The sequence below is a fragment of the Bacillus sp. m3-13 genome (genome assembly GCF_000175075.1).
GTDB lineage: Bacteria > Bacillota > Bacilli > Bacillales > Bacillaceae_I > Sutcliffiella_A > Sutcliffiella_A horikoshii_C.
Genome location: NZ_ACPC01000014.1, coordinates 57672 through 110022, shown reverse-complemented (window position 1 = coordinate 110022; position 52351 = coordinate 57672). Strand labels below are relative to the sequence as shown.

56 protein-coding genes, 1 other RNA gene and 4 pseudogenes are annotated in these 52351 nt (G+C 38.6%); 28 read left to right on the top strand and 33 right to left on the bottom strand.

The window, feature by feature from the left end; all coding sequences use genetic code 11:
* From M313_RS0106765 to M313_RS0106735, 9 genes and pseudogenes are all read left to right on the top strand, one after another.
* Positions 1-185, top strand: a 185-nt coding sequence (locus M313_RS0106765) for a hypothetical protein (protein ID WP_010193629.1), incomplete at its 5' end; no start/stop codon positions are given.
* A pseudogene (locus M313_RS26930) lies at positions 143-360 on the top strand (sensor histidine kinase); the annotation flags it as partial. The gene M313_RS0106765 and the pseudogene M313_RS26930, both read left to right, overlap by 43 nt.
* Positions 343-1107 (top strand): sensor histidine kinase, encoded by a 765-nt coding sequence (locus M313_RS22895; protein WP_442778098.1) that lies wholly within the window; start codon positions 343-345, stop codon positions 1105-1107. The pseudogene M313_RS26930 and the gene M313_RS22895, both read left to right, overlap by 18 nt.
* Positions 1104-1703: a response regulator transcription factor gene (locus tag M313_RS0106755; RefSeq protein WP_010193623.1), complete on the top strand. Its 600-nt coding sequence runs from the start codon at positions 1104-1106 to the stop codon at positions 1701-1703. Before M313_RS22895 ends, M313_RS0106755 begins: the two co-directional genes overlap by 4 nt.
* Positions 1704-1830: 127 nt before the next feature.
* On the top strand, positions 1831-3363 hold the full coding sequence (locus M313_RS0106750; protein WP_010193619.1) for a DUF6509 family protein: 1533 nt from the start codon (positions 1831-1833) through the stop codon (positions 3361-3363).
* Between the two features lie 44 nt (positions 3364-3407).
* A non-coding RNA gene (gene ssrS / locus M313_RS25065) (6S RNA) lies at positions 3408-3596 on the top strand.
* Between the two features lie 187 nt (positions 3597-3783).
* Entirely contained in the window at positions 3784-4053 is a 270-nt protein-coding gene (locus M313_RS0106745) for a DUF1292 domain-containing protein (protein WP_010193616.1), read from the top strand.
* 191 nt (positions 4054-4244) lie between these two features.
* The gene (locus M313_RS0106740) at positions 4245-5639 is read left to right on the top strand and encodes an L-cystine transporter (RefSeq protein ID WP_010193613.1); all 1395 of its coding nucleotides are present in this window, start codon (positions 4245-4247) and stop codon (positions 5637-5639) included.
* A 275-nt stretch (positions 5640-5914) separates the two neighbouring features.
* A complete protein-coding gene (locus M313_RS0106735; RefSeq protein ID WP_010193610.1) occupies positions 5915-6961 on the top strand; it encodes an ATP synthase beta subunit C-terminal domain-containing protein in 1047 nt (348 codons plus the stop codon).
* A gap of 49 nt (positions 6962-7010) precedes the next feature.
* Here M313_RS0106735 and M313_RS0106730 read toward each other — a convergent pair whose 3' ends face one another.
* Complete coding sequence (locus tag M313_RS0106730) at positions 7011-8366, bottom strand: glucoamylase family protein (RefSeq protein ID WP_010193607.1); 1356 nt, start codon at positions 8364-8366, stop codon at positions 7011-7013.
* A gap of 278 nt (positions 8367-8644) precedes the next feature.
* Between M313_RS0106730 and trhO the strand changes: the two genes are divergently transcribed.
* Entirely contained in the window at positions 8645-9604 is a 960-nt protein-coding gene (gene trhO, locus M313_RS0106725) for an oxygen-dependent tRNA uridine(34) hydroxylase TrhO (protein WP_010193604.1), read from the top strand.
* A gap of 140 nt (positions 9605-9744) precedes the next feature.
* Positions 9745-11130: a class II fumarate hydratase gene (fumC, locus tag M313_RS0106720; RefSeq protein WP_010193601.1), complete on the top strand. Its 1386-nt coding sequence runs from the start codon at positions 9745-9747 to the stop codon at positions 11128-11130.
* Between the two features lie 58 nt (positions 11131-11188).
* On the opposite strand, the gene M313_RS0106715 is transcribed toward fumC, so the two are convergent.
* Positions 11189-11512, bottom strand: a complete 324-nt coding sequence (locus tag M313_RS0106715; RefSeq protein WP_010193599.1) for a hypothetical protein — start codon at positions 11510-11512, stop codon at positions 11189-11191.
* 199 nt (positions 11513-11711) lie between these two features.
* Here M313_RS0106715 and M313_RS22890 point away from each other — a divergent pair, with 199 nt between their 5' ends.
* A complete protein-coding gene (locus M313_RS22890; protein WP_010193598.1) occupies positions 11712-12392 on the top strand; it encodes a sigma factor-like helix-turn-helix DNA-binding protein in 681 nt (226 codons plus the stop codon).
* A 17-nt stretch (positions 12393-12409) separates the two neighbouring features.
* On the top strand, positions 12410-12991 hold the full coding sequence (gene clpP, locus M313_RS0106705; RefSeq protein ID WP_010193596.1) for an ATP-dependent Clp endopeptidase proteolytic subunit ClpP: 582 nt from the start codon (positions 12410-12412) through the stop codon (positions 12989-12991).
* Between the two features lie 38 nt (positions 12992-13029).
* Here the strand turns inward: clpP and M313_RS0106700 are convergent, their stop codons facing one another.
* Positions 13030-13614, bottom strand: a complete 585-nt coding sequence (locus tag M313_RS0106700; protein WP_029326373.1) for a TetR/AcrR family transcriptional regulator — start codon at positions 13612-13614, stop codon at positions 13030-13032.
* Between the two features lie 172 nt (positions 13615-13786).
* On the opposite strand from M313_RS0106700, the gene M313_RS0106695 reads away from it, so the two are divergent.
* Entirely contained in the window at positions 13787-14701 is a 915-nt protein-coding gene (locus tag M313_RS0106695; RefSeq protein ID WP_010193591.1) for an ABC transporter ATP-binding protein, read from the top strand.
* The gene (locus M313_RS0106690) at positions 14701-16305 is read left to right on the top strand and encodes an ABC transporter permease (protein WP_010193590.1); all 1605 of its coding nucleotides are present in this window, start codon (positions 14701-14703) and stop codon (positions 16303-16305) included. The genes M313_RS0106695 and M313_RS0106690 overlap by 1 nt, the downstream gene beginning before the upstream one ends.
* Before the next feature lie 31 nt (positions 16306-16336).
* On the opposite strand, the gene M313_RS0106685 is transcribed toward M313_RS0106690, so the two are convergent.
* Positions 16337-16945 (bottom strand): cupin domain-containing protein, encoded by a 609-nt coding sequence (locus M313_RS0106685; protein WP_010193586.1) that lies wholly within the window; start codon positions 16943-16945, stop codon positions 16337-16339.
* A gap of 121 nt (positions 16946-17066) precedes the next feature.
* On the opposite strand from M313_RS0106685, the gene M313_RS22885 reads away from it, so the two are divergent.
* Positions 17067-17516, top strand: a complete 450-nt coding sequence (locus M313_RS22885) for a DUF2512 family protein (RefSeq protein WP_010193584.1) — start codon at positions 17067-17069, stop codon at positions 17514-17516.
* Between the two features lie 82 nt (positions 17517-17598).
* Here the strand turns inward: M313_RS22885 and M313_RS0106675 are convergent, their stop codons facing one another.
* On the bottom strand, positions 17599-17934 hold the full coding sequence (locus M313_RS0106675; RefSeq protein ID WP_010193582.1) for a winged helix-turn-helix transcriptional regulator: 336 nt from the start codon (positions 17932-17934) through the stop codon (positions 17599-17601).
* A gap of 200 nt (positions 17935-18134) precedes the next feature.
* On the opposite strand from M313_RS0106675, the gene M313_RS0106670 reads away from it, so the two are divergent.
* From M313_RS0106670 to M313_RS0106660, 3 genes are all read left to right on the top strand, one after another.
* Positions 18135-19349 (top strand): MFS transporter, encoded by a 1215-nt coding sequence (locus tag M313_RS0106670; RefSeq protein WP_010193581.1) that lies wholly within the window; start codon positions 18135-18137, stop codon positions 19347-19349.
* A 170-nt stretch (positions 19350-19519) separates the two neighbouring features.
* Positions 19520-20440, top strand: coding sequence for an LAGLIDADG family homing endonuclease (locus M313_RS0106665; RefSeq protein WP_010193580.1), 921 nt, complete (start codon positions 19520-19522; stop codon positions 20438-20440).
* A 480-nt stretch (positions 20441-20920) separates the two neighbouring features.
* The gene (locus M313_RS0106660) at positions 20921-21391 is read left to right on the top strand and encodes a nucleoside deaminase (protein ID WP_029326372.1); all 471 of its coding nucleotides are present in this window, start codon (positions 20921-20923) and stop codon (positions 21389-21391) included.
* Between the two features lie 32 nt (positions 21392-21423).
* Here M313_RS0106660 and M313_RS0106655 read toward each other — a convergent pair whose 3' ends face one another.
* The 5 genes from M313_RS0106655 to M313_RS0106635 all read right to left on the bottom strand — a co-directional run bounded on the left by M313_RS0106655 (position 21424) and on the right by M313_RS0106635 (position 27494).
* Positions 21424-21990 (bottom strand): cysteine hydrolase family protein, encoded by a 567-nt coding sequence (locus M313_RS0106655; RefSeq protein WP_010193578.1) that lies wholly within the window; start codon positions 21988-21990, stop codon positions 21424-21426.
* Positions 21991-22082: 92 nt separating this feature from the next.
* Positions 22083-22373 carry a hypothetical protein gene (locus M313_RS0106650; RefSeq protein ID WP_010193575.1) on the bottom strand — a complete coding sequence of 97 codons (291 nt, stop codon included), beginning with the start codon at positions 22371-22373 and terminating at the stop codon, positions 22083-22085.
* A 50-nt stretch (positions 22374-22423) separates the two neighbouring features.
* Complete coding sequence (parC, locus tag M313_RS0106645) at positions 22424-24868, bottom strand: DNA topoisomerase IV subunit A (protein WP_010193573.1); 2445 nt, start codon at positions 24866-24868, stop codon at positions 22424-22426.
* Between the two features lie 3 nt (positions 24869-24871).
* Entirely contained in the window at positions 24872-26848 is a 1977-nt protein-coding gene (gene parE, locus M313_RS0106640) for a DNA topoisomerase IV subunit B (RefSeq protein ID WP_162014423.1), read from the bottom strand.
* Between the two features lie 232 nt (positions 26849-27080).
* Entirely contained in the window at positions 27081-27494 is a 414-nt protein-coding gene (locus M313_RS0106635) for a CoA-binding protein (protein ID WP_010193571.1), read from the bottom strand.
* A gap of 194 nt (positions 27495-27688) precedes the next feature.
* Between M313_RS0106635 and plsY the strand changes: the two genes are divergently transcribed.
* On the top strand, positions 27689-28294 hold the full coding sequence (gene plsY / locus M313_RS0106630) for a glycerol-3-phosphate 1-O-acyltransferase PlsY (protein WP_010193570.1): 606 nt from the start codon (positions 27689-27691) through the stop codon (positions 28292-28294).
* Positions 28295-28333: 39 nt separating this feature from the next.
* Here plsY and M313_RS0106625 read toward each other — a convergent pair whose 3' ends face one another.
* The 7 genes and pseudogenes from M313_RS0106625 to M313_RS22880 form a co-directional block, all read right to left on the bottom strand.
* On the bottom strand, positions 28334-28801 hold the full coding sequence (locus M313_RS0106625) for an NUDIX domain-containing protein (RefSeq protein ID WP_010193569.1): 468 nt from the start codon (positions 28799-28801) through the stop codon (positions 28334-28336).
* 1 nt (position 28802) lies between these two features.
* Entirely contained in the window at positions 28803-28925 is a 123-nt protein-coding gene (locus M313_RS26595; protein WP_010193568.1) for a hypothetical protein, read from the bottom strand.
* 22 nt (positions 28926-28947) lie between these two features.
* Positions 28948-29346, bottom strand: a complete 399-nt coding sequence (locus M313_RS0106615) for a VOC family protein (protein WP_010193567.1) — start codon at positions 29344-29346, stop codon at positions 28948-28950.
* Positions 29343-29924, bottom strand: coding sequence for a nucleotidyltransferase family protein (locus tag M313_RS0106610; RefSeq protein WP_010193566.1), 582 nt, complete (start codon positions 29922-29924; stop codon positions 29343-29345). Before M313_RS0106610 ends, M313_RS0106615 begins: the two co-directional genes overlap by 4 nt.
* A gap of 58 nt (positions 29925-29982) precedes the next feature.
* On the bottom strand, positions 29983-30603 hold the full coding sequence (locus tag M313_RS0106605) for a zinc dependent phospholipase C family protein (protein ID WP_029326371.1): 621 nt from the start codon (positions 30601-30603) through the stop codon (positions 29983-29985).
* Between the two features lie 3 nt (positions 30604-30606).
* Positions 30607-31188: a histidine phosphatase family protein gene (locus M313_RS0106600; protein ID WP_010193564.1), complete on the bottom strand. Its 582-nt coding sequence runs from the start codon at positions 31186-31188 to the stop codon at positions 30607-30609.
* Between the two features lie 123 nt (positions 31189-31311).
* Positions 31312-32083: pseudogene (locus tag M313_RS22880) on the bottom strand (sporulation protein).
* A 181-nt stretch (positions 32084-32264) separates the two neighbouring features.
* Between M313_RS22880 and M313_RS0106590 the strand changes: the two are divergent.
* Positions 32265-32522: a hypothetical protein gene (locus M313_RS0106590; RefSeq protein WP_010193562.1), complete on the top strand. Its 258-nt coding sequence runs from the start codon at positions 32265-32267 to the stop codon at positions 32520-32522.
* A gap of 37 nt (positions 32523-32559) precedes the next feature.
* Here the strand turns inward: M313_RS0106590 and M313_RS0106585 are convergent, their stop codons facing one another.
* From M313_RS0106585 to M313_RS0106570, 4 genes are read right to left on the bottom strand one after another with little or no spacing between them, the layout of a single operon-like run.
* Positions 32560-33105 (bottom strand): GNAT family N-acetyltransferase, encoded by a 546-nt coding sequence (locus M313_RS0106585; protein WP_010193560.1) that lies wholly within the window; start codon positions 33103-33105, stop codon positions 32560-32562.
* 11 nt (positions 33106-33116) lie between these two features.
* Positions 33117-33968, bottom strand: a complete 852-nt coding sequence (locus M313_RS0106580; protein WP_010193558.1) for a DUF2785 domain-containing protein — start codon at positions 33966-33968, stop codon at positions 33117-33119.
* Position 33969: 1 nt separating this feature from the next.
* Positions 33970-34647 (bottom strand): HAD family hydrolase, encoded by a 678-nt coding sequence (locus tag M313_RS0106575; protein ID WP_010193557.1) that lies wholly within the window; start codon positions 34645-34647, stop codon positions 33970-33972.
* Positions 34640-35227, bottom strand: coding sequence for a GDSL-type esterase/lipase family protein (locus M313_RS0106570; protein WP_010193556.1), 588 nt, complete (start codon positions 35225-35227; stop codon positions 34640-34642). Before M313_RS0106570 ends, M313_RS0106575 begins: the two co-directional genes overlap by 8 nt.
* A gap of 82 nt (positions 35228-35309) precedes the next feature.
* Here M313_RS0106570 and M313_RS0106565 point away from each other — a divergent pair, with 82 nt between their 5' ends.
* A complete protein-coding gene (locus tag M313_RS0106565) occupies positions 35310-35666 on the top strand; it encodes a hypothetical protein (protein WP_010193555.1) in 357 nt (118 codons plus the stop codon).
* 61 nt (positions 35667-35727) lie between these two features.
* On the opposite strand, the gene M313_RS0106560 is transcribed toward M313_RS0106565, so the two are convergent.
* Both M313_RS0106560 and M313_RS0106555 read right to left on the bottom strand, forming a co-directional pair.
* Positions 35728-38781 carry an efflux RND transporter permease subunit gene (locus M313_RS0106560; protein ID WP_010193553.1) on the bottom strand — a complete coding sequence of 1018 codons (3054 nt, stop codon included), beginning with the start codon at positions 38779-38781 and terminating at the stop codon, positions 35728-35730.
* A 208-nt stretch (positions 38782-38989) separates the two neighbouring features.
* The gene (locus tag M313_RS0106555) at positions 38990-40768 is read right to left on the bottom strand and encodes a S9 family peptidase (RefSeq protein ID WP_010193552.1); all 1779 of its coding nucleotides are present in this window, start codon (positions 40766-40768) and stop codon (positions 38990-38992) included.
* 153 nt (positions 40769-40921) lie between these two features.
* Between M313_RS0106555 and M313_RS0106550 the strand changes: the two genes are divergently transcribed.
* Both M313_RS0106550 and M313_RS0106545 read left to right on the top strand, forming a co-directional pair.
* Complete coding sequence (locus tag M313_RS0106550) at positions 40922-42112, top strand: CapA family protein (protein WP_010193551.1); 1191 nt, start codon at positions 40922-40924, stop codon at positions 42110-42112.
* Positions 42113-42301: 189 nt separating this feature from the next.
* A complete protein-coding gene (locus M313_RS0106545; protein ID WP_010193550.1) occupies positions 42302-42589 on the top strand; it encodes a HesB/YadR/YfhF family protein in 288 nt (95 codons plus the stop codon).
* A gap of 37 nt (positions 42590-42626) precedes the next feature.
* On the opposite strand, the gene M313_RS0106540 is transcribed toward M313_RS0106545, so the two are convergent.
* The 5 genes from M313_RS0106540 to M313_RS25565 all read right to left on the bottom strand — a co-directional run bounded on the left by M313_RS0106540 (position 42627) and on the right by M313_RS25565 (position 44129).
* The gene (locus M313_RS0106540) at positions 42627-42932 is read right to left on the bottom strand and encodes a hypothetical protein (protein ID WP_010193549.1); all 306 of its coding nucleotides are present in this window, start codon (positions 42930-42932) and stop codon (positions 42627-42629) included.
* A gap of 3 nt (positions 42933-42935) precedes the next feature.
* Positions 42936-43361: an acyl-CoA thioesterase gene (locus M313_RS0106535; protein ID WP_010193548.1), complete on the bottom strand. Its 426-nt coding sequence runs from the start codon at positions 43359-43361 to the stop codon at positions 42936-42938.
* Positions 43362-43472: 111 nt separating this feature from the next.
* A complete protein-coding gene (gene tlp / locus M313_RS0106530) occupies positions 43473-43715 on the bottom strand; it encodes a small acid-soluble spore protein Tlp (protein ID WP_010193546.1) in 243 nt (80 codons plus the stop codon).
* A 92-nt stretch (positions 43716-43807) separates the two neighbouring features.
* Positions 43808-43951 carry an acid-soluble spore protein N gene (locus tag M313_RS0106525; RefSeq protein WP_010193544.1) on the bottom strand — a complete coding sequence of 48 codons (144 nt, stop codon included), beginning with the start codon at positions 43949-43951 and terminating at the stop codon, positions 43808-43810.
* Positions 43952-44018: 67 nt separating this feature from the next.
* A complete protein-coding gene (locus M313_RS25565; RefSeq protein WP_010193541.1) occupies positions 44019-44129 on the bottom strand; it encodes an FbpB family small basic protein in 111 nt (36 codons plus the stop codon).
* Between the two features lie 300 nt (positions 44130-44429).
* Between M313_RS25565 and M313_RS0106515 the strand changes: the two genes are divergently transcribed.
* Positions 44430-44888, top strand: a complete 459-nt coding sequence (locus M313_RS0106515) for a DinB family protein (protein WP_010193539.1) — start codon at positions 44430-44432, stop codon at positions 44886-44888.
* Positions 44889-44902: 14 nt separating this feature from the next.
* Positions 44903-45598, top strand: a complete 696-nt coding sequence (locus tag M313_RS0106510) for a DUF1287 domain-containing protein (RefSeq protein WP_010193537.1) — start codon at positions 44903-44905, stop codon at positions 45596-45598.
* A gap of 49 nt (positions 45599-45647) precedes the next feature.
* On the opposite strand, the gene M313_RS0106505 is transcribed toward M313_RS0106510, so the two are convergent.
* Together M313_RS0106505 and acnA are read right to left on the bottom strand one after the other, a co-directional pair.
* Positions 45648-46157: a TlpA family protein disulfide reductase gene (locus M313_RS0106505; protein WP_010193536.1), complete on the bottom strand. Its 510-nt coding sequence runs from the start codon at positions 46155-46157 to the stop codon at positions 45648-45650.
* 560 nt (positions 46158-46717) lie between these two features.
* Positions 46718-49427: pseudogene (gene acnA / locus M313_RS22875) on the bottom strand (aconitate hydratase AcnA).
* Between the two features lie 295 nt (positions 49428-49722).
* Between acnA and sspO the strand changes: the two are divergent.
* Positions 49723-49872, top strand: a complete 150-nt coding sequence (gene sspO / locus M313_RS0106490) for a small acid-soluble spore protein SspO (protein ID WP_010193533.1) — start codon at positions 49723-49725, stop codon at positions 49870-49872.
* Positions 49873-49984: 112 nt separating this feature from the next.
* Here the strand turns inward: sspO and M313_RS0106485 are convergent, their stop codons facing one another.
* Positions 49985-50251 (bottom strand): hypothetical protein, encoded by a 267-nt coding sequence (locus M313_RS0106485; protein WP_010193531.1) that lies wholly within the window; start codon positions 50249-50251, stop codon positions 49985-49987.
* A 135-nt stretch (positions 50252-50386) separates the two neighbouring features.
* Here M313_RS0106485 and M313_RS0106480 point away from each other — a divergent pair, with 135 nt between their 5' ends.
* A complete protein-coding gene (locus M313_RS0106480; protein ID WP_010193529.1) occupies positions 50387-50530 on the top strand; it encodes a small acid-soluble spore protein P in 144 nt (47 codons plus the stop codon).
* On the opposite strand, the gene selA is transcribed toward M313_RS0106480, so the two are convergent.
* Positions 50514-51911 (bottom strand): L-seryl-tRNA(Sec) selenium transferase, encoded by a 1398-nt coding sequence (selA, locus tag M313_RS0106475; protein WP_010193527.1) that lies wholly within the window; start codon positions 51909-51911, stop codon positions 50514-50516. The two genes, M313_RS0106480 and selA, sit on opposite strands and share 17 nt — an antisense overlap.
* A 79-nt stretch (positions 51912-51990) precedes the next feature.
* A pseudogene (locus M313_RS25060) lies at positions 51991-52176 on the bottom strand (Rdx family protein); the annotation flags it as partial.
* Positions 52177-52351: the final 175 nt, after the last annotated feature.

Here is a 52351-nt window from a genome sequence, read left to right as displayed (position 1 = left end):
GCCAACTGCGCGGCATCTCTAAAGAGGAAGCTGCTTCCTACCGTGAAGAGATCCTTGGCATGAGCACAGCAGAAGAAGTTGTAGAATTTGTGAAAGAGAAGTTTAACGATTCTATTTTTTATTTGCTTATAGATTTGCATTCATCTCTAATAAGTGGCCTGTCTACCTATGGACCTGTTTACTGATAGGGATTTCCATTACAATGACTATCTTGTTTCATTTCATTTACTTTGCTTTCTATATTGCTTTTTATAATGGAAAATTAAAAATAAAATAGCCTTTACTGTGCTATATATCATTCATTTAATTGCAACTACAGTAGCAATCAACATAAATGTCGTCATGAGGGACGAGTTATTCTTAAAACAAATCCCGTTTGTCGTAATCATTTGGATTGCAGTGATTTTATTACCATTTAATCTTTACAATAAGCGAAAACAAGATCAGCTAGAAGAGCAGTTGGATGTAGCTAATAAAAGAATTTCTGAGCTTATCATTCAAGAAGAAAGGCAACGGATTGCAAGAGATCTGCATGACACACTTGGACAAAAACTTTCGTTGATCGGCTTGAAGAGTGATCTTGCAAGGAAAGTAATGACTAAGAATCCTGACCAGGCAAAATTGGAGCTAAAGGATGTTCAACAAACAGCCCGGACCGCCTTAAATGAAGTGAGACAAATGGTGTCTCAAATGAGGGGAATTCGATTAAAAGAGGAATTTGTAAGGATAAAACAAATACTTGATGCTGCACAGATAGACCTAAAATTGGAGCATGATTTACCTTTAAAGGACAATTCATTGTTCTTAGAGAACATATTGAGTATGTGCTTGAAAGAAGCGGTTACGAATGTAGTTAAACATAGCAAAGCATCAAAATGCACGGTCAAGATGGAGCAGCTGGGAGACGAAATCAGACTGACCATTCGTGACAACGGGGTTGGAATGACAGAGCAGGATGATATAGGGAAAGGCAGCGGACTGCTCGGCATTAGGGAACGACTGGAGTTTGTAAATGGACTGATGGAGATTAGTGGGGAACAGGGAACAACAATCCGAATCAAGGTGCCCAAAATGGTCAATCAGAGGGAACAGGAGGAGAAAGCATGATACGGATAGTAATAGCAGAGGACCAACGCATGATGTTAGGCGCCTTAGGTTCATTACTAGATTTGGAAGAGGACATGGAAGTGGTCGGAATGGCTGGAAACGGGGAAGAGGCTGTAGCTTTATTTCACAAATATAAGCCAGATGTTTGTATTATGGATATTGAGATGCCAGAGAAAACTGGTTTGGAAGCAGCTGAAGAGATAAAGGGCCTTGGGTGCAAAGTCATCATATTGACCACATTTGCAAGAACAGGGTATTTCCAGAGAGCCTTGAAAGCGGGAGTTACCGGTTACTTACTTAAAGACAGTCCAAGTGAAGATCTGGCCAACTCCATTCGAAGCATCATGTCGGGAAGACGCGTTTATGCCCCGGAATTAATGGATGACTTCTACGGAGAAGAAAATCCGCTCACTGAGAGGGAAAAAGCGGTTCTGGAGCTTGTGGCTGATGGGAAAAATACGCAGGAAATAGCAGATGAATTAAGGATAAAATCAGGTACTGTTAGAAATTATATTTCTAACATATTGGATAAACTTGAAGTGAAAAACAGAATTGAAGCGATTACTCAATCTAAGGAAAAAGGTTGGTTTAAGTAAAATTGGATAGAATGATAAAAAACCGATCTGAGAGTTCTGATCGGTTTTTGTTTATGCTCTACTTTATTATATGATATAGTTATTGGAGCTATTTTAAGGCTATATATAGAAAAGAGACGTGATAAGAGTGACTGATTTTTTAAAGTTAGGGATTCGAAAAGGAGTAAATCACTCCTTAAAATCCATGGGGATCAATGCCCCAACCCCAATACAGGAACGAACTATTCCCGCAGTACTTGAGGGGCATGATGTTATTGCACAGGCCCAAACCGGCACAGGCAAAACATTGGCTTTTGTCCTTCCTATCTTGGAAAAGGTGGACGTTAATAACCCTGAAACTCAAGCATTGATTCTTACACCGACAAGGGAGCTTGCCCATCAAATTACAAAAGAGATAAAAAATCTAAAAGAAAATATAGATGATTTACAGGTTCTTGCAGTATATGGGGGACAGGATGTTAACTCCCAGCTAAAAAAGCTAAAGGGAGCACAGCATGTAATCGTGGCAACACCTGGACGCTTGCTAGATCATGTGAGAAGAGGAACCATTGATCTTTCCACCATCTCCATGCTCGTCATCGATGAAGCTGATCAAATGCTATTGATGGGTTTTCTACCTGATATTGATACCATTACAGCAGAAATTTTTGCTTCACGCCAGACAATGCTGTTTTCTGCAACTATTCCAAATGAAATTCATGCATTAGCGAAGAAATATATGAAACAACCAAAACATATCCAGATAGCTGAGAAGCAAGTGACAGTAGCTTCCATCAACCATTATGCCGTGGAAACGACGGACCGTCGTAAAGAAGGGACCATGCTTCACCTCATTAAAGAACATAATCCCTATTTGGCCATCATCTTCTGCAGAACAAAGGCGAGGGTGCAGAAGCTAACAGAGGTTCTTAAACATGAGGGAGTAGAATGTGAAGCATTACATGGAGATATCCCGCAATCCAAGAGGAACCGAGCGATGAAATGGTTCCGGGAAGCCAAACTTCAATACCTTGTTGCAACAGATGTAGCTGCTCGTGGACTAGATGTAGAAGGCGTGACACATGTCTATAATTATGACATTCCTCAGGACTTAGAGACCTACATCCACAGGACTGGCCGGACAGGACGTGCAAGCGGATCAGGAGAAGCGTACACGCTTTTCGCTCCAAGGGATGTGGATTTCCTTCAAATGATAGAAAAGGGGATTGAAATGCCCCTAGAAAAACTAGTATTCAAAGGTATAAGCATTCCTGACCGCGATGACTATGAGGAAGAGCGCAATGTTAATATAGCGAAAGCTAGAAGAGAAAAGGCCAGAAAAAAGATTTTACCAACAAAAATTTCAAGAGATAGAAAGGAAGTTGTACAGATGAATATTAAAGGACATGAAGCAGAAAAGCTCAAAGACCCTACAGGAATTATTGAAGGAGACAGATTTGAATTTTTTCTGGATTTGGAAATCGACGAAGAAGACGAGTTATTCTCCGAGCAAGGCGTATATTTAAAAGTAATATTTGCTGTGGAAGAGAGCGGCCACAGAATTGCACAATATCAATTCCTCGAAGAGAATACTAATAATACACTGGATTTCGAAATGGAAGAAGAAGAAGAGCAGGCTGTATTGGCATATTGTAGTGAACATTACAAGGCAGTGGTTTAATTTAAACCATTTGCATTTTTTCTCGTTCTCCTGTACTATAGGGAAACAAGCTACGATGTACGTAACCATAACAAAGTTTTAACCTTTATACTTAGCTAGGGAGTTTTATATAAAAGCAGGAATGTCATGCCTCCATGGATAGAGGACGACAGGAATGTTTTTGCGAACACCCACTTTCAGGAGTGGTGGTTTAAAACTTTCTTATACTAAGTTACGGCAGTTGTGGCTTGTTCCTTTAAAAACACACTAAAAAACGAGCTTCCATCTTTAGAGGTGGAGGCTCGTTTTTATTTGATATTGTTCTTAATATAAATTACTGAGCGGAGTGTGTTAAGATAAGTAGGTCCCTTACGTGTATAGAATAAAGAGGACAAGGAAAAGACTTACAAGAGTGATTAGTAAAAGAAGGGAGATAGAAAAATGGAAAAGATAGAAGTAGGAGATATCTTTATTGTGACAGATGAAAATGATCAGGAACAAGAACTTGAGGTACTTGGCACTATGGACGTAGCTGATTCTGTATACGTTGCAGTCGGTTTTGTGGAAGAGATTGCAAAAGAAACGACTGGCGACGTCGATATTTTCTTCTTGAAAGTAGAAGAAGATGGCGAGTTATCAGAAATTGAAACGGACGAAGAGTTCAACGAAGTATCCGCAGCATTTGAAGCAATGGTAGACAAAGAACAATAATACTAATGAGGTTGTCCTATAAAAAGGACAGCCTCTTTTTTGGTTTGATGGGCATGTATGAGAATAAGCTCAATACACTATAACAAAGAATAATTTTTTTCTGGAAAGTTATTCTTATTTATCCAATTCCTACTTGACAGGGTTGTTTTAGTGGATTAAAGTATTTAATTAAGAAAGAAGGGGGAGATAGTATGGATACTTTGTTTATTGTACTTAATATTATTTTATTACTTTTACTCTGCTTTGGGCTTTATACAATGCAAAAGAAAGGCGTTTCTTTTTCTAAGCGCGTTTTCTCTGCATTAGGAATTGGGATTGTTTTTGGTCTTGGCCTTCAGTTTATTTCTGGATCAGGTTCAGAAGTATTGAGCGGCTCTATCGACTGGTTCAACATTGTAGGTTCAGGTTATGTAAAATTCCTGCAGATGATTGTTATGCCGTTAGTGTTCATCAGTATCATTGCCGCTTTTACAAGGCTTACATTAAAGAACAACATCGGTAAGATTAGCGCTTTAATTATTGGTATTTTGATTGGTACGACAGCAGTGGCAGCGGCCGTTGGTATCGGTACCACACTTGTCTTCGATTTGGAAGCGATAGAAATTGAACAAGGCGAAGCGGAAACAATAAGAGGAGAGCAGATGGAACAGCGAGCGGGGGACCTTGCATCCAAAACCTTCCCGCAACAAATGCTGGACTTCATTCCATCCAATGTGTTTCTTGATTTCACAGGTGCACGTTCAACATCTACCATAGCAGTAGTTATATTTGCCGCATTTATTGGGATTGCCTACTTGGGGGTCAGACGTAAGAACCCGGAACAGGCAGAATCCTTTTCTAAAATAGTTGATACATTCTATACCATCATCATGAGAGTTGTAACATTGATTCTCAGGCTGACTCCTTATGGGGTATTAGCTTTAATGACCAGGGTTACCGCAACAAGTGATTACGGAGCTATCGCTAAACTCGGACAGTTTGTAGCTGCTTCTTATGTCGCACTGGCAATTGTTTTCGGTATCCATTTAATTCTATTAGCTGTTGCCGGTTTGAATCCACTGACCTATGTGCGTAAAGCAATTCCAGTCCTATCGTTTGCCTTTACTTCGCGCACCAGTGCTGGAGCTTTACCATTAAACATTAAAACACAAACGAAAGAATTTGGCGTGTCAGATGGAATTGCCAATTTCGCCGGTTCCTTTGGATTATCTATCGGTCAAAATGGTTGCGCGGGTGTTTATCCAGCCATGCTGGCAGTGATGATCGCACCGACGGTCGGAATAAATCCGTTAGATCCATCCTTCCTATTCATGTTGATTGTCATCGTGGCGATCAGTTCGTTTGGAGTTGCAGGAGTAGGAGGCGGTGCAACCTTTGCAGCCATTCTGGTGCTTTCTGCAATGGACTTACCAATTGCACTGGCAGGTTTGTTGATTTCTGTAGAACCACTTATTGATATGGGGCGTACAGCGGTCAATGTAAGCGGCAGTATGACCGCAGGAGTGCTGACGAGTAAGGTGACAAATGACCTTGATACTTCTGTATTTAACAGTAAAGCATCGACTGATATGGAGTTGGATGTTTGATTGGTTTTTGTATGAGGAGAGAGCAGCTTGGATGCTGCTCTCTTTTTTGGTGTAATTTTATTACGAAAATCGAAGTGTCACAATGACCGTTATAAAAGTCATAATAACCTTCGAGAAAGTTACAATAACTAAAAAAATAGTTACAATCAGCCTTTGAAAGGCCACAATCCAAGCTAACGAGTGTCGCTTGTAAAAATAATTACTTTTAAGCGTAAACTTGTGTTGCTTTTTAGTGGAATATAAATTACTCTATAAAGTAACAGGAGGTGAAAATAATGGAGAGCGTTAGATTGAATGTTGCTTTATTGAGGAGAAAGGTCCCAAATTTAACGAGTGCAGCAAAATCTGTGGGCTTGAGACCCGCTACCGTTTCAAATCTGTGCACAGGCAAAATTCCAGTAGGAAGAGCAGAAGTACGTACCATTATCGCTTTAGCAGATTTAGCAGAGTGTAGCTTAGATGAATTGATATTGAGAGGGGAGAAAGTCGATATGATTGAAACAAAAATTAAAGCAATCGATTTATTGGCTCCATTAACTAAAGGAGGAACTAACGGTCTCGTAGCAAGGCCCGGCATGGGGCAACTGGTCGTTCTAGCAGAGTTGTATTACCGTCTTAAACGAGATGGGTACACGTCTATTATGCTTTCACCTAAGGGGGAGCATCCCGAAGTGGAGGAGATTCTTGATCATGTAGATTTCACAGTTAATACAATAGAAGAAGCTTACCAAAAAATCATGGAACTAGGACCAAATAAAGATTTAATCTTCACTGCTGACCGTGGACACGTAGCGAATGGAAACATTCAAGACCTTCACTACAAACTAGAAAAGGTAGGAATGAATACAGTTACAACCTTCCTACTTGATTTAAGTGGGCAGGTAGTAGATGAAGACCTTCCTTACGGTCCTTTAGAAACGTTATGGCAATTCGATGCAGACCTTGCAGCAAGACACAAATATCCAGCTATTAATCCTTTACAATCCACTTCATCTGTATTAGAAGGTGCTCACCTAGACCAACACCACTTAACTATACAACAACGCTCACAAAAACTTCTTAGACGATACCGTGAATTACGCTCACTTGTTCAAGTCAGAGGAATGGATTTACTCCCTGAAACTGAAATCCAAACTTATAAAAGAGGGGAAAGATTAGAGGCATATCTAACCCAACCTTTCTTTGTTGCTGAACCATTCTCCGGAAAAAAAGGAGAAGATGTGGACCTCCCGACGATGCTTGAAGATATTAGAAAAATACTAGAAGGTTCCTATGATTCTGCAGAAGTGAATTCTTTATCCTATATCGGTACAATAAAATAGCTTGATAGAAACATAAAAAGAGCCGCTCAAATCGGGGCTCTTTTTATGTTTAATCCTTTATCTCAAAATCCTCCACTTCCAATAAGTGTTCAGGACTTTCCCCAATTGGATCTTGATGAAAATACTCCCTGATGACACCTTTCTTTAGGTAATTGGTAATAGAAGCCAAGATCATACCCTGGTCCAAAGATAAGTAAGAATGAGCAACTTCTCCATTCTGAAGATTCACCGTATCATAATAGCCATAATCTTCTCCATAGACGCCCATGTCTTTCAGTTTTTTAAGATTGTCATAGACTTCTTCAGGAGCATGCTCTAATGCTAGAAAGCTTGCATGAGGGGTAACAACACCTTTATCCTCATAACCTTCTGTCCCTAATACAGGCGCTCCAAACTCTCCATAATTATTTCGGATTGCTGCAGGGGAAAAGCCCCAAGCATCCAATTCATTCACTTCCGCATAACGGATTTGACCTTTTACATGCTGGAGATTATTCAATCCTAAAGCATTCACACCGAGTTCATTTTCCTTTATGACAAGGCTTGGCATCAGCGCTTCAAACATACTACCTCCCCAGCTTGGTACATAATTGATTCCTTCATATTCATAGATTCCTTGAAAAACATTTATGCCGTCGTAATCCTTCATAGCTCCCGTGGGTATTTGAGATTGCCAATCAAACTCTGGCGGAAAAGTTCGGTACAACTTCCACCAATGTTCCTCAGGTACATCTCCTTTACCAATAGCAAGGTAACTTGCCACTCTGGGCTCGGTATATAACATCCCGTAATGGTGAGGGGTGAGGCTTTCTTGTTCCTTATCGTATCCTCCATGCAGATGACCGACAGAAGAGTCATAAAGAGTGGAATAATCCATTTGCTCCACGAGAGGATCTGTTAATTCTTTCAAACCATCAAAATACTGTCCCGTGACAATTAATCCTGCTGTCAACCAACCATTATCAACACTTGAGATAAACTGTCCCCAATCTGTTTTTTGCGTGCCATCTTTAGTAAAATACCAATTGTAATAAAGGCCGTTCCAAGTTTCCATTTCGCTTAATGTACGCAAGGTTTTTTCAAGGTTTTGTTTTGCTTCTTTTTTGGAAATAAAGCCAAGTTCCACACCAGATACCATCCCTAACATATACATGGCAATATTAGTGGGGGAGGTGTGCTCGGCTTTGTTTTCATCCTGTTCAAAATCAACACGATCCATGGTAAGACCTGTTTCAGGATCTGTATAATCTTCAAAAAATCGAAACGTTTTTTCTGCAGTTTCCAACAATTCTGTTTCCATTTCATTTTTCGGTTGAACGTAAGTCCTTTCAGAGGTGCTTGTAAAATAAAGAACATAAGCAACAACCAGAACGCTAATTAAAAGTAACCCAAGCAACTTTTTCATATTCTATCAACTCCTTTTACCCAATTTTAGTGAAACGTTTCGAAAAAATAAACTGAAAACGCCTTCATTTGTGTAAAATATACCCTTTATCTTCAAGTTAATCAATACATTTTCACCAAAAACAATTGAAGAGGTCGGGCAGCGACTTGTTAGAGTAATAAAAGCTTGTCACATTCCCACTATTTTTGATATAGTAATATGTTGTAACTTCTTATATAAAGAAACATTTATGTCAACTATGTAAATAGATAAATTTAATAAAGGTAATGGTGATTATGATGAGTCAAGACTATAGAGTATTATTGTATTATAAATATGTAGATATTGAGAATCCGGAAGAGGTCACGCAAGAACACCTGGAATTCTGTAAAGAGCTAGGATTGAAAGGCCGAGTATTAATTGCAAAAGAAGGGATTAACGGTACCGTTTCAGGTACGATCGAGCAAACGGATGCTTATATTGAGCATATGAATGCACATCCTTTTTTCTCAGATATCATTTATAAAGTAGATGAAGTATCTGAACATGCATTCCCAAAAATGAAGGTCCGTTATCGTCCAGAGTTGGTAACATTACGCCTGGAAAATGATATTGATCCCCGCAAAACAACAGGGAAGCATTTAAAACCAAAAGAATGGTTGGAAGCATTACAAAGCGAAGATACGGTGGTAATCGACGCTCGTAATGATTATGAGTATGACCTTGGACATTTCCGTGGTGCAGTTAAACCTGACATCAATACGTTCAAAGAACTTCCTCAATGGATCAAAGAAAACAAGAAGAATTTTGAAGGCAAAAAGATTTTAACGTATTGTACTGGCGGAGTACGTTGTGAAAAGTTCTCCGGATGGCTGCTTGAAGAAGGCTTTGAGGATGTTTCCCAGTTGGATGGGGGAATTGTCACATACGGTAAAGACCCTGAAGTGCAAGGTGAACTATGGGATGGACAATGCTACGTATTTGATGAGCGCATAAGTGTTCCAATTAATCAAAAAGAACATGTGGTAGTCGGAAAAGATCATTTTTCCGGTGAACCTTGCGAGCGCTATGTAAACTGTGCAAACCCAGAGTGTAATAAGAAGATCTTGAGCTCTGAGGAAAACGAACACAAATACTTGCGCAGTTGCTCCCATGAATGCCGTGTAGACCCAAGAAACCGCTATATCATTGAGCACGGATTAACTGAAGAAGAAGTAAGCAAAAGAATGGATACAATTAAAGAAGAAGTTACAAACTAATAAATAGGAAGTTAGCCTGTTTCTCTAATGAGGAACAGGTTATTTTTTTGCATAAAAAGCAATACTTATCTGAAAGCCTACGTTTTTGTTTTATCAATAGAGGTAAATAGTAAGTAATAAGAAGAAAGGGGAGTACATACATGGAATACCGGATAGAAAAAGATACGATGGGAGAAATAAAAGTTCCAAAGAATAAACTGTGGGGAGCCCAAACACAAAGAAGCATTGAAAATTTCGCGATTGGTGCGGAGAAAATGCCAATAGAGATCATCCACGCTTTTGCTCTATTAAAAAAAGCAGCGGCCATAAGTAATAATAAATTGAGCAAGCTCTCTACGGAGAAAGCACAAGCAATCACAGCGGCTGCAGAGGAGATAATAACCGGAAAGTGGGATGATCATTTTCCACTTGTTGTGTGGCAAACAGGAAGCGGGACTCAATCCAATATGAATGTAAACGAAGTGATTGCCAATAGGGCCAACCAACTTTTATCGGAGAGCGGGGGAGAGGACAGAATACATCCAAATGATGATGTGAATATGTCCCAAAGCTCCAATGACACATTTCCGACTGCCCTGCATATTGCTGGCGTGTTAGCAGTCGAGGAAAAATTTCTCCCAGCTCTAACGAGACTAAAAGAGACCTTGCTTCAGAAATCAGAGGAATTCAAGGATGTTATTAAAATAGGAAGAACCCACTTACAAGATGCGACCCCACTTACTTTTGGCCAAGAAATCAGTGGATGGCATCATATGCTTGAAAAGGCGGAGAAAATGATTATAGAAAGTGTTCCCTATATGAAAGAATTAGCTATTGGCGGAACAGCAGTAGGGACAGGTATAAATGCACACCCGGATTTTGGGGATATGGTGGCCGAAGAGATCACACAGCTTACCGGTAAAAACTTTACTTCTGCAAAGAATAAATTCCATGCACTAACAAGTCATGATCAGGTCGTATATGTACATGGAGCGATTAAAGCCCTAGCTGCCGATTTAATGAAAATCGCCAATGACGTAAGATGGCTTTCCAGTGGTCCAAGAAGCGGTATTGGTGAGATAATCATTCCTGAAAATGAACCTGGCAGCTCCATCATGCCCGGTAAAGTCAACCCAACTCAAAGTGAAGCATTGACGATGGTGGCAACACAGGTGATGGGGAATGATGTAACGATTGGGGTTGCAGCAAGTCAGGGGAATTTTGAATTAAATGTGTTTAAACCGGTCATTATCTACAATTTCCTTCAATCGGTTACACTTCTGACAGACAGTATGAACAGTTTTAACGATAAATGTGTTAGCGGGATGGAGCCTAATCTTGAAAAAATAGCCTTAAACCTTCAAAACTCATTGATGCTTGTAACATCCTTAAATCCTCATATAGGGTATGAAAAAGCAGCTTCCATTGCTAAGCTTGCACACAAAGAGGGGACGACATTAAAAGAAGCCGCTCTCAAATTGGAACTACTTACAGAAGAAGAATTTGATGCTTTCGTTGATCCAAGTAAAATGGTACATCCACAATAAAGAAGGAGGGCTGTCGGGAATACCAATTACACGGGAGTTCCCAACAGCCCAATCCAACCTATTTCTCCATCATTTCGGTTTCACTAACTTTGTCTATTTTATCTACAAACATTTGAAACACTTTTCTTTTTTCATCCAGCTCTTTTATGTATTGTTTAAGTTCATTGAATTTTTCTTCATATGGTTTGTGATACGATTCTTTAATGTTGTCGATGATTTCATCATTTATCGTAGATTGTATCACTTGTTTCGTAATACTGAACTTAATTGAATATAATTGAAGATCAGACTTCACCTTTTCATATTCATCATCAATTTCCTTCTTCTGCTTTAACATTTCTTCTTTCCATTCCAATAAAGAATCCTTTACATATGTTTGCATAGTTTCCTCCCATGAACATACTGATATTTGGTTATGTATTGTATATATAATATTAATGAAAACGATCGAGTTTGTGGGGGTATTTTTCTTTACAGTATGTTTACATATACATACTTCAAAAAATAATTTACAGTACCCCGTATCTTAAGGGGCTAATGAAACGTTTAGATAATAGAGTGGAGTAAAGGAGTGTTGCTCAGTGAAAAATGCTAAGAATAGAATGTTAGTTGAGACTGATTTTTCCGGGGAAGAGTACCTGCAGGACCATTACCATAAATTGCTTCGATATTGCCTCTTTCTCACAAAAAACGAATGGGATGGAAATGATCTCGCACAGGAAACGATGGCTAAGACAATTCAGCATTACTCTCATCCTGCTGTCATTAGCCAAGGTCTGCTTAAAAAAGTTGCTTACAACAAGTGGATTGATATTGTTCGTAGACGACAAAAGGAAATATTGCAGGATGTTCTTAAAGAAGAGGTGTATCAGCATCATATGGAAAAAGCCCTCATCATTACAGATACACTTCTTACACATACTACACCAAAACAGGCAGTGATCTTTTTCCTTACAGAAGCATTTGACTTTCAATCAGCTGAAATTGCCAGTATGTTAGGAACAACAGAAGGAGCGGTAAAAGCAGCTTTGCACCGTACTAGAAAAAGAATAAACAAAAAAGAGGCACCCAATTCTGACCTTATAGAAAGCCTTTGGAGCGAAGAGGAAAAGGAAATATTGCCACACTTATTTCAGGAAAGTCTGCAGGAAGAAGATCCAGGAGTGCTCATTGATGCCCTTCCGGCTATCTTCCATGATAATGTCACGACGTACTCACTACCTACTCACACTCCTATCAATGCATTTAACTGTGTTGCCTAATAAAGGAGGATATGAACATGAATACGATACCTTATGTTATTGAACAATCAAGTAGGGGAGAGCGGTCTTATGATATTTACTCGCGCTTACTGAAAGACCGTATCATCATGATTGGGGAAGAAATCAATGATCAGATCGCAAATAGCGTCGTTGCCCAATTACTATTTTTAGCCGCCGATGACCCGGAAAAGGATATATCCATCTATATTAATAGCCCAGGCGGATCTACTACCGCTGGTTTTGCTATCCTTGATACGATGCACTATATCAAACCAGACGTTCGAACAATCTGCATTGGAATGGCAGCTTCTTTTGGAGCAATGCTCCTAATGGCTGGAACGAAAGGGAAGAGGTTGGCATTACCTAACAGTGAAATTATGATTCATCAGCCGCTCGGTGGTGCAAGAGGTCAAGCAACGGAAATTGAAATATCAGCTCGTAGAATCCTGAAGTTAAAGGGTGACCTTCATAAAATGATTGCTGATTATACTGGACAGCCCATTGAAAAGATTGAGCGGGATACAGACAGAGATAATTTTATGACTGCAGGTGAAGCAAAGGAATACGGAATTATCGATGAGGTAATTAAAAAGGGATAAAACAAAAAAACAGGCACCTCACTAGAGGGAGCCTGTTTTTACTCTTTTTTACCGATGATGCCGTAAAAGAAAATGTTCGTAATTTCTTCTGTCAAAGGAAGCACTTTTTGATATACTTCTTCTCTTTGCATATAATCTTTCAGCATCTGTACATAGAAAAGAATTGCCTCCTGGGAAAGGTTTGGATCAACATAGCCTTGTTCCTTTCCTTCCTCAAACAACTTCGCAAAATAGGGAAGTGCTTTTTCTACATAAATTTTCTCGATAATATTACCTTCAGTAGCATATTCCTTCATCATGAAGTGATAAAATTCCTCATGAATCTGTTTAGAGATTTCTTTTTTATTGAAAATAATTTGTTTGATTTTCTCCGGGAACGGTATATTACTATGAATGAGCTTTTCAAAATCCTCAGAAGTTTTATTTATGTAATAACCAAACACACCGCTTGTTAATTTTTGTTTGCTTTCAAAGTAATTATAGATTGTTACTTGGGAAACATTGGCCTTTTGAGCTATTTCGGATATGGATACTTTCTGGACTCCATATTCCATAAAAAGTGCCATGGCTGCCTCTAGGATATCTTGTTTCTTTTGTTCTCTCCTTCGTTGAAAACCGTCCATCATATTTCACCTCTCCTTTATATTAATCAAAAATATGTAATAAAACAAATAAAATAGTTCATAAACTCTTGTCAAAGGATAATTTTATGTATATTATGAACTATGTAAGTTAAAATATTTCATATTTTGCTTTTCTGTATGATTTATCATGTAGATTAAGGGAGGGTCTTTCATGACCATATTAGAGACGAAAAATTTATGTAAAACATTTGGTAAATTCACTGCGTTGGACGGGGTGAATCTAAATGTTAACAGTGGCGAGGTTTATGGCTTTATAGGACCAAATGGAGCGGGGAAATCCACTACCATACGTATATTATTGGGAATTTTGAAGGCAACAGAAGGGGAAGCAAAGATATTTGGCCTAAATGCCTGGAAAGATGCTGTAGAGATTCATAAGCGCATTGCCTATGTACCTGGTGATGTGACTTTATGGCCAAATCTAACTGGGGGAGAGGTCATTGATCTTTTCATGAAACTTCGTGGAGGCAACAAAACGGGGAAGAGAGAAGAGCTGATTGAAAGATTTAAACTAGACCCGTCAAAAAAATGCAGAACGTATTCTAAAGGAAATCGTCAAAAAGTAGCGTTGGTTGCAGCATTTGCTTCAAATGCGGATCTATATATATTAGATGAACCTACGTCTGGGCTTGATCCGTTAATGGAGATGGTCTTTCAGGAATGTGTATTAGAGGCTAAAACTGCAGGAAAGAGTGTACTTCTCTCAAGTCATATCCTTTCAGAGGTGGAAAAGCTTTGTGACCGTGTCGGAATTATTCGACAAGGAAAAATCATTGAAACAGGGACGTTACAAGAGTTGAGACACTTAACAAGAACGAACCTCCTTGTCGAAACTACACAGCCTGTACTTGATATTGGTTCTTTAAAAGGAGTCCATGAGGTGGAACAGAGGGACGATGCATTATCTTTCCAAGTAGACGCTGAAGAACTCACAGCAGTCATGAAGCATGTAAGCGGGTTTGGTATTACAAAATTAGAGAGCTCTCCTCCTACCTTAGAGGATCTGTTTATGCGACATTATGAAGGCGGAGGCCCTTCCAAAACGGGAGTGGGAGGGGAAGCCTAATGTGGAAGCAACGTTTTAGTAATACTGGTAGCCTTATATTTTTCATTTTGAAGAGAGATAAAATTCGTATTCCAATTTGGCTAATATCCATTACACTAATGACTTTATTAACGGCCACTTCTTTTTCTGGTTTGTATGCGAATGACCAGGAAAGGCAAGCAATAGCTGAAACGATGAAGAATCCTGCCATGACGGCTATGGTAGGGAAGGGATATGGGTTGGAGAACTATACAGAAGGTCCGATGATGGCGCATCAAATGCTATTATTTACAGCCATTGTGGTGGCAATTATGAGTATCATGCTCGTCACTCGTCATACAAGAAATGATGAGGAGGAAGGACGTGTGGAGTTAATACGCTCCTTGCCTGTTGGTCGTTTAAGTACAGTTACTGCAACACTAGCCGTGATGATTATTACAAATGTATTGTTGACTTTATTGATTGCTTTTAGCTTATTCTTTTTGGGAATTGAAAGCATAGATTTTAGTGGTTCTCTTTTATATGGAGCAGCATTGGGTGCTACAGGAATATTTTTCACGGGTATTACGCTTCTTTTTGCACAGCTCTCTTCCAATTCACGCGGGACAATTGGTTTGTCTTTTACAGTGCTGGCATTATCGTACTTAATTCGTGCGGTAGGGGATGTAAGTAATGAAGCTTTGTCATGGATTTCCCCCCTTGGTTGGATATTGGGTTCGGAGGTTTATGTGAACAACTATTGGTGGCCGATTTTTCTTACACTCATTAGTTCCGTTTTCATTGCACTGACTGCACTGTACTTAAATGCGCTGCGTGATCTTGGGTCTGGATTCATTTCAACAAAGCCAGGTAAAAGACATGCATCTCGTTTTCTGAATAGTCCATTCGGATTAGCACTCAGGCTCCAACGGACAGGAATCATCGCTTGGGCGATCGGAATGTTTATTTTAGGTGTGTCGTATGGTTCCGTGCTGGGAGATCTCGAAACATTCTTTTCTAGCAATGAAATGATGGCTCAAATGCTACCACCTGTGGAAGGATTTACGTTAACAGAACAATTTATGACCATGCTCATGGCTATTATATCGATGCTTTGTACCATTCCTCCCATCATGTTTCTTTTAAAGCTAAAAGGAGAGGAGAAGAGGGGGCAACTGGAGCCAATTCTTTCAAAGAGCGTGTCAAGATCAAAGCTTCTCGGAAGTTATATGATGTTGTCTCTCATCTTCGGCTTTATTATGCTTACGTTGGCCATATTAGGTTTATGGGTGGCAGCAGATACAGTCATGGACGAACCTATATCATTGCAGTCATTTTTAAAAGCAGGTTTAGTCTATTTGCCTGCTTTGTGGATCATGACCGGAATTGGGGTTGCTGCAATTGGATTAAAGCCTAAACTGACAGGTCTCACATGGCTTGTACTGGGATACTCATTTTTTGTGGTTTATCTTGGGGGCATGCTCCAATTACCTGAATGGATGGCGAATTTATCCCCATATGGACACATTCCGCAAATACCAGTTGAAGAAATCAGTTATTTTTCCCTGACTTATCTATCGCTGATTGCCATTGTTTTGATGATATTTGGATTTATAGGATTCCGCAATCGTGATATTGCAGGATAACAAAAAAGTCCCTTTTTACCGGGGACTTTTTTTAATAATAGTAATAATATGAACTTTTATATGGATATTGTAAACGCGGGTAATAAGTTTGAATCTGTTGATACTTACGTTCACAAGACTGAGGGGGGCCAATAAAAATTGAAGGATGGACTGGCTTCACGGCCTCTTTCCATTTCTTCTCATCCAAGCAATAAGTATGGGCCATAACATTGGCAGGTGTAAATGCCAATAAGTCAGATCCTAATATAACATCCGGAGTGGGCGCATTGAAAATAGCAAGTAAATGGGTTTTGTTTTCTCTTGCAATTTCATAATGCCACCAACCTTGAGGGATATTGACCACCTGCCCCGGCGTTACAGTATATGTTAGAAGTTGTTTTGTAAAAGGATTGAACAAGGAAATATCAGCAGATCCTTTTATACAATACACAAGTTCGGTAGCATTTTGATGATAGTGAGGTTCAATGACGTTATTGGCATCCAAAAATATGTCCAATAATGATGTTCCTGACAAGGTGTTTAACTGTTTAACACCTAAAACGTTTATATAATTCTGATTATCCTTAGTATAAGCATTACTCTTATTGACATCATAAAAAAATTGTATAGAGGGGGACGTATAATCCATCTCTTTTGACATAGGTGTCATCCTTTCTTTGGTTATATAGCCCAAAGTATTCCCTGCCACAGTTTCTGTGCAAGTACTTCTGTATAAAACACCTTTTCAACGAGCACTATACAAATGAAAAGGAGTGAAAAACATGAAACATTTTATGCCACTATTGATAAAGTTCATCGTCAGTTTTCTAATCCTATCCTTTTTCTTGAATCAGTTTGCTGAGATCTCTTTCCTAGATATCCTTTTGACAACCGTTCTCCTAATTACTTTTTCGTATTTTGTAGTGGATGATATGGTGTTGCCGCGAACGAATTATACATTTGCTGCTGTATTTGACTTTGTATTTAACTTTGCCGTTATCGCTTTTATGGTATATATTCTGACCAATCTAAGTGGCGGATTCTTGTTACCATCTGCAATTGCAGCATTAAGCATCACTGTTTTCGAAGTGTTTTTCCATCTGTACCTTGTCAAAAGTGTTTTCCCGGATCATCCGAGAAAGAAATCGAAAGTGGAAGCTCAACGAATGGAACTACAAACAGAGTTCTCAGAAGAGTTAAGTGTTCATGAAAAGAAGAAAAGAGAGGACTAAACCCAATAATTGTGTTGGGTTTTTGTTTTGGTTTTTTACACATAGGGAGAACGAAAAACCCTCTTTCCATGTAGAAAGGGGGTTAATTTACTAGTTCGTTATTTGGTGAGGTCTTCTCTATATGATGTTCACCCCATGCGCAAAGCATATCTAATGCAGGCTTCAGCGACCAGCCGTATTCGGTTAATTCATACTCCACTTTAGGAGGAACCTGATTATAAATAATGCGATTAACAACACCATCAGACTCCAGTTCTCTAAGTTGTTGTGTGAGCATTTTTTGCGTAATAGTGGGCATTAGTCTTTTAAGTTCGCTTGTCCGTCTTTTACTTTTTATTAGGTGACATAAGATGACTACTTTCCACTTGCCACCGATCACTTCCAATGCAGCTTCCACTGGAATATTGTATTGCTTCATAAAAGATCCCTTCTTTATAAGGTATTTATTTCACTCATTATACCACCATGGCCATAAAGGTAAATAGGGTACTTCCAGGTGCCTACCTCACTTTAAAGTGCGTACTTACATTTTCAATCATCTGCCTCCATAATAAGAACTCGAAAGGTTACCGAATGGCGCCTAAAGGTAATCCGCATTATATGGAGGAGGCAATTATTATGAGTTCACAAACAGTTTCTATAAATCATTCTAAGTCGAACAGAAGAAATAGTACGTTCGCATTGTTAGCCTTAGCAATTAGCGCTTTTGGCATTGGTACGACAGAATTCGTTCCAGTTGGCTTGTTGTCAACAATATCAAATGATTTGAATATCTCGATCACAATGGCCGGATTATTAATCTCAGGTTATGCGATGGGTGTTGCCGTTGGAGCACCTGTATTAACGGCACTAACAAATAAAATGAATCGGAAGACGTTATTAATTTCACTAATGGTTGTATTTATTATTGGTAATACCGTAGCTGCATTATCCAACAGTTATGAATTACTATTGGTAGCGAGGTTTATCACTGCCTTTTCACACGGAATTTTCTTTTCAATAGGGGCAACAATTGCTGCCGATCTTGTTCCTGCTGACAAGAGAGCCAGTGCCATTGCATTAATGTTTACAGGCCTGACAGTGGCGACAGTAACAGGTGTACCACTCGGGACCTTTATTGGACAAATGTTTGGCTGGAGAGCGACTTTTTGGGGTGTTGCTTTATTGGGAGTGATTGGGGCCGTAGCAAGTTGGTTTCTCATACCACGTGATCTAAAAGAGGCACCACCATCATCATTACGTGAGCAACTGGATGTGTTGAAGAATACTAAACTGCTGATGGCTTTTGCGATTACCGCCTTAGGGTATGGTGGAACTTTCGTGGCCTTCACATACCTGACACCACTTTTAGTGGATATTACAGGGTTTAGCGCAAAAGGGGTGAGTGGTATATTACTTGTTTACGGAATAGCAGTTGCTGTAGGGAATGTAATTGGTGGGAAAGCATCAGATAGAAACCCTTTGAGGGCTCTTATGTGGATGTTTATCATGCAAGCAGTGATTTTGATTGTTTTGACATTTGCAGCACCATTTAAAGCTGTAGGGTTGATGGTGATCTTTTTGATGGGGATGTTTGCTTTCATGAACGTGCCTGGACTGCAGGTGTTGGTCGTGAATCTGGCGGAAAAATATGTACCTTCTGCAGTAAACGTTGCTTCTGCGCTCAATATTGCAGCATTTAATGTGGGGATTGCCATTGGTTCCTTATTAGGTGGGATTATCGTTGATTCCATAGGTCTGATCCATACTCCGTGGATTGGGGGAGTGATGGTGTTAGGGGCTGTTGCATTGACGGTTAAGTTGATGGATATGGAACGGAAAACTGCTCAGTGATGGGCGGTTTTTTTCTTTTTTTTATGAAGGGAAGTGCTATTATTTGCGCTCAAGAACAAGTGTTCGTATAATATAAAAATAGGTAATTAGATCTACAGGAGAGGAAGGGGAATATATGAAACAGATGCCAAGTAGAATAATCACCTTAGACCTCCCGGAAATTATTAAAAATGTATAATGATGGTATGAGTACCACTGAGATCGCAATCGAAGGGAATGTATCTAGTCGAAGAATTACACAAATTCTTAAGAAGAATAATGTGGAGTTACGGCCCAGGGGACATTGGAAAAGGAAGTATCATATAAATGAGGATTTTTTCAAGTGCTGGTCACCAAACATGGCGTATATATTAGGGTTTTTCTTGGCGGATGGAACTATTACTGAAATAACACAAACTGTAAGTATTTCACAAAAAGAAATCGGGATTCTTGAACAAATACGGGATGAAATGAAGTCTAATCATCCAATAGGTAAAAATAAATATGGGGTATACTTCCTTAACATAAACAGCAAAATCATTAAAGAAGACTTGATGAATATTCACGGCCTAACACCAAATAAATCTAAAACTGTTGAGTTTCCTTATGTACCAGAAGAATATATGCATCATTTTGTAAGAGGTTATTTTGATGGAGATGGAAGTATTAATTACAAAAAATACGTTGTAACATTTGTTGGTGGATCCGAACTATTTCTGAGTGAATTAATGAAGGTGCTTGTAAAACAACAATTAACTCCATCTTTGAAGGACAGAAATTCACATTATCGTCTATTCATTTCAGGAAGAAAATCAATACAGACTTTCTCTAAATGGATTTACAAGGACAAAACTTTGTACCTACAAAGGAAGTTTAATGAATTCAATAAAGAAAAATTAGCCTACCATGAGCTGAAAGATAGAGCTATAAAAGTTACTAAAGAAGCTGTGTTAGAACGCAGAAGGATTTTTTTAAACCTATTAAAAGTAAATGGTTGTGTAAAGCTCACTAGTGAAAAAATTGGAATTAGTCCGTATACCTACAAAACCTGGCTGAAAAAAGATAGGATATTTGAACAGGAGTTTAATAGTATACTTAATGAAAGAGAGTGAATGTACTCTCTTTTTAATTTAAATTTAGGGTTTACATAATTTCTATTATAGGAAGTTATATAAATTCAGCTATTTTGTATCATAAACAAAGTAAACTTATGATAGTGAGACGAAATCAATTAAAATCAATAGATGCCACAGTTTAATATTTTAAGTATTAATTTCGTATTTTTCCAATAAACTTTTTATAATTAATGATAGTTCATGAATCTCAATTCCAATTATGTGGTTCTGGCTGATAAAGATTAAATTATACTATATTTAACCCATTGCCTCTATGTAATAATTTTGTCTTAAACTTCAGCCATTTATTTTTGTTATTAAAGTTTACATAATATTATTACCGCAATCATTCATTTGAACTCGTCCCTCTTTTGTTGCCCGTTTATATTTATAAGTATTTATTCCTGAAGCGTATTAACTTTAAGATATTGCAATAAGATGTTAGAAACCCGTTACTGTGGAGGTGTTTCTTTGGAAATGCATTTGCATGAATTCTTTCTTCACCGTGCCATTGACTTGGCTCTTCAAAATGTTCAAGAAAATGGCGGTCCATTTGGCGCAGTTATTACAAAGAATAATCAAATTATTGCCGAAGGTGTCAACAGAGTAACCAGTAATCACGACCCAACAGCACATGCTGAAGTGATGGCCATACGGAAGGCTTGTCATAGTTTACAAACCTTTGAGCTTAGAGATTGTATACTTTATAGCAGCTGTGAACCTTGTCCGATGTGTCTTGGTGCTATTTATTGGGCCCGGATTCCCACCGTATATTTTGCTGCAGATCGAAAAGACGCTGCCTCCATTCATTTTGATGATGAATTTATCTATCGTGAAGTTCAACTGGATCCTGCAAATCGAACCCTCCCTTTTATTCAACTCCCATTGGTCAACTCTTTGCAACCTTTCATGAAATGGAGTAAAAAAGTTGATCGTACTCATTATTAAAAAACAACGCCACGGTGCTGGCGTTGTTTTTATTAATTCTTTATTGTTTGCTGTTGAATCAATTTCAACACTTCTTTTGATGTAATAACCTCTGCAAATTCTTTATGTAATGCAGATAAAGCGTGGCGATGGACATCTTCTGCTGATAGCTTTAAACCGTCAAAGGATACAGCCTCATATGCTGCAGTTGCATCACTACAAACGTACGTTCTGTACCCTAGATTTCCAGCCATTCTTACTGTAGTCGATACGCAATGATTGGAGGTTAATCCAATAACAAACAGGGTTTGATAGCCATTTTCCTTTAGATAACTGTCCAATTGTGTTCCGATAAAACAACTGTTCACATTTTTCCGGATAAAATATTCGTCTTCCATCGGTTCAAACCCCGGCTTTAAAGAAAATCCAGGGTTGCTTGGATGAAGTTTTGAATTTGCGTCTTGAGAAACGTGTTGAACGTGAATAATAGGGAATTCTTTTTGTCTCCAACTTTTCATAAGTTCTAGCATTCTATCTTCTGCATCTGGGTTGTTGCGTTGACCCCATGTTGGATCGTCAAATCCTTTTTGAACATCTACAACTAGTAATACCGGCTTCATTGTACATCCCCCCTCCCTTTTCTCCACTATATTATTAGCCCTTTATATTAGATATGCTAGTATAAAGGATTGGATTAATGTTTCTTGAAGCATTATTTACTCCCCATTATATCAGGTTTTGCATTCTCTTCTGTTTCAGAAACAATTTTTAACTGGAGAGTCTGGTCATTTTTGAACTGTTCTACCTTTTTATCCTGACCTTCTACCTTAAAAGTGAGAGCTTCTACATTTCCCGGATTTACTTCTACATATCCCAAGCGAACTTCTACTTCTTTTACTAAACGTTCTACAATTTGTACATTTAAAACACTTTTAAGTTTACATAATATTAATCTGGTTAACCTATTTTCGTTTTGCCAAGCCCATCCTCCCCAAAAGAACACAAAAACCGCCCTTCCACGCAAAAACCTCACGCAGAAAAGCGGTGCAAATTCTATTTTTCCTTACCTTCTACTTCCACTTCCGTCTCCACCCACATTTCCACTACATCTCCTGCTTCCTGTTGGTCCAGGACGAAGGATCCGTTCGAATAGCGGTCATTGTTACGGTAAGATGCGGCTGCTAGTTTCTCCACCGTACCTTTTACTGTTTGAACATAAATGAAACTGGAAGGCTCCACAAGTTCGACTGCTGCAATCTGATGTGGATTATTTTTCACTTCGCGAAGCATAACAAGCCCGCGTTTAGCACGAGTGGCCTTATCAAACTCAGTAATTTTTAATTTTTTCACGGCACCGCGATGGGTGGCGATAAACAACATGGCCTTTGATTCTTTCTTGAATACTAAGCCGCTCACAACATAATCACTATCTTTCAAGTTTATGCCCTTCACACCAGCTGCACGGGCACCGACGACATTAATTTCCTCTTCGGTAAACCAAAGTCCATATCCGCTTCTCGTCGCCAAGAAGATATCCTGAGCGCCGTCTGTGAGATGTACATCGACTACCTGGTCATCACCTTTAAGGTTAACAGCCATTAATGGCTTGGAGTAGCGTTGTGCTTTGTAGGCACTCAGCTCCGTTTTCTTGACCATCCCATTGCGTGTTACGAACAACAAGAAGTTAGGGTCCTCGAAATTACTCACAGGTATTGCTTTTATAATCGACTCATCTCGGTCAATTGGAACTATGTTTGCAACGTGCTGGCCCATGTCCTTCCAGCGGATATCAGGGAGTTCATGGACTGGTAAGTACAGATAATTCCCTTTGTTCGTGAACAATAGCAACGTTTGAGTTGTATTGATGTCCAACTTAGAGATGATTCTATCGGTTTCTTTCATACCGAAATCCTGACCATTTGAAGCAGAAAAAGAACGTAAGCTTGTACGCTTGACGTAGCCGTCTTTTGTTACGGTGACGATGACGTCTTCTGAAGGAATCATTACTTCCAAATTGATCTTTATCTCTTCGATTTGATCTTGAATTTTAGAACGGCGACCATTTGTATAGAGTTTCTTTACACGTTTTAAATCTGACTTTATGACAGAAAACAGCTTTTTCTCGCTTCCTAAAATTGCTTCTAATTCAGCAACTTTCTTCGCAAGTTCATCCGCTTCTGCCTGCAATGCCGTGATATCTGTGTTAGTTAATCGGTATAATTGCAAGGAAACGATGGCTTCCGCTTGCGGTTCTGTAAAAGTGAACTTGGCGATCAAGTTATCTTTCGCGTGGCGTTTGTCTTTGGAAGCACGGATTGTAGCAATTACTTCGTCTAGGATAGAGAGTGCTTTCATTAAGCCTTCAACTACATGCTGGCGTTCTTTTGCTCTGTTCAACTCAAAACGTGAACGATTTGAAATTACTTCTTTTTGGTGATCTATGTACGCATCTAAAAAGTGAGGCAAGCCCATTAATGTTGGGCGCTTTTTATAGATGGCAACCATGTTGAAGTTGAAGGTGATTTGCAGATCGGTATTTTTATAAAGGTAATTTAAAATTCCGTTTGCATCTGCCTCTTTTTTCAGTTCGATTACAACTCGCAGACCTGTACGATCAGTTTCGTCACGTACCTCTGAGATGCCATCCACCTTTTTGTCATACCGTAATTCATCGATTTTTTTAACTAAATTAGCTTTGTTTACTTCATAGGGAACCTCTGTGATAACAATCTGCTGCTTTCCGCCACGGATGTCTTCCACTTCAGCCAATCCACGAACGATGATCTTGCCTTTTCCAGTTTCGTAGGCTTTCTTGATTCCTTCTACTCCTTGAATGATACCTCCAGTAGGGAAATCGGGTCCTTTGACCACTGTCATTAGCTCATCTACTGTCACTGAAGGGTTATCGATGCGCATGATGGTTGCATCAATAACTTCTCCCAGGTGATGCGGAGGAATGTCCGTTGCATATCCTGCAGATATTCCTGTAGAACCATTCACTAATAGATTTGGATACATAGCAGGAAGAACAACCGGTTCCTGGGAAGTATCATCAAAGTTAGGAATAAATTCTACGGTTTTTTTATCAAGATCACGTAAAAGCTCGGAAGCAATTGGTGATAATCTTGCTTCCGTGTAACGCATGGCCGCTGGAGGGTCACCATCAATGCTACCGTTGTTACCATGCATCTCGATAAGCATATTACGTACCTTCCAGTCCTGACTCATACGGACCATTGCATCGTACACAGACGAATCACCATGTGGATGATAGTTACCGATTACGTTACCTACTGTTTTAGCAGATTTACGGAACGGTTTATCATGCACATTTCCTTCTGCATACATGGCATATAAAATTCGTCGTTGTACTGGTTTAAGTCCATCACGTGCATCTGGTAATGCACGTTCCTGGATAATGTATTTACTATAACGTCCAAATCGGTCGCCTAAAACTTCCTCTAGGGGTAGGTCGTGAAATTTCTCTGTCTGTGTCATCTGTTATACCTCCTCAGTTGCGACCAACAAGTTATCATTTTCTAAGATATTTGGATCTTCTTCCAATCCAAAAGCAACATGGCTTTCAATCCATTTACGTCTTGGTTCCACTTTGTCGCCCATAAGTGTGGTCACACGACGTTCTGCACGGGCTGCATCATCGATTCGAACGCGAATAAGGGTACGGGTATCTGGATTCATCGTTGTTTCCCATAATTGATCTGCGTTCATTTCCCCTAGACCTTTATAACGTTGGATGGTATAGCCGCGGCCTATTTTTTGAATAGCTCCTTGCAATTCTTCATCAGACCAAGCGTATTCTAATACTTCTTTCTTCCCGGTCCCTTTGCTTACTTTGTAAAGAGGTGGAAGTGCGATAAACACTTTTCCAAATTCAATAAGCGGCTTCATGTAGCGATAAAAGAAGGTCAATAGCAATACTTGAATATGTGCACCATCTGTATCGGCATCGGTCATGATAACCACTTTATCGTAGTTGATGTCTTCCACTGAAAAGTCCGGTCCGACTCCACCGCCTATTGCATGGATGATCGTATTGATCTCTTCGTTTTTAAAGATATCTGCCAGTTTTGCTTTTTCCGTGTTAATGACTTTCCCTCGAAGTGGCAAGACTGCTTGAAAACGACGATCACGGCCTTGTTTAGCGGAACCGCCTGCAGAGTCACCCTCCACCAGGTAAATTTCATTTTTCTGAGGGTTACGGGATTGTGCTGGAGTCAACTTTCCACTAAGCATCGCATCAGAACGTTTTCTCTTTTTCCCGCTCCGTGCATCTTCTCTTGCTTTTCTAGCCGCTTCTCTTGCTTGAAAAGCCTTAATGGACTTTTTCACGAGCATGGAACTAGTTTCCGGATTTTCCTCGAGGAAGTAGGCAAGATGTTCTGATACCACGCTATCTACCGCAGAACGCGCTTCACTTGTTCCAAGTTTTCCTTTTGTCTGTCCTTCAAACTGCAAGAGTTCCTCAGGAATACGAACGGAAATAATCGCAGATAATCCTTCACGTATATCAGAACCATCCAAATTTTTATCTTTTTCCTTTAGAAGATTCACTTTTCTTGCGTATTCGTTAAAAATACGGGTCATTGCCGTTTTTGCACCAGCTTCGTGTGTACCTCCATCTTTCGTTCTAACATTGTTAACAAAAGATAAAATGGTTTCAGAATACCCGTCATTAAATTGAAAAGCAAAATCTATTTCTATTCCGTTTTGAGCACCTTCAAAAGAAACGACATTGTGAAGCGAATCCTTCTCCTCATTGAGGTAAGTGACGAATGCTTCAATGCCGCTTTCATAATGAAATACCTCTTTAACAGAATTTCTTTCATCATTCAGCTCTATTTTTAAACCTTTTAATAAAAAGGCAGATTCACGTAGACGTTCGCATAGTGTTTCAAAATTATAAGTTGTGGTACTAAAGATCGTTGTATCCGGTTTGAAATGTATCGTCGTACCGGTTTGATTAGTCGTACCAATCTTTTCAAGCGTAGTTACTGGCTTGCCACCATTCTCGAAACGCTGCTCGTACACAATACCGTCCCGCTTGATCGTTACCGTCAACCATTCAGATAAAGCATTCACGACGGAGGCACCTACACCATGTAGTCCTCCACTCGTTTTGTATCCGCCTTGACCAAACTTTCCACCTGCATGTAATACCGTCAAAATTACTTCGGGGGTAGGTTTTCCCATTTTATGCATTCCGGTAGGCATACCGCGGCCTTTATCCTTCACGCTTATGCTGTTATCTTTGTGTATCGTCACAATGATATGATCCCCGTATCCGCCTAATGCTTCATCGACGGAATTATCAAGGATTTCGTATACAAGGTGATGAAGACCTCTGCTGTCCGTACTTCCAATATACATACCCGGACGTTTACGTACAGCCTCGAGACCTTCTAATACCTGTATCGCATCATCGTTATATTCAAACGTATTTTTTGCCACCAAAAACATACCCCTTTCACTACTACTACCAATAAATCATGTTATGTATGAATTTCCTTTTATCTACACGGATTCGTTGTTTGTTCACAACAAATATTCGTTTATATATTATCATACATTTGAAACTTGTCTATGTTCTATTGTATAGGGTTCTTACACTTTAGCCAATATAATCTGGCGTAAATTGTCATAAAATGAATAAAAATCCTTGTTTTCATATAAAAACAAGGACGAGTCTGACCTATTTTGTTAAAGCGTGTTCCACTTTAATGCATCGATCCATAATGACAGTATAGCCCTTTTCTTTCAACAATTCATAAGTTTTTTCATCTGCAAGTCCGAGTTGAGCCCAATAAACGTCTGCATCTATTTGTAAGAACTCTTCTGCAACTCCATATAAATGCTCAGAACGACGGAATACATTTACGATATCGATATGACCTTCTACTTCTTTTAATGTTGGAACAGCCTTCACACCAAGAACTTCATCTACAGTAGGATTAACTGGAATAATCTCATATCCTGCATCTTGCATTGCTTTTGAAACCATATAAGATGTACGCGCAGGGTTATCAGATAATCCGACTACAGCAATCCGCTTGCTCTTTTTCAATATCTTTCCGATCTCTTCTCTGCTAGGAATTTCAATATTCATATTTTTATCCCCTTCCTTTTTAAAAAGTTAATTCTTACTGTTATACCCGTTTAGTCTAGTTTTAACAACTTATAACAACCTGATATTAGTACTTACTCATAAAAAATTCGCGATAACTTGCAATAAACCCTTTGCTTCCTGTTAAAATTAACATATATTAAAGATAGGGATTATTACATAAAGGGGTTTAATGAATGATTGAACTACTAATTATTATACTTGCATATCTCATCGGTTCCATTCCTTTCGCACTTGTAGTGGGAAAAGTAGGCTATGGAATCGACATCCGTGAACACGGTAGCGGGAACTTAGGCGGTACCAACACATTCCGTACATTGGGTGTCAAGGCCGGAATGATTGTAACAATTTGCGATATCTTAAAAGGGACAGTGGCCGCCTCCCTGCCATTCTTACTTGGTGCGGACATTCATCCGCTTCTTGCTGGCGCTTGTGCCGTTGTCGGACATGTTTATCCAATATTTGCAAAGTTCCGAGGCGGAAAAGCAGTAGCAACCTCAGGTGGAGTTCTATTGTTCGCCAGTCCGCTTCTGTTCGGCTTAATGCTATTCTGCTTTTTTCTTTTCTTGTTTTTGACGAAATATGTATCTCTATCTTCTATGCTGACAGGAGTAGTAACTACCGTTTATAGTATTGCTTTTGGAGATCTTCCGCTTATTATTGCTGTGTCATTGCTAACAGCATTTGTCATTTTTAAACATCGGGCAAATATCGGTAGAATTATCAAGAGAACAGAGCCTAAGATTACATGGTTAAATTTAAAAAAGAAGAAGGTATCCTAGAGCATTCGAGTTTTTCTCGGATGCTTTTTTTTATCTGTATTAATGCTTAGTTACCACTTCTTTAACAGCTTTTTTAACCTTTTCATCCCATACTACATGTTTCTCAAAAGTTCCCTCTTCAAAGAAAAGCGGAAATCTTTCTTTAAACCAATCTTGCATCGGGAGATCTAGAGCCTCCGATATTGCTACCCATTTTAATTCTCCTTCTGGTGGAGATGATAAAAGCTGTCCACTATAGGTATATGTTAAGTAGTTGAATACCATATATCTTTCATTATTCTCTTCGTCAACATATTCATCAAGCCCCTTATAAATTAAGTTGCTAACTTGCAAGCCAGTTTCTTCATGGACTTCTGGAATAGCGCCTTCTGTTAGACTTTCAGGAAAATTCACTTTCCCGCCTGGGCCTATGAAGCCCGGAAACCCTTTATCTGCAGGCCTATTAATTAAGAGAACTTTATCTCCATCCATTACAAGACACATCGTATACATGCTTATCTTAGTCATCTTATCTATCCTTTTTTTCCATCAATTCTATGATTCTTTTATTTTGCTTAACTAATTGTCCTAGATAGGAAATGATGGTTCCTACCCCAATAGCAATACCTATTAGTAATACTGTATTGAACATCTGTTTTTCTCCTTTGGAAACATTATTCTGAAGGAGCCACAAGCTCTACTTTAATCCTGTCAGGGTCTTCAAAAAATGCCGCATAATAGTTTTCTCCGCCAGCAAATGGATGTTTGTCCTTATATAACATATTTACTCCACGAGATTTCAGTTTTTCTGTTAAGCTGTCCACATGTTCCCGTGACGAGGCATGGAAAGCAAGATGATTAAGGCCCACTCTGGATCGATGATAGGGAACATCCAGAAACCTTTCTTCCGCTTGCACAAATACTATATATGTATTTTCTATTTTCCAACTCTGCCCGCTTTTCCACTCTTGATAGGGGTTATATCCCAGTTCTTCGAGCAGCCATCCCCAGAATTCCTTGGTTTTCTTGAGGTCCGACACATACAATTCTATATGATGAAGTATTCCTGTCATGATTTTACACCTTCCACTTGTGAAATAGTGATATTCGGCCATAATGCCTGCCAATTTTTTTGTTTCAAGCGATTTTCATATATGCTGGCATGCTCTGCTGTTTTTTTATAGAGAGGTGTAGGCTTTACCACTAAGTTTATAAGATCTTGAATTCCGCAAGGAGCAGCAAATTGCAATTGATTGTCATGGTCTAATTTAATTCCAATTGCCGTGGCGGTTTCTGGAAATTTAGACATTGCTTCCGTGGAATTAGCATATGGCGGCATATTATTAATGACGTGCATCCTTGCTTGGTTTTTAACGGACCATGGTTCAACCGGGCATAGTTCTAGCAGTCTTTTTTCATGATGCTTTTCCTTTTCCTCACTTACATCATTTTTATCAAAATAAATAACATCAATATCAGGCAAAGGAGTTCTAAAATCATAACCGTGTAATGTATCCCAGACTTTTGTTCTGACAAATCCAGCACATACCCACCAATCAGGGAGATTAAGGGATTTCGCCACTCTCAATATATCCATCATCCATTCATCTGATTCAATGAGAATCAGCACATCTTTTTCAGTTTGCAACAAGAAAAATGCCTCCTTTCACGGAATGCGAACATATATTCTTATTATACAAAAGAAAGTACTATTTTAGCAAGACTTTCCAATCAGGTGTTAGTTTTATAGACTTTAAACCAATGTCTATAGAAGTTTCGATATAGCCAATGATCATTTCCATGGTAAAAACTTGTAATGGCTCGTCAGTTTGTGAAAGCTTCATATCATGTTCGAGATAAGGGAGAAAAGATGAAAGCTGAGTAATGGAAACTTCATCTAACTCCATTGGTTGCGCGTCACCTTGAATTTCCTTTATTAAATCACAGTCCGTCTGATAATGAATCATCAATTTAGAATTTAGGAGCTTAAAGTCATTATGATATCTTTCTAATAAGGTAGGATCATTTTCTAGCCTGTTTTTTAACCATGGTAAAAAGAACCCTTTAAGCCAAATATCATCTGCTATCAGGTGAGTATAATATCCACGAATATAAGGGTTATCTTTGTGCTTATTGTATTTATGTAAAAAAGCTTGATAATCAATAGACCGAGTGTAGTCGTTTGGATCCCCTATATAAAAATGAGATAAATCCTTAGGAGCAACGGCATCCGGTGCAACGGCTCCTAAAATGAATGAAGAAGTATCCTCTACCCCAATACGTGAAGCAATTTCATTTGCAATAATTGTATGCATTAATCGAGAACCCATATCCTACTTACTACCAAGATGCTTTGTGCAATTATAAAGTTCGCATTCCCACAGTCCTTCACGAACTTTGACAGTGGAAACAGAGGTATTCTCAAGATGATCTTCCATCTTAAGGTCTTTCACCAATTCTCTTAAAACATGTCTAATATAGGACCCGTGACTTACAACTAATACATTCTGATCCTTATGTTTTTCTGTTACTTCTTCAATGAACGAGAGGGCACGTTTTATTACCATTTCCCTTGATTCTATCCCCAAGTCCAGATCCCGCCAATTTTCTCCCCATTTTTCTATTCGTTCGGGTTCTGTCGTACCTTCAATTTGACCACCGTTCACTTCTTGGAGTCTAGAGTCTAAGAACACCTCGCCCACTTGCAGGTTCCTTGCCATAATTTCAGCGGTTTGCATGGCTCTTACTAGATCACTAGAGTAGATAATATCCCATTCTTCATTCTTTATTCTATCTGCTAAACTTTCTGCATCCCTAATCCCATCTTGATCAAGCGGAATATTAGAACTGCCTTGTGCTCTTCGTTCCTTATTCCAGGCAGTACTTCCGTGACGGATAAATCCTAGTTTCGTCATTACAACACGCTCCTTTGAAATAAATTGAATGAATTTTTAGTTTAATTTATTTTTTTTGAAATAACAACTTTTTCACACAGAAAGAACACCTTGGAAAAAGGTGTCCTCGTTAAAAACATATTATTAGCAATAGCGGCGAATGGTACTTTCTAATTGCTGTTTAAAGCCAGGAAGGTCCTGATTCGTTACACGCATTTTGATAAACGTCTCATCCATTTCCAGAGCCTCCGATAGAAAACTACCAAGTCCTCTAACCTTGCGATCTACTTGCAGAATCAATTCTACTGAACTTCCATTATTGTTGGAAAAGATCATTTCAATTTCATCCAGTTTCCCTCTGAATGGACCGGATGTTGGAACAAATTCGAACTCCTGAATGAACGGAAAATGATTTTTCCATCTATATGGCGCCGCTTCACATTCCACTTTTCTTAAGCGAAAACCTAATTGCTCCGCAGCACTTAAGATGGTTGAAATAAGTGGAGATGGTTTCACTTGTACAACATCTTTATCAGAAGGGTCTACTGCATTTTTGATGTCCAATCCTGTTTGTAACCACACTTTAGTGCTACCCATACTTACAGGTGTATCATGTGGCAATGTTAATGTAAAAGGGATTTCTTTCTTTTCATTTACACCAATCACAAACGGATCCACGATTTTTCTTTTTTTCTAAAACTGCTTGTTTATGGACCTTAGTATCATTCGATTCTTTTATATAATTTGTTAATAAAGTTAAGTAAATTTCATCAATTTGCTGTTCGACAGAACCACCGGTGATTTCTACAATACCGCGTATTTCCTCCCCAGATACGAAGCTTGATTCAGCCAATTTAGTATCTACCTTCGCAGCTCCGATACCTACACTAGCCAATGCCTTGTTAAAAAAAGACATCCCTACTCCTCCATTCACCATGAAAAATTTATTAGACATTAATAATACGAATAATATAAGCATAAGGTTTCAAAACGAAAAATAATTATAAATTTCTGAAAAAAGATGTGCATCCACTTCTATTATCGTGTAAAATTACACTAAAGATGTCTTAATAGTATAAAAGGAGGAGGGCACTAATTTGAAAAAATTTATGCTAATAGCTTGGAATGTAGTGACTGGTTTATTTGTTTTATTACTTACCCTATGGTTGGCAGGACCAGGTATATCGGAAACAGAAACTTTACAATACAATCTCTGGTATTTACTTATACTTGGCATTTGGTTTATCGGATTGAGCTTACAGTTTAAAAATAAGTTTAAGACAATAGGGGTAATCATAACTTTATTCCCCTTTATGTTTTATCTTGCAATTACCTTTAGGGCTTTAGCAATTTAGGTTTTAGTATTAATTAACCCTTACCCTATAGTGATTGTTAATTATGTATTTTACTTGTAAGTTCCATCAACCAACAATCTCTATATTGTCCTTCATGTAAAATATGCTCACGTAATACTCGTACCTTATTAAAACCACATTTTTCATAACATTTTATCGCTCTTCCATTGGATGTCATGGGATCCATCACTAGCTGGTTGATCCCTTTTTGAGTTATTAGGTAATTAACCAAGGAAGAAATGATCAGGGTTCCTATCCCTTTGTTCCAATAGTCGGAATCCCCTATAAACTGATCTAAGCCATAAACCCCCTCCATCTCAAAGTATTCTGCTAGTGTACTAGTAGCGTTATTGATTGGATAATATTGAATATAACCTATGTTTTTTCCTTGATAGACAACCATACACCTACACACTTCATCGTCTCTATTAAAAAATTTCCTATTGATATCTTCACCGGTAAATCTGCTGTCTCGTCCCTCATAGAACTCCAACACTTTTGGATCGGACAACCATTTTAATAAATGTTTTTCGTCCTCACCTTGTTGTAGTTCTCTTATAACTACCTCTTTTTGATGAATCAATATTATTACACCTACCCTTGGCCATAGGATTTTCTGAACCAGTAATGGATTTCATGTTCTAAGCATTCTAGCAGTTCCTTATCAGAATTAATTAGTTTCAATCGGAAATAAAGGGTCTTCATGAAATTTGTCACGTTAATCTTACTTCGATAAAAGGACAGTGGTTGTCCACTCACTTCCTGTTCCTTATTCAAAGTAGATGATAGGTCTTTTATCCAACTCATAAGCACCTGTTTCTCCATCCCGTTTTCTAACAGGGCTTCTACAGCAAAAATAAGCCGCTCTTCTTCCTCATCTTGGTACACTACATTCTTTAGGAGGCAAGCTTCTATTGATTTAAGCACATCAGCCAGTAGATTCATTTGAAATTGGTCGTGACTTACCAAGGCAGTCAACATATCCGCTCCATGTGCAATACTGTGCGCCCATCCCTTATTTACTACAAATCCGCGGGTATCCTTTTCTTTATTTAGATATTCAAAGATTGTAGTCTTTACTTCTAGCAACCTCTTAGCATCAATAAATGTTCCATCGTCATTGGCTAAAATCAGGGCAACTACTAAAGAAGAAAAAGATCGTGTAAAAACAGAGTCCGTATTTTCTTCTCCGATTTTATACAACAGATGCTCCTCATCTAAACATCTTTCTAATATATTTAGCATCTTACTCTGAGGAATGATTCCACCATTAATCAATTTAGCAAAGTTTGTGTAAATCAAATCATCACGAAGAATCGGGTCTTTTGAACCGATGTATTTCATCATTGAATCTATCATTGAGTCACAATAAATTTCATCTCCTAATATCTTTTTTTCATCGATTGTTAAAAGCTCATGCTTTAGGGTTTCTTCTTCAAAGAACATATTATCTGCCTTCCTTTTTATTTATGGATTTGACAATAGCAGGCAAACAACCGAGATCTTCTATAATAAAGTCCGCATCTACTTCATTCCAATAGGAATCTCTCTTCCAAACTGTCGTCATGCCAACAGCCTTTGCAGCTTTCACATCATTCTCAGGATGGTCCCCAACAAAAAGGCATTCCTTCATTGTTACCTGAAGCAACTCTGCGGATCTGCAGAAAATTTCAGGATTAGGTTTCTTTATTCCTTCCCGCTCCGAAACAAGAATGGATTGAAAAAAGGGTTCGATACCAAGTGCTTTTAGATTGTTCATTTGGAAAACTTCAAAACCGTTAGTTATCATTCCTAATGAAAGGTTATCTTCAGAAAGTCGCTGAAGTGTGATTTCTACATTATCAAAAGGGGTACAGTGAAATGGAAAGTGATGGATATAATCATCTAAAATTTCCTTCCAAGTCAGTCTCTTTATTAGAAATTCATCTACAAGTTGCTGATAGACTTTATCCTTCCACACATATCCGCGTGCATCCAGTTCGATAAATCTATCAATATAGGTATTTTTTTGAATGTGCTTGAAAGCATGCTTACACCTTTCGTATTGATCATCAATGAACTTCTTTAAGGAGCCATCCCTATCCAATAGCGTGCCATCAAGATCAAATATTACTGCTCTAATCAAATTTCTGTTCTCTTTTTAATTCAATCTCATGTATCTTCTCAGTGATCAAATTTGCTAATATGTCATATCCTGCTTCCCCAAAATGCAACCCATCATTTAATATCCCAACCAAGAGCTCTTTATAATTTGGCCGAGCGTGCAATTCTTCGAAAAAGTCAATTAAATGGCTGCCAGTCTCCTCTGACACTCGTTTAACTACATCTGCATATTTAGCGAGTTCGCCATTTTCTCTGTTTGGTTGGAATGCTTCATCTACTGGAGGCGGAGTGATGAGTATCGTTTTTTTTGGCCCTATTAGTCGGGTAATCTTTAACAAGTTTTCTTTAAAAGTGTTAAGTGCAACCTTTTTATGTACTGCAGCATCATTTGAGCCAAATAATACAGTTACTAGATCAGGGCTATAAGTTAATACATCCTTTTCAATTCTTTTTAATGCGTCCTTTGTAGTATTAGCAGATACCCCCGCGTTGACAACTCTGAACGTAGGGAGTTGAAAAGTAAGTTTTTCAGTAAGTCGAGGGTTGTCCTTTCCTTCATGCCTTGCAGTCAAACTATCACCGAAACAGACGAGTGTTTTCAAATGTATAAATACCACCTTTAGAAATTTATTAATAGTTTTATGTTACCATATAATAGGAAAAACAAAAGTGTGGGAGGATTTAATGGATAATGAATTAATTACTAATCTATCAATGGAAAGCCTGATGATCAATATAGTTATTGGTATTGTGGTTGTTTTAATCGTGAGTTTTATTTTGAAGAGGGTTTACAGAAAAAAGAAGAAAGTCGATAAAGGATTTGTGTTAAGCTATTACAAACTTAGTTATAGACGAAAGCTGATTCGGAACCTATGGCAACTCCCGCCTTCTTTAATAGTATTAATTGCTATTATTATTATATTTGATATTTCCAACACTGCTTCCGTTTTAATATTGTCCCTATTTATCTTAGCTGGCTTTACCCACTGCCTTCTTCTATATAGAAAATGGAAACAAGAAGAAAGGAACACAGAAATGTAGGACTCGCACATAAAAAAAACAAGCATCCATTATCTCTATGACACTGGATGCTTGCTTATTGTTAACCTGCTTTTTTAGCTGTTGGAATCTCTGTTCCATTGCTTCTTTTTCGTTTGAACACTTTACGAATACCAACTCCAAGATCATCGAATAGCATATAAACAGAAGGAATCAGTACTAATGTAATTAAAGTTGAGAACAATAGTCCTGCAATGACTACAGTGGCCAGTGGTGCCTGGTAGTTGCTTGCTGCTCCTGTAGAGATTGCAAGCGGTAGCATTCCACCAACTGTTGTCAACGTAGTCATGAAGATCGGACGTATCCGGTTCATACCTGCTTCTACCATCGCTTCCCCTACACCATAATTGCCTGCTCTAAGTTGCTTGGCTCGGTCAATCAATAGGATAGCATTATTTAGTACGATACCGATTAACATGATGACACCCATCCCTGACATAATACTCAATTCACGCTGTGTTAACAACAATCCTAAAATGACGCCAGTAAAAGTCATTGGAATAATCGTCATCACAATGATCGGATGGAGCAAGTGGTTGAATTGTACGGCCATCACAACATATACCAAGAAAATAGCAATCGCTAAGATAACTAACATATCCTGTATTGCTTCTTGTTGCTGTTCAAGACTTCCTCCAACCGAGATACTATAGCCATCTGGTGTATCAAAATTTTCCACTATTTCTTGCACATCTCTGTTAACAGAACCTAAATCGCGATTCTCGATATTCGCAAGAACTTTTACAACCCGCTCCCCGTCTTTATGATCAATTTGGCCAGGCGCTTTCACCTGTTTAAACGTCACATAATTAGAGAGGTCTTTTAGTCCATCCTGTGTTGTCACTTCAAGCTCTAATAACTGATTTTTGTTTGCGATTACTTCATCTGGGGCTACTAAGATTGGTGTTGCGCCTTCATCTTGCAAAGAACCGATTGGTACAGAAGAAGTAAAATTGTTTAATTGACCTAGAATTTGCAACGGAGTAATTCCGTCCTTTTTCATTGCTGCTTCGTTTAGCTCAATTAGTTCCTCATCCATCAATGTTCCAAGTGATGTAGTCGTACCGATGATCCCATCAATTCCGTTTAAGTCTTTTACCATATCAGAGGATAACGAAGTCAATCCATCCAGATCATCGCCACTTAACTCAATTTGAACCGGATAACTTGCTCCAGCGCTCATGACGGAAGTAACATCCATAACAGGATAATCTTCTTTTAGTTCCAGCAAGCCCTTAAGAATCTGTTCGTTTACTTCTTTTTGCTCTAAGGTAGCTTCTTCTTCTGGAGTCATGTTGATCAAGACAAACATAAATTCAATTTGATCCAGTACAAAACCTTCCTTAACATCTGGAATATCAACGAGCTTGGAATGTATTGCTTCTGCAATTTCATTTTTCTGATCTGGTGTAACGCCTTTATCAAGTGATACCATTAATTCCGAATAGCGATTATACATGTCTGGCATGATGGTCATCGGAACTTTTGTAACTAAAGCCAAAGACCCAATAAACATTAGGCAAAACAGGAAGATAACACCGTAACGTCTACGTTTTTTATCTGTCAGCCATTTAATGAACCTACCATAGGAAAGGATAATTTTACTCTCTTTTTTATTCTGTTGCCTTTTCGTCAATTTCAAAAAATTTTCTGAAAGGGATGGTATTAATGTAAAAGAAACCACAACTGAACTTACGAGTGTCACAATCACCACAACAGATAATATAATCATGAACTTGCCTGCTTCTCCACCTAACAAACCGATAGGTAAAAACACAACAATGGTAGTCAGCATGGAGGCAAATACCGCAGAAGCAACTTCTTTAACACCAATTAATACAGCTTCCCGATTATTTAAACCTTGTTCTTTTTTACGATAAATGGACTCTAAAATAACGATAGAAGCATCCACCATCATTCCAATTCCTAACCCAAGTGCAATTAAACTCAGCATATTAAGGCTGTATCCCAATATCCACATACTTGCAAACGTAAGGAGAATAGATAGTGGGATGGAGATTCCGATGATCATGGTTGCTCTAACATTTCGAAGAAACAGGAATAGCACCACAATGGCCAGTAATCCACCAATAAGAATGTTGCTTGAAACACCATTTACCGCTTCGCTGACATAATCAGCCTGCGCTACTATTTCTTCAAACTCAAATCCGGAAATAAGTCCTTCTTCTCGTATTTTCTCGACTTCTGCACGGACCGCTTCGGCCATTTCAATTTGTGTTACCTCAGAAACACGCCCGATTTGAACCATTACGACATCCTGGCTCCCGTCCTTCCATACTCCAGATGCAGTTTCACGAACCTGAAGTTCAATATCAGCCAGTTCACCTAGTTCTTTCACACCCGACATTGTGGGTATTAGAATCCCTTTAATATCCTCGACATTTGTTAAGGAGGTGTTCCATCTTAATGTCGGCTCGTTTACTTCCTCTGATAGTTCCCCGAATGAAGTAATCAAATTAGACTGTTGAATGGTTTGAATGATTTGCTGGGAGTCTACACCAGCGTCCTTTAGTTCATCACCCTTAAATTGAATGACCACTTCGTTCTCTTCTAATCCATCAAACTTCACATCTCTTACTTCTGGCAATGCTTCTAGTCTAGGTTCAACCACATTTTTTGCAAAGGCTGAAATATCCTCCATATCACCATTAAAAATATCCATATAAAACTCATATTCCTGGCTTGTAGTCATTTGAAAGCTATTAATATACTGAACTCCGGGGATTTGAGTGGATAAAGGGGCTACTGCAGCCTCAATATTCTTATGTACTTCATCCCCTCTTCCCTCTTCTATCATGACAGTAATAGAAGACTTTCCAACATACGTTGCGGAAGTATGGGAATCCACACCATCCATTCCATTTAAAATCTGTTCAATCGGTTTTGTCACTTTATCTTCTACATCCAGTACAGGCATTTGTCCGGCATCTACCTGTACAATCGTCATATCAAAAGAAATCGGCGGCATTAATTCCTGATCTAGTTTGTTCAGCGAATAGAAGCCAATCATAAATACAAACACAACTAATAGCCCAACAGCGATTTTCCTTCTCAAAATAAATTCCATCATCGACATCCCTAAATTCTCCCCTCAATTATCAAAAATAAGAATATATTTCCAACTCCCAAAATTGATTATATGCTCAATATAATCAAATAAAAAGCCTTTTTTGGAAAATACTTCTTGAGGCGTAGATGGAGGTACGACTTGAGCTCGATTACATATTAAACAAAAAAATAGGACCCGGAATTTAATCCGAATCCTTAGCAAATGCCTAAATAATTTAAATATGTTTTTCTAAAAAGTTCAGGATTGCCCTGAATACTTTTATTTCATTTTCTTTCTTAGAGAAACCATGCCCTTCATCTTCAAGTACAAGGTATTCTACATCCCGGCCTTTTTCTTTTAAAGCATCTACAATCTGATCAGATTCTTTTTTGACCACTCGCGGATCGTTTGCACCTTGAATAATTAACATTGGCTTTGTCATGGTATCAAGGTAAGTAATTGGAGAATCCACTGTCAGTCGTTCTTTATCTTCTACCGGATCTCCTACCCATTGTTTCATGATCGGTTTCCAGTGTTCTGGCACAGAATCAATGAAGGAAAACAAGTTACTGACACCAAATATATCAATGACCGCTTTGAAATATTCTGGATGACGACCGTGGAGAAGTAACGCCATGTATCCACCATAGCTGCCGCCCATTAAGAAAATCTTATCCCTATCTGCAAACCCTTTTTCTATAATCCATTCAAGTCCATGTATATTGTCCAGTCGAGGTCCGTGTCCCCAGTCCCCCTCAACCATTTTCATATAGGTTAATCCATAGTTGGAGGACCCTCGGAAATTTGGAGCAAAAATACTATATCCTCTATTAACTAGAAATTGAAAATAAGAGCGGAAAAACTTTCGTTCAGAAGCCTGCGGACCTCCGTGTGGCCAAAGTATTACATGTCCATTTGACACCTCTTCTTTAGCCCTGAAGAATAATGCTTCAATCTCTAGTCCATCAAAAGATGGATAAGAGTGGATTTCCGGTTCACAAAGCTCTTCATCCGCAACTGCCGGCACACGATTATTCGTTAAAGGAATCCAACCTTCCTTTTCCTTTTTAAAGATGTTTGCCGGCTTTGAAGCAGTTTTTCCTAGCAGATAGACCAATCCACTTTTACTTATTACCACTTTATCAATAATGGAGACTGGTATGTCGACTTCATTCCAAACTTTTTTCTCCAAGCAATAGGTATAGAGTTTATCTTCCACTCCTTTTGCTGAAACGAGATATAACTTATTTCCAGACTTGTCTAGATACATGTTATTAAAATGCATCTCACTATCCGAGACTCTTGTAAACTTCTTAGTTTCAAGATCAAAATGCGCGAGGTAACCATTATCATCCTCATAATCAGTAACAAGATAAACGGAGTTGGATCCAGTAAATATGGCACTGTCAACAGTGTGTTGACTGTCTGTTTCCGGCGTTAACTTAGTTGTTGTTTCACCTTGATGTAAAAATGCCTGTGTGTGAGTGTTAGCATAATGTCTTAGAGTAATAAAGCTTTCTTCATCTTCTGAAACGGCTATTAAGTATGTGGACGCATCGGTCCCCTCTACCAATAACTTTTCCTCTTTTGTTTCTAAGTCGTAACAAAAACAATTTAAATATGTTTGGTTATCTTTTGTGCTCGTATAGTATATACGTTGTCCGTCTTTGGAGAAGCTCGGGTTCATATGACGATGCTCGTTATCCACTCTCACATCCTGCAATTCCCCGCCTCGGCTAGGCAAGGCATAAAGTTGTGCCAGCTCATTTCCATCTTTATCAAAGCTTGCTAATATGTATTTTCCGTTTGGATCGTACTTTAACCCATGACAACTTTGGTTATTGAATGTCAGCGGATATGGGTATTGATTTGGCAGATCCATTGCCCAAACATTGTAATGCCCCGTTAGGTTCGTACTGTACACTAACTGTTTTTCATCTGGACTTAATGTGAAATCTTCAATATTAAAGACTTTAAAAAATTGTTCCACTTCAGGTTTTTTGAATGTAAGCAAATTGTTTCCCCCTTTTTTATATGTATTCTTATACTATTTCGAGACACAAAACAAAAATCCTTTAATTTTTTGAACATTCGACATATTACGATGAATTTTGCGAAAACTATGTTATATGGTGGAGGAAGAAAAAGATATAAGGGGTTAACTACAATGAATAAAAAATTTAAATATCTTCTCCCAATTTTAATAATTATGCTATTGGGAACCGTTTTTTCTGTATTGTCCTTTAAACACTTCAGCAGTTTTAATGGGAGTGAAAGTCAAGAAGAACTTATTGCAAAACCCGTCAAGCTTCATAAATTAACAAAAGAAGTAAAAACAGCAAAGGGTTTCCGTACAGAAGCAACCATTTCCGCTGTGGGGGATTTACTCATTCATAGCACTGTTTATAATGCAGCGAAAAAAGGGGAAAACAGCTATGATTTCAATCCCATGCTAGACAAGGTGAAATCATACCTACTTGAAACCGATATCTCCATTGCAAATCAAGAGACCATCATTGGAGGAACTGAAATAGGATTATCCAATTACCCTAGCTTTAACAGTCCATTTGAAGTTGCCGATGCCCTTCAGGAAGCTGGCGTTGATATTGTTAGCATCGCCAACAACCATACATTGGACCGTGGGGAAAAAGCGATCATGAATGCCATTACTCATTATGAAACCATCGGGATGGAATATGTTGGCGGGTACAAGAGCAAGGAAGATAAAGCACGATTAAGGACCATATCAAAAAACGGAATTGAATTTTCCTTCTTGTCTTATACATATGGAACAAACGGAATTCCCGTTCCGGAGGGGAAAGAGTTTTTTGTAAACCTGATTGATCGTGAGGCAATAAAAAAAGACGTAGAAGAAGCCAAGCAAAACTCAGATGTTGTCGTAGTCGCTATGCACTGGGGAGTGGAATATATCCTTTTTCCAAACTCTGAACAGGAAGAACTTGCAGACTTCCTGGCTGAAATTGGGGTCGACATTGTGATTGGACATCATCCCCATGTATTGCAGCCAATGAAATTCATGGACAGACCTGATGGCGGGAAAATGTTTGTTGTCTATTCATTAGGTAATTTCTTGTCTGGCCAAAAAGATGACTATAAAGATATTGGTGGTATCCTTCAACTCCATATCGAAAAGACGATGGATGGACAAGAAAGCAAAATTGATATTAAAGTGGATAATTTTATCCCAACATATGTTTCGCAAGTCAATCCTACTAAATACCATGTGGTTCCATTAAAGGATGCTGCATCATACGGATATTCTCAGGCAGAGGCTAAACACGAAGAAATGATGAAGCATATGTATCAATGGTTAAAAGAAGATGAAATAAATAATTAATTACACAAGCATCGATCCTAAACAAAAAGGGTCGGTGTTTTTCATTTTCACACAAAGTGGTTTCGTTTGGTTGCATTCGTGGAATTCAGGTATAATAAGGTTGTATATACATATTGCGTTCATGCGAAAGCATCTTTCCTTTTTTCAAGGCAACGTAATACAATCAAAGAGACAAAAGGAGTTGCTGTTATGAATATTCACATGTCAGATCAAGCCCTAGAATGGTATAAAAAAGAGCTTCACCTAGAAAATGGAGACAACATTAAATTCCAAGTTCGCTACGGAGGCTGCAGTACGGTGCAAAAGGGATTTTCTTTAGGAATTGTAAAAGAAGATCCAGACCAGCCTGTTGCGACCATTGAGAAAGACGGAATTACGTTTTTTGTGGAAGAAAAAGATGCATGGTATTTTGACAGTCATGATCTTCACATTAAGTTTGATGAAGAATTGAACGAACCTAAATTTGACTACGAATGAACATAAAAAAGAATTAGGGCTATTTAGTCCTAATTCTTTATTTATGCTCAAAGAATCGATGAATCTGTGTCCATTGACCTTCTTTTTTCAATATCTCCAACTGGGTATCTCCGATTAAATCAAAATGAGGATATTGATCCCTTTTATGTATCCATTCTTCCTTCAACCCATATTGACTGCCCCAGTCAATGAGCTTTTTCACATCACAGCAACCGGCTTTAGTTACTGTTGTAATTCCATCAAAACGCGGGTGAATCCAATAGTGGGTAAGGAAGGCAATCTCTCCGTTTCTCACTTTTTCTTTCCATTCTTGAAGTTCACCTCGTTTGATTCCAAAGGCCATGTTTTACTCTCCTTGCTTTTTAGCGTTTTCGTAGGCAGCATGCCACTCTGGATATTTCTTTCGAATTATAATCGGTTTAAAGTTATCTTTTCTCACACATACATGCGAGGAACTTCCCAACAATGCGATTTCCTCGTTCGGTGTTAGAATTTTATAGCCATAGACCACTCGAAAGCCATCGTATGTTTCAATCCATGTATGTATAGTAGCAACTTCTCCGTAACGAAGCGGCTTTTTATATGTAACATTTATATCAATTACAGGCGAAATAACTCCGTCCCGTTCCATTTCTGCGTAGGAAAAGCCTAAATCTTTAATAAGTTGTGTTCTGCCAAGTTCCATCCAAACTAGATAATTGGCATGATACACAACCCCCATTTGATCTGTCTCCGCATATCGTACTTCTATTTCTTTATTAGAAATTAGCATCTCTGCTCCCCCTTACTTGGCTGTATTTGATAATGATAACATAAAAGAATATTTTTCCACATTAAAAAAGCCTTTAAAAAAGGCGGGCATACGCTGCCCGCCTTTTCCTTTTTACTGAAGACCGTTTTCGCGAGCACTTGCTTCGTCTTTAATTTCAGACCTAAAAGCAGCAATGCTTTCTTCGCGACGTTGGTTTTTCGCTTCAATGCGAGCTCTTTCCTCTGCATTGGCAAACTGCATGGAATCATGTGCTTCTTCAATATTTTCTATTGTGTTCTGCACCATGCTTTGTAGTTTTTCTACATTATCACTGCGATCATCCGGGTTTGCACGATGTTGTTTGTTTTGGTCCATAACAAAACGCCTCCCTTTATCGAATGAAAAGCTACTACAAACGTTATTCTTTGCAACGATGGCTCGATTAATTCTTGAAATAGATGGATGTATTATTCACCCTTCGTTTGAATTACTTGAGCGTGTTTACCAGATGTATCTTGCATTTGTTTGCCTTTATTACCGCCAGCCTCTTGTGGTTGAGTGCCGATATGGTTTGGCATAAAATGTTTTCTGCTTCCTTTTGGATTACTCATAAAAACATCCCTCCTACCTTTACTATCTCAAGATGGAGGGAAATTCATAACAAGAAATATTTGAAAGTTATTCTGCTGCTTTATTTAACATCTTTTCTTCTAAGCGATCTTCAATTTTACGAAGTGCTTCTTCGTCCTTTAATAACAGCTGTTTGTTCTCTAAAAACAAGTTCTTCAAATGAACGTTTACGAATCCTTCTCATCGTCTCACCTACTTATTTATTATTGTAATAGTATTAATGTCCAAAATACTCTAAAATTATGATAACTTTCTGCGAAATAAATTAGAATTTCATGAAAATTTAAAGAGGTTTGTCACAAGAAAAAAGTTGCGGGAGCTATTTATTATTTATATAACCAAATTCAGAAAATTAAAAACTGGTATAAATAGCCATAATAACGAATATATGTTCTTGTTTCTTTTGTTTATTTACGGTACAATTTAAAGATAGAATATTCTAAAAAGTGAGGGTTACATATGAAATCGACAACTTCAACTTATGTTGCTTTTCAATATAACATGGAATTTTTTAATTCATTTGCAACAAAAGACGAAACGGAATTAATAAAACCTATTTCAACAGGCAAGTGGTCTATAAAAGAAATCATTGGACATATTTATTTCTGGGATTTATTTCTTTTGGAATATATGGTACCTGAAATGAAAGATAACGGCGTCCTACCTGACTTTCCAGACCATGATAACTACAATGAAAAAGCTATCCAATCTATAAAATCGTTTACAGATACAAATTCCCTCATAGAGGAATTTATCATCACTAGAAAAAAGCTAATTGCCAATATGGAGAATTTAGATCAAGAAGTAAGATTCACCATTGGGAACAAAAAACGCAAATTTACTCCGGAATCCTTCCTGCGCATGTTTGTGCAACACGATATTCACCATATGGAACAAATTAAAAGCTTGGCTGACTGACTTGGAGGTGAAACATGAAAAAGAAAGCGTGGATTTTTACCGCAGGGGGCTTAACCTTTCTTTTTTGCTTTATCCTTATATTCAAAGATGGCATCATTTTGGACTATTTAGGAATTGATGTGTCCCTTCCTTTTACAAAAACATTGGATATCCCTTCAAGTTTATCTGAGACTGATCAAAATAAAAACGGCATACCAGATCAGCTGGACATCGTATTAGCTGCACGAAAAGAGGTAGAGCAGCGCACACCTTATAAAAGTGTGTACTATGACGGTGGTTATCCCCCTGATACAGAGGGTGTTTGTACGGACGTAGTCTGGCGTGGTTTAATGGGAGCGGGAATAAATTTAAAGGATCTGATGGACCAGGATATTGCCGAGAATACGGACTTGTATCAAAGGGTTGGTGGAGTCCCTGACCCTAACATAGATTTTAGGCGTGTTCCAAACCAATCCGTATTTTTCGAAAGACATGCACAATCATTAACAACAGAAGTTAAAAAAGGAGACAAAGACAACCTAGAGCAATGGCAAGCTGGGGACATCGTCGTGTTTCTTGGTGGAGATTTTGATCATGTTGGCATTGTTTCTGAAAAACGTACGAAAGATGGCATTCCATATATTATTCATAACACTTATCCGTTTGCTTCTGAAATTAAACTAACGTCTTTTAAATCACCGATAACCGGTCATTTTCGTTGGAAATTTTAAAAGGAGGTTTCACAGAATCCTATCTGTAAAACCTCCCTCTTTATATTTCTCAATTCATTTTCGCAACCTGTTCTTCCATCAATTCATATGTCATGGGCCCTAAATGCATGTAGGATATGACACCCTCTGAGTCGATAAAAAACGTAGAAGGCATAGTCAAGACTTGATAGTGCCTAAAGATATCTTCCTTGTCTAAAAGGATTGGAAAAGTATATTCACCCTCTTCTACATATTTCTTGACTGAATCTATACTCGGCTCGCTTGTAGTTAAGTTAACAGCGAGCATCACGACATCCTCATTTTCTGTGTGGAACTTTTGCATTTCTGGCATTTCTGCTCGACACGGTCCACACCACGTAGCCCAGAAGTTTACAATAACTTTTTTTCCTTCATAATCAGATAGTTGAGCTGTTTTTCCTTCTAGTGTACTAAGTTCAAAGTCCATTGCTTTGTCCCCAGGTTGAGTGCCAGTAGCCGGATCTTTTTCACCAAACACCTGAAAGATTGCATAGCCGCTTAGTGCGACAAGAAAGGCAATTGCTATTATTTTTTTTACCATTAACATTCCCACCTTTATAAAATTGCCATTATTCCGTAATAGCTAGAAATGATTATGAAAATACTTGGAATCAATATAATTACAGAAGTTTTGATATGTATGTTTGATTGATGTAGTTTCCAAAATAAGAAAACCATTGTTACAACAACTGCAAGATAAAACCCTCTTGTCCCCCCTGTGAAAAAGAGCAGCCCATAGGGATTTGTCCAAATGATGGACGGCCTAAAAATAATAATACTAAATTTAAAAATAAGGATCCATATTAGCAAGCCAGAAGTTAAATGGTTCTCTACTGTTTTCACGACTTCCGGATTCTTTCTAAGGGATATAGCAATATAAAGATATGCTAGAAGACATGAAAAAAGAAGAACCAGATAAGACTTCTTTATTACCAGCGGACCTAATTGAAAAGCATCCATATCTTACCCCTCTACAATGTATTACTTTTATTTAATCATACGTAATGATGTTATTTCCATTAACCTATGTCAATTTTATAACATTTAAATCAAAAAGAAAAAGCTGGCCTCATGTTTTGAGACCAGCCTATCTATATTACATTATGCTTTTAGCTTGTCGCGCAATACCATACGCAGGATACCACCGTGACGGTAGTAATCGATTTCTACTTCGCTATCGAAACGAACAAGTGCTTCAAATTTCTTTTTTGTTGCCTTCTTTCGTCGGTAGCAGTAAACTTTTACAAAGTCACGTGGTTTAACTGTTTCGTCAACAGCTACTTCAAACGTTTCTTTACCAGTCAAGCCAAGTACTTCTGCACTTTCGCCATCTTTGAACTGTAAAGGTAGAACTCCCATTAGAACAAGGTTACTACGGTGGATTCTTTCGAAGCTTTCCGCGATAACTGTTTTAATTTCCAAGTAAGTTTGTTCCTTTAGCAGCCCAGTCACGGGAACTTCCCATACCATAGTCTTTTCCAGCGATGACCATTAGGCCAGTGCCTTCTTCTTTGTACTTCATGCAAGCATCATAAATGCTCATTACATCGCCTGTTGGCCAGTAAGTCGTCCAACCGCCTTCTGTACCTGGAGCGATTTGGTTACGGATACGGATGTTTGCAAACGTACCACGCATCATTACTTCATGGTTACCACGACGGGACCCATAAGAGTTGAACTCACGAGGAGTTACACCATTTGCTTGTAGGTATTTACCTGCAGGCGTATCTTTTCCAATAGAACCAGCCGGAGAAATATGGTCAGTAGTTACAGAGTCTGCAAACTTACCAACTACACGTAGTCCAGAAAGTGGCTCTACAGTTCCTGCTTCAGCAGTCAACCCTTCAAAGAATGGTGGGTTTTGAATGTACGTGGAATCATTATCCCATGAGTACAATGCTTCATCAGAAGTCTGGATTTCATTCCAGCGCTTGTTGTCATCGAATACGTGCTCATATTCTCTGCGGAATAGCTCTGGAGTTACCGTTGATTTAACAACTTCTTTCACTTCTGTCATGGAAGGCCAGATATCCTTAAAGAATACATCGTTTCCGTCTTTATCTTTACCGATTACATCATTTTGAAGGTCAACATCCACATTACCAGCAAGCGCATATGCCACAACTAGTGGTGGAGATGCAAGGTAGTTACCTTTTACAAGGGGGTGGATACGCCCTTCAAAGTTACGGTTACCGGATAGCACAGAAGTAACAAGCAAGTCATTTTCTGCTACTGCTTCTTCGATTTCGTCTGCTAATGGACCGGAGTTACCGATACATGTCGCACAACCGTAACCTACGATGTTGAAACCTAATTGATCTAAATATGGTTGAAGTCCGGAATCGTGAAGGTAACCTGTTACAACCTTTGAACCAGGCGCTAAAGAAGTTTTCACGAAACTTGGTACTTCTAATCCTAATTCCACCGCTTTTTTCGCAACTAAACCAGCAGCAATCAATACGTATGGGTTGGATGTATTTGTACAGGAAGTAATAGACGCAATCGCAATAGATCCTGTTTTCATTGTCGTTTTCTCACCAGAAGCCAATGTCACTTCTACTTCTTTATTGATGTCAGTAGGAGTTAAACCATAGCCTTGGTTACCTTGTGGAGCTACTAGTGCATTGCGGAAAGTTTCCTGCATCATGGATAGTGGCACAAGGTCTTGTGGACGTTTAGGTCCAGAAAGGTTTGGTTCGATTTCCCCAAGGTCGATTTCTACTACATCTGTGTAGATAGGATCAGCGTCAGGGCTGAAGAACAATCCGTTTGCTTTGGAATACTCTTCTACCAATTTGATTTGCTCTTCACTGCGTCCTGTTAAGCGCATATAATCAAGAGACTCTTCATCAACTGGGAAGAATCCACAAGTTGCTCCGTATTCAGGTGCCATGTTGGCAATTGTTGCACGGTCAGCTAGTGGTAATTCAGATACACCAGGTCCGAAGAATTCAACAAACTTACCAACCACACCATGTTTACGCAATACTTGTGTAACTTTTAGTGCTAAGTCAGTTGCAGTTGTTCCATTTGGTAAAGCGCCTGTCAATTTAACACCTACAACCTCAGGAACCGGGAAGTATGAAGGTTGGCCAAGCATTCCTGCTTCCGCCTCGATACCACCTACACCCCATCCAAGAACACCGATACCGTTAATCATCGTTGTATGGGAGTCTGTTCCGACAAGCGTGTCAGGGAATGCTACATACTCACCATTTTCTTCCACAGCGTGAACAACGTTTGCCAAGTACTCTAAGTTAACTTGGTGAACGATACCAGTTGCCGGTGGAACTGCACGGTAGTTGTCAAAAGATTTCTTTGCCCAACTTAGGAACTTGTAACGCTCTGCATTACGTTCGAACTCAAGCTTCATGTTGAAGTCTAAAGAATCAGCTGTACCAGCTTTATCAACTTGTACAGAGTGGTCAATTACAAGATCAACCGGGATTTCAGGATTAATTTTCTGAGGATCTCCACCAACGTCAGCCATTGCTTTACGTAAAGATGCAAGGTCAACTACAGCTGGAACTCCTGTGAAGTCTTGAAGAATTACACGGGAAGGTTTGAATGGTACATCTACTTCCTTCTGCTCATCTGTTCCCCATTTTGCTAAGTTTTCAACGTGCTCTTTTGTGATAACACGGCCGTCTACTTGACGTAAAACGGATTCTAATAATACTTTAATGGAGTATGGTAAGCGTGATACGTTACCAATGTTTGCTTTTTCAAGCGCTTGCAAAGAATAGTAATGATACGTTTTGCCGTTCACATCAAAAGACGTGCGGGCATTAAAAACATCTTGCTTCGTCATATGTATTACCCCCTGCTACTCATAGTTTAATAGGACCTCGCTATGAACAATTAATAGGCATTGAAAAACAAGCTTTCTTTTAGTGGAAAGCGTTTGCGTTTGTTTTTCTTTGAGACAATTTTCGAGTTGTTTCTCCCACCGAATAGTCCTTACAATATTATCTTAATACAACATTTCTCATAAGTAAATATCAATAAAGTTATCAAATCACATAAGTTACACTTATCTTTCATAATATTCCACAAATACATGCTGTTGAAACCTCAGGAGAAACTATAAATGGAGGTGAGGCAAAATGGCAAAAAGAAAATCGAACCATGTCATCGAAGGTATGAACAGTGCTAGCGGACAGGGAAAAGGTGCTGGGTACAACGAGGAACTTTCCAATGAGCCTTTGACAGAAGCGCAGAAACAAAATAATAAAAAACGTAAGAAGAATCAGTAATAGAAGTAAATGTGAAATCAACTCCAAATATTTGGGGTTGATTTTTTTATCCAAAAAAGCCAATTCCAAACCTATAATACCGGTTCAAAATTGGCCTTACTCCTACAACTCTCTACTCCAGCGTATTCCCATCGCCTTGCTGCATTAATCGTTGCAGGTCTGCCTGAAATTGCATCAATTGCGGGCGTTGTGTTTCAGAAGCTACTTCTAGTGCATTGTTGATCTGCTCCATCGCTTCGTTTACTTCATTTTCTAATCGTTTGAAATCATGCCCGTAATTTGGGTCGTTTCTGACAATCGCTTCATACACATCTCTCGCTTGTTCTGTTCCTTGTTGCGCTGCTTGGAATGCTTGCTGTTTATCTTTATGATATGGCATATCATTTCGCTCCTTTAGATCAAAGTAAAGAATAGCTCTACCTATACTGCCCGTCTTAAAGAAAAATATACCTCAAACAGTTGAGCATAAACCTGTCCATTTTTCAAAAACTATAAGTAAAGGAGGAGATAAACCATGAACAAAAACAGCCACAAAGATATGGTCAGAAACCAGCCTAAAGATAATCAATCAGGCCAACCCGCACCTTTAAGCGGATCTCATAAAGTGAAAAACCGCCAGCATACCCGCCAAAAGCATAATTCTAGTCACGATATGTAAGCTCAATTTTACGAAAAGCTTCCACTAGCTTAGGTATTTCCCCTTGTGTGATAGTCCGGAAATCCAAAATCACATACTGATCTTGGAGCCTGACCACCACACTAGGGGTTCCTTTTCTTAACTCGTCTGCCAGGTTTTGAGACGAAAGAGTATCGGATTGCACCCTAACAGCGAGGGATGGTATTTTCACTTCTGGCATCGTCCCCCCGCCTACCATAGACTCTACTTCTACGAGCTCCCAAAGATACATCACTAGTGAATTTACGGAATCAAGAAATACTGTGGCTCTCTCTCTAACCTTTTCGATCGTTAATAACATATCTCTTACCGCTGGAATGTCTTCGGCTTTATTGTTTGCATATGCTTGTAATGTCCCCTCTAACGCAGCAAAACTCATTTTATCCACTCGAAGCACTCTGGCTAGTTGATGCTTTTTTAGCTTATCGATATATTGTTTTTTTCCGGCTATGATACCTGCTTGGGGTCCACCCAACAGTTTATCACCGCTAAACGACACGATATCTACGCCAGTTTCTAACACTTTTTGTACAACTGGTTCTTCTCCGATACCCGCTTCTGTGAAATCAAAAAGGACTCCGCTACCCAGATCTTCGTAGACAATCAAATTATCTTGAAACTTCTTTAAATCAACGAGTTGTTGTGTTGATACGTCCTGAGTAAATCCAACTATTTTAAAATTACTTGTATGTACTTTTAACACCATGGAAGTTCCATCAGTAAGAGCTTCCTCATAATCTTTAAGGTGGGTTTTGTTGGTGGTTCCTACCTCCACAAGCTTGGCACCGCTCTCTTCCATAATGGAGCTGATGCGAAAAGAACCTCCGATCTCCACGAGCTGGCCTCTTGAAACAATTACTTCTTTCCCTTTTCCAAACGCATTTAAGATAAAAAACACTGCTGCCGCGTTATTATTTACTACCATGGCAGCTTCGGCACCTGTTATCTCTTTAATTAAATCCTCGACAATATCATGCCTAGAGCCACGTTTACCTGAATTTATATCAAATTCAAGGTTGGAATAATTTTCGGCAACCTCCACCACACGATCTATTGCCTCTCTGCTTAATCTTGCACGTCCTAAATTTGTATGTAGAATGGTTCCCGTTGCATTGATAACAGGAAGAAGGCTTGGTTTGCTTTTTCGTTTCACTATTCCTTCTGCCTCATCCCAAATGAAGGAAGTAAGATCTTTATCTATGTGCTGACCACTTTTAACTGTATTTCTTACCGCATCTAATGCCTGTCTAATTATTGAAGTAAGTACTGTTTCATCTAGATTGTATTTTTTGCTTAACAGAAGAAATGTATGTTGTTTTTGCAGTTCATGAACTGGAGGGATATTACGTAATATGTCTTTCACTTTTTTCACCTTTTCTCTTGAATCTTTTATTCATTATAACGCAGTGAAAACGTAAAAGAGAAGGGTTACCCCTCCTCTCTTACTTGCCTTCTAATTGGGCGATGATGTCTTCCGCTTTCGGAAACACACCTGTTTCTTTTTTAGAAAAAATTGTTTCTCCATTTACCGCCACTTCAAATTTTCCACCGGAGCTTGGTATTAGCTCCATAGAGGAGATATCCGTTTGGAAATGGGAAAATAACGATTCCGCGAAACTCGCGGCTTTTGGCGCGTAGTTTCACTGCATGCAAAATTCGATAGATACTTTGAAATTGCTCATGAATTTTCCTCCTATGCAAGTTTTACTACGATGACCAAGATATTCCTTCTCAGTCACTATTATTATCATAGTACATCTACTATCTTTTCGCAAAATTCAAATCTTTATCACTGGTAAACGA

Coding starts and splice junctions, on each gene's coding strand:
- M313_RS22895 (WP_442778098.1), top strand. CDS start 343: ATGAGGGACGAGTTATTCTTAAAACAAATCCCGTTTGTCGTAATCATT.
- M313_RS0106755 (WP_010193623.1), top strand. CDS start 1,104: ATGATACGGATAGTAATAGCAGAGGACCAACGCATGATGTTAGGCGCC.
- M313_RS0106745 (WP_010193616.1), top strand. CDS start 3,784: ATGGAAAAGATAGAAGTAGGAGATATCTTTATTGTGACAGATGAAAAT.
- M313_RS0106740 (WP_010193613.1), top strand. CDS start 4,245: ATGGATACTTTGTTTATTGTACTTAATATTATTTTATTACTTTTACTC.
- M313_RS0106735 (WP_010193610.1), top strand. CDS start 5,915: ATGGAGAGCGTTAGATTGAATGTTGCTTTATTGAGGAGAAAGGTCCCA.
- M313_RS0106730 (WP_010193607.1), bottom strand. CDS start 8,366: ATGAAAAAGTTGCTTGGGTTACTTTTAATTAGCGTTCTGGTTGTTGCT.
- trhO (WP_010193604.1), top strand. CDS start 8,645: ATGAGTCAAGACTATAGAGTATTATTGTATTATAAATATGTAGATATT.
- fumC (WP_010193601.1), top strand. CDS start 9,745: ATGGAATACCGGATAGAAAAAGATACGATGGGAGAAATAAAAGTTCCA.
- M313_RS0106715 (WP_010193599.1), bottom strand. CDS start 11,512: ATGCAAACATATGTAAAGGATTCTTTATTGGAATGGAAAGAAGAAATG.
- clpP (WP_010193596.1), top strand. CDS start 12,410: ATGAATACGATACCTTATGTTATTGAACAATCAAGTAGGGGAGAGCGG.
- M313_RS0106700 (WP_029326373.1), bottom strand. CDS start 13,614: ATGGACGGTTTTCAACGAAGGAGAGAACAAAAGAAACAAGATATCCTA.
- M313_RS0106695 (WP_010193591.1), top strand. CDS start 13,787: ATGACCATATTAGAGACGAAAAATTTATGTAAAACATTTGGTAAATTC.
- M313_RS0106690 (WP_010193590.1), top strand. CDS start 14,701: ATGTGGAAGCAACGTTTTAGTAATACTGGTAGCCTTATATTTTTCATT.
- M313_RS0106685 (WP_010193586.1), bottom strand. CDS start 16,945: ATGTCAAAAGAGATGGATTATACGTCCCCCTCTATACAATTTTTTTAT.
- M313_RS22885 (WP_010193584.1), top strand. CDS start 17,067: ATGAAACATTTTATGCCACTATTGATAAAGTTCATCGTCAGTTTTCTA.
- M313_RS0106675 (WP_010193582.1), bottom strand. CDS start 17,934: ATGAAGCAATACAATATTCCAGTGGAAGCTGCATTGGAAGTGATCGGT.
- M313_RS0106670 (WP_010193581.1), top strand. CDS start 18,135: ATGAGTTCACAAACAGTTTCTATAAATCATTCTAAGTCGAACAGAAGA.
- M313_RS0106665 (WP_010193580.1), top strand. CDS start 19,520: ATGTATAATGATGGTATGAGTACCACTGAGATCGCAATCGAAGGGAAT.
- M313_RS0106660 (WP_029326372.1), top strand. CDS start 20,921: ATGCATTTGCATGAATTCTTTCTTCACCGTGCCATTGACTTGGCTCTT.
- M313_RS0106655 (WP_010193578.1), bottom strand. CDS start 21,990: ATGAAGCCGGTATTACTAGTTGTAGATGTTCAAAAAGGATTTGACGAT.
- parC (WP_010193573.1), bottom strand. CDS start 24,868: ATGACACAGACAGAGAAATTTCACGACCTACCCCTAGAGGAAGTTTTA.
- parE (WP_162014423.1), bottom strand. CDS start 26,848: ATGTTTTTGGTGGCAAAAAATACGTTTGAATATAACGATGATGCGATA.
- M313_RS0106635 (WP_010193571.1), bottom strand. CDS start 27,494: ATGAATATTGAAATTCCTAGCAGAGAAGAGATCGGAAAGATATTGAAA.
- plsY (WP_010193570.1), top strand. CDS start 27,689: ATGATTGAACTACTAATTATTATACTTGCATATCTCATCGGTTCCATT.
- M313_RS0106625 (WP_010193569.1), bottom strand. CDS start 28,801: ATGACTAAGATAAGCATGTATACGATGTGTCTTGTAATGGATGGAGAT.
- M313_RS26595 (WP_010193568.1), bottom strand. CDS start 28,925: ATGTTCAATACAGTATTACTAATAGGTATTGCTATTGGGGTAGGAACC.
- M313_RS0106615 (WP_010193567.1), bottom strand. CDS start 29,346: ATGACAGGAATACTTCATCATATAGAATTGTATGTGTCGGACCTCAAG.
- M313_RS0106605 (WP_029326371.1), bottom strand. CDS start 30,603: ATGGGTTCTCGATTAATGCATACAATTATTGCAAATGAAATTGCTTCA.
- M313_RS0106600 (WP_010193564.1), bottom strand. CDS start 31,188: ATGACGAAACTAGGATTTATCCGTCACGGAAGTACTGCCTGGAATAAG.
- M313_RS0106580 (WP_010193558.1), bottom strand. CDS start 33,968: ATGTTCTTTGAAGAAGAAACCCTAAAGCATGAGCTTTTAACAATCGAT.
- M313_RS0106565 (WP_010193555.1), top strand. CDS start 35,310: ATGGATAATGAATTAATTACTAATCTATCAATGGAAAGCCTGATGATC.
- M313_RS0106560 (WP_010193553.1), bottom strand. CDS start 38,781: ATGTCGATGATGGAATTTATTTTGAGAAGGAAAATCGCTGTTGGGCTA.
- M313_RS0106550 (WP_010193551.1), top strand. CDS start 40,922: ATGAATAAAAAATTTAAATATCTTCTCCCAATTTTAATAATTATGCTA.
- M313_RS0106545 (WP_010193550.1), top strand. CDS start 42,302: ATGAATATTCACATGTCAGATCAAGCCCTAGAATGGTATAAAAAAGAG.
- M313_RS0106540 (WP_010193549.1), bottom strand. CDS start 42,932: ATGGCCTTTGGAATCAAACGAGGTGAACTTCAAGAATGGAAAGAAAAA.
- M313_RS0106535 (WP_010193548.1), bottom strand. CDS start 43,361: ATGCTAATTTCTAATAAAGAAATAGAAGTACGATATGCGGAGACAGAT.
- tlp (WP_010193546.1), bottom strand. CDS start 43,715: ATGGACCAAAACAAACAACATCGTGCAAACCCGGATGATCGCAGTGAT.
- M313_RS0106525 (WP_010193544.1), bottom strand. CDS start 43,951: ATGAGTAATCCAAAAGGAAGCAGAAAACATTTTATGCCAAACCATATC.
- M313_RS0106515 (WP_010193539.1), top strand. CDS start 44,430: ATGAAATCGACAACTTCAACTTATGTTGCTTTTCAATATAACATGGAA.
- M313_RS0106510 (WP_010193537.1), top strand. CDS start 44,903: ATGAAAAAGAAAGCGTGGATTTTTACCGCAGGGGGCTTAACCTTTCTT.
- M313_RS0106505 (WP_010193536.1), bottom strand. CDS start 46,157: ATGGTAAAAAAAATAATAGCAATTGCCTTTCTTGTCGCACTAAGCGGC.
- sspO (WP_010193533.1), top strand. CDS start 49,723: ATGGCAAAAAGAAAATCGAACCATGTCATCGAAGGTATGAACAGTGCT.
- M313_RS0106485 (WP_010193531.1), bottom strand. CDS start 50,251: ATGCCATATCATAAAGATAAACAGCAAGCATTCCAAGCAGCGCAACAA.
- M313_RS0106480 (WP_010193529.1), top strand. CDS start 50,387: ATGAACAAAAACAGCCACAAAGATATGGTCAGAAACCAGCCTAAAGAT.